Genomic DNA, 55,735 nt, shown 5'->3' with positions numbered 1-55,735 from the left:
GGGCCTGACGCTGGTGTTCGGGATCATGGATCTCGTCAACCTCGCGCACGGCTCGCTCTATATGATGGGCGCCTATTTCGCCGCCACCTTCGCGGCCTGGACCGGCAGCTTCCTGCTCGGCGCGCTGATGGCGTTGGGCGCGACGCTCGTGCTCGGCATCGTGCTGGAGGTGAGCGCGCTGCGGCATCTCTATGGCCGCGACCATCTCGACCACGTGCTCGCGACCTTCGGCCTGATCCTGTTCTTCAACGAAGCCGTGCGGCTGATCTGGGGCCCGGCGGGCCTGGCGTTGCCGCTGCCGGCCTGGCTCACCGTGCCGGTGCCGATCCTGCCCGGCATTCACTATCCCGCCTATCGCCTCGCCATCATTGGGGTAGCGCTGCTGGTCGCGCTGCTGCTCTATCTCGGCGTGATGCGCACCCGCATCGGCATGCTGATCCGGGCCGGCGCATCCAACCGCGAGATGATCGGCGCGCTCGGCATCAACATCAAGCTGCTCTACACGCTGGTGTTCGGCCTGGGCGCCGCACTCGCGGGCCTTGCCGGGCTGATGCAGGCGCCGATCCTGACCGTGCAGATCGGCATGGGCGAGAACATCCTGATCCTCGCTTTCGTCATCATCGTGATCGGCGGCATCGGTTCGATCCGCGGCGCTTTCCTCGCCGCGATCTTCGTCGGCATGATCGACACGCTCGGCCGCGCCTTCCTTCCGAACCTGCTCCGCCAGGTGCTGAGCGGCGCCGCCGCATCCACCGCCGCGCCCGCGCTGTCCTCCATGCTGATCTATCTGCTGATGGCGATCGTGCTGGTGGTGCGGCCGGAGGGGCTGTTTCCGGCCAATCGTCGATGAAGGGTTTGAGCGTGAGCAAGGCCGTCACGGCCCTGATGCTGGCGGGCCTCGTGCTGCTGCCGCTCTATTCGCAGCTGACCGGCAACGTCTTCATCCTGACGCTGTTCACCCGCATCATCATCCTGGCGCTGGCGGCTGCGAGCCTCAACCTCATCATGGGATTTGCGGGCCTGATGAGCTTTGGCCATGCCGCGTATCTCGGCATCGGCGGCTATGCCGTCGGCATGCTCGCGCAGGAAGGCGTTGGGTCCGGCTTCATCCAGTTTCCCGTCGCGATTGCGGCGTCGGCGATCTATGCGCTGGTGATCGGCGCGCTGTCGCTGCGCACCCGTGGCGTCTACTTCATCATGATCACGCTGGCCTTCGCTCAGATGGCCTACTATGTCGCCTCGGGCCTGGCTCGTTACGGCGGCGACGACGGCCTGACCATCTACACGCGCAGCGACTTCTCGGGCCTGATCGATCTCGGCAACCGCACGCAGTTCTATTATCTCTGCCTCGCCTGCCTTTTCGGCGTCATGCTCCTGATATGGCGCATCGTCAACTCGCGCTTCGGTCTTGTCGTGCAGGGCCTGCGTTCCAACGAGCAGCGCATGCAGGCCATCGGCTTCCCGGCCAAGCGTTACCAACTGGTCTGCTTCGTCATATCAGGCACGATGTGCGGCCTTGCCGGCGCGCTGCTCGCCAACAACACCGATTTCGTAAGCCCGGCCGTGATGTACTGGACCCGTTCCGGCGACCTCATGGTGATGGTGATCCTGGGCGGCATGGGCACGCTGTTCGGCCCGGTCATGGGTGCGGTGGTGTTCCTGCTGCTGGAAGAACTGCTGTCGCAGATCACCGAATATTGGGCGCTGATCCTGGGCCCGCTGCTGCTGCTCATCGTCCTGTTCGGCCGCGGCGGCATCATGGGCGCACTCGGGAGGGCTGGCCGTGGCTGAACCCTTGCTCCGCGTCGAAAAGCTGGTGCGCCGCTTCGGCGGAATCATCGCGACCGACAACGTCTCGCTCGACGTCGCATCCGGCGAGCTGCACGCCATCATCGGCCCGAACGGCGCCGGCAAGACCACGCTGATTAGCCAGCTCACCGGGCATCTCGAACCGCATTCCGGCAGCGTCTCGCTGGCGGGGCGCGACATCACCTATCTGCCGGCCTATCGCCGCTGCGCGTTGGGCCTGGCGCGTTCGTTCCAGATCACCTCGCTGCTGCTCGACTTCACCGCCGCGGACAATGTCGCGCTGGCGGCGCAGGCGCATGCCGGCACCTCGTTCCGATTCTTCGCCAATGCGCGGAAAGAGAAGGGTCTGCGCGATGCCGCCCAGGCGGCGCTCGATCGCGTCGGCCTCGGCCATCGCGCCGATATCGTGGTCTCCAGGCTCAGCCACGGCGAACGCCGCGAGCTGGAGCTCGCAGTCGCGCTCGCAAGTAAGCCGAAGCTGTTGCTACTCGACGAGCCGATGGCCGGCCTCGGCGTGACCGAATCCCAGCGCATGGTGAAGCTGCTCCAGGAGCTGCGGAAAGAGGTCTCGATCGTGCTGGTCGAGCACGACATGCCGGCGGTGTTCGCGCTGGCCGACCGCATCACGGTGCTGGTCTATGGCCGCGTCATCGCCTCCGGCGACCCGGCCGCGATCCGGGCCAATGAGGACGTCAAGCGCGCCTATCTCGGCGATCAGCATGTGGTGACGCATCATGGCTGACACGCTGCTCGAGGTCGACGGCATCGAGACCTGCTACGGCCTGTCCCAGGTGCTGTTCGGCCTGTCGCTGTCGATCAAGCCGGGCGAGATGGTCTCGCTGATGGGCCGCAACGGCATGGGCAAGACCACCACCATCCGCTCCATCATGGGCCTGACGCCGGCGCGCGCGGGCACCATTCGCTTCGCGGGCGCGGAGGTGCGGCAGCTTCCGTCCTACCGGATTGCGAAACTCGGTGTTGGTCTCGTGCCCGAGGGCCGGCAGATCTTTCCGAACCTCACCGTGCGCGAAAACCTGGTCGCGGCCGCGGCGGATCGCTTCAACAGCGATAATCCCTGGACGCTCGCCGCGATCTACGTGATGTTTCCGCGCCTCGCCGAACGCGCGTCCAACATGGGCAACCAGCTTTCCGGTGGCGAGCAGCAGATGCTCGCGATCGGCCGCGCGCTGATGACGAATCCGAAGCTCCTGATCCTGGACGAGGCGACCGAAGGCCTCGCGCCGCTGATCCGGCAGGAGATCTGGAATTGCCTGTCGCTACTCAAGAGCCGCGGACAGTCGATCCTGGTCGTCGACAAGAACGTCGACCATCTCGCCCGCATCTGCGATCGCCACTACATCATCGAGCGCGGCAAGACGGTGTGGAGCGGCACCTCCGACGAGCTGATGGCCGCGCCGGACCTGCAGCACAAATATCTGGGAATTTAAACGCGTTCGTCCCCTTCGTCGCGGCAATGCGAGCTACTCTTCGAGCAAATCCAAATTCGAAATCCTCCAAACAGCGCGCTGAGCTCTTGAGCGTGCCGCCGTCAGCCGTCAAAGAAGACGCGGCGTTGTGGATTCGATGCGGGACTTTTACGAGCAAATTGTCGGGTTGCCTGAGGACGACGTCGGTTCCGCACAGCGAGGAGCAGCCCAATGGCTGGATTATCCGGGCTGCGTGGTCGTCCAAGGTGAGTTCCGAGCCGACGCCGAGGGGCCTGCAATCGCAGCGCCGGGCTTGTTCATCTCGGTGGCGTTCGATGAAGCCGGTGCTGGCCCCGGCACTCTGACGCGCTCGATCGGCGAGAGGCGGATGGGGGTGATCGCGGTGCGCGAGTCCCTCGCCGTGAAGCGCTCAATGCGGTGCGCCATCGGCCTTGCGTTGCCCGGAGCATCCATCGATCAGCTCGGACTTGGCGCCGCGTTTCGGGCGCTGTTCAAGGACGAAGGATCTGGCGCCGTCGTCCTCTCGCTGGCCGCATCAGCGCGCGTGCGGGCCGTCGCGGCGGAAATGTTCTCGCCGCCGGTCGCCGGAAACGCGGCGCGATTGCTGATGTCGGCGCATGCCGCCGAGATCGTCGTCCATGCCTTGTTCGGCGAGTGCAGCCGGATCGCGGTCGATCCGGCAACAGACCTCCAGCGCATGCGCCTGCAATCGGTCAAGGAGCGGATGGATGCCGACCTCGGCTATCCCTGGAGCATCGACGAGCTGGCGCGGAACGCAGGCCTGAGCCGGCGATCTTTCAATCAGAAATTCCAGATCGCCTATGGCGAGAGCGCCATCGACTATCTGAGGGCGCGCCGGCTCGATACTGCACGAGCCCTTCTGATTCACCAGCGCCTGTCGGTCACCGAGGCGGCCTATCGGGTCGGCTATACTCATCCGGCGAACTTCGCGACGGCCTTTCGCAGGCGCTTCGGTCATTCGCCCAGTCGCTGCGAGTAACGGCAGCAGGCGATGCGCCGCCTCACGCCTCAGTCTTGAAAGCCTCCACGTGGACTCAAAGGCGATTTGCGCAGTCGCAAAGGCGTCGTGCGTCTCGATCTGATTACTCCCGGGTGGTCCAAAGACGGAGCTTGGGGAAGACAATGAGGCGTGGCGACGGACAGACGTTCGGTTGGGAACGGTTGATGAAGGCTGGTCTGGGGGCGGCCGGTCTGGGCGTGGTTTTGCAGGTGACACCGACCCTTGCACAGGTCTCCGGGACCAATTCGGGATCGACGGCCGCGTCATTGCCGCCCGTCACCGTGGAGGCGCCGAATCAGGTGCGCCCGCGCGCCGTGTCTGCCCAGCGCAATTCACCGTCGCAACGCCGGCCGTGTCGCGGCGCAACGCAATGCCGCCTCCAGGCAAGCCGCAAGCCAGGATGCGCGCGAGGCAGGTGGCGGTCGCGCCACGATATCGAGCGAGAACAGCTACGTTGCCAGCAGCAGCTCCGCCGGCACCAAGACGAACACGCCCCTGCTGGAGACGCCGCAGTCGATCTCGGTCGTGACGCGCAAGGAGCTCAACGACCGCGCCGTGCAGACGCTGACGCAGGCAGTCGGCTATGAGCCGGGCGTGCGCATCGATGCCTCGGGCTACGATCCGCGCTTCGACGCCATCTCGATCCGCGGCTTCGACATCACCTATAACGGCATCTATCTCGACGGCCTGCGTCTCGTCGGCGCTGGCCTTGGCGTGTTCAAGACGGAGCCCTATGGGGTCGACAGCATCACCGTGGTCCGCGGCCCGAGCTCGGCGCTCTACGGCCTCGGCTCGCCAGGCGGACTGATCGATCTGCAAAGCAAGCTGCCGACCAGCCAGCCTTTCCACGAGGTGCAGACGCTGTTCGGCGATCGCGAACGCGTTCAGGGCAATTTCGATTTTTCGGGGCCGATCGATCCCAACGGCCAATTCTCCTATCGGCTGACCGGCATGGTGCGAGACGCCGACGTGTTCGTACCGGGCGGCAAGGACAACCGCACCTATGTCGCTCCCGCCGTCACCTGGAGACCCGACCAATCGACAACCCTCACGCTTCTCGGCGCCTATCAGAAATCGAAGACGCCGGGCTCGATGTTCACCTATTCTTCGGGCATCGGGACGACGACGGACATCTTCACGGGCAGCCCGTCCTACAATTCGCTCGACCAGGAGCAGGGGCGCATCGGCTATCTGTTCGAGCACGCGTTCGACAACGCCGTGACCGTCCGCCAGAAATTCCGCTACGTCGATCTCGACGCCGTCACGCGCTATGTCGGCTTTCTCGGTGCTCCCGTCGGCAACGTCGTGTCGCGTTATACCGGCTACGTCCACGACACGCTGCAATCGGCCATCATGGACAACCAGGTCGAGGCGAAGCTCTCCACCGGCCCGGTGCAGCACACGCTTCTGGTCGGCACCGACTACACATCGTCGAAGTTCACCGACAAGCAGGGGTTCGGCTTCGGCGTGTCCGATCTCAATCTGGCTGCGCCGGTCTATGCGCCGGAATCCATTCCGGATCCCGCGATCTCCTCGTCCACGGCGCAGCGGCAAACCCAGTCCGGCGTCTACATTCAGGACCAGACCAAACTCGACCACTGGATCCTGACGCTGAGCGGCCGCAGCGACTGGGTCCGCACCACCGGCGAGGACCGGTTCGCGCTGACAAGACAGACGCAATCTGATCAGGCCTATAGTGGGCGGGCAGGCCTGACCTATGTGTTCGATTCCGGTGTGGCGCCCTACATCGCCTATTCGACGTCGTTTTTTCCCAATCTCGGCGTCGATCCCTCAGGCGCCTTCTTCAAGCCGACCACCGGCAAGCAGACCGAGATCGGCGTGAAGTATCAGCCGCCGGGGACGCGAAGCCTCATTACCGCTGCCGTGTTCGACCTGACGCAGGATGGCGGCCTGGTGACGACGGGCACCGGCGTGACGGTCCAGCGCGGCGAAATTCAAAGCCGCGGCTTCGAATTGCAGGGGCTTGCAAGCCTCGGCAATGGTTTCGACATCACCTCGTCCTACACCTATCTCGACATGGTCACCAAGCAGGCCGGCGACAGCGCGCTGGTCGGCAAGTTTCCGTCGGGCAATCCTCCGCACACCGTGACGCTGTGGGGCAATTACGCCCTGCCGCTGGCTGGTCCCTTCGCGGGCCTGAGCGTCGGTGCCGGCGCGCGCCACATGTCTTGGAGCTATGGCGACGACGCGAACACGTTCAAGAACAGCTCGGTGACCCTGGTCGATGCCGCGCTGAAATACGATTTCAGCCAGGCCGCAAAGGAGCTGAACGGCCTCACGTTCCAGGTCAACGCCAAGAACCTGTTCAATGTGCACTACACGACGTGTCAGGTCGGTTACTGCTACCGGGGCGCGCCGCTGACCGTCATCGCCACGCTCGGCTATCGCTGGTGAGCGGAGCTGCCGGGCGGACGTCGCCGGACAATTACCAATAGATCCCGTGGCGGTGCAGTTCGCGGATCACGCGGGCTTCGACAGATGGCTGCCGGCGTTTCGGCTTTGGCGCTTCGGTCGTCTTTGCCGGCGTCGTGCTTGATTGCACCGGAGCTGCGGCGGTCGGTGCCGTTGCGGCGGGTGCGGTCGGCGTCTGGACGTTTGCCGGTGACGCTTGCGTCGCCTGCGGCGGCACGGCGGCCGGCGCGGCCGGCTGCTCGGTGGCCGGTTGCTTCGAATCGGCCGCCGCCAGGCTGAGGCTCCGCGAGCCTCCGGCATGGGCCTGGCTTGCGAGCAGCGATATCGCGGCGATCAGGATCAGCTTGCGCATGGCAATCCCCGTCATCTGGTCAATCGATCTTACCCAATTCCCTTGGGCTTCATGGACCTAACGCGCGAGGCGGTGCGTGCCGATCTCGATCAGGGTGGTCCGGCAGGACAGGCGATAGATCAGGCTGAAAAGTTGACCCCACATGACCGAACTCCGTTGTTGATCAATGCAGAGAATCTAGACCGCCTGCCTTTCCGGCGTTTTTCGCCGGGTGAGGAAAATGGCTTCGTCCGGGGGCGGCGCGATGTCGTCGCAACAGTCCGGAAGAAGTCGCCTCACGCGGGCGTGAAGCAGCGCGCCGAGCGGGGCCGATCGGATTCCGATCAAGGCCGGTAGTTCTCCCGGGATGAAGCGCCCGCAGCGCGGCAGTAACGTGCGGGCGCCTCAGCCCCGGTTATTGTATGAGTTCCGATCGCCAAGACGATCCGCCGATCCTCATCTGCTCAAAATGCAGGCGGCCAATGAAGTTCCTGGCGACACTACCTGGAATAGTCACGCTGCCTGCGGAGCACGTTTATCATTGCGTCCAGTGCCGTCGCGTCGACACGATTCGGCTGAAGTGACGCTCTGGTGGCCGGGGCGGGCCGCTTACAGCAGTTGTAGCTGCTCCCGCCGCCGCGAAACCGGTGCTATAATATCGTGAACAGACGAGAACAGGGAGGACACCATGAACCACACCATGGTTCCCAGTGATCGCGTGGAGCACGTCGCCGTCTACGGACGCGACGGCACGAAGCTCGGCACGATCGAGCGGTTGATGCTCGACAAGATGAGCGGAACGGTTGCCTATGCCGTGATCAAGACCGGCGGGCTGCTCGGTACGCGTCACCATTATCCGCTGCAGTGGAGCGCGCTGAAATACGATCCAGCACGGCAGGCGTTCCAGACCGAGCAGACGCTGGACGAACTCAGCAGCGGCCCGTGCGAGTTCGATGGCGACGCGTTCGACTGGGGCGACCGCTCGCGGCCCTACCCGCATCCGCATTACTGGTCGGTCTAGCGAGCAAGACGGTTCGGCCGCGGAGCAGTATTTGACGCGAGCGCCCGCTATCCCGCGAGCGGCTGCTCGCCGACCTTGGGCCAATAGGTGCCGAAGCTCCAGAGCCCGCCCTCCGGATCGCGTGCGGCGAAATCGCGGCTGCCATAATCGGTCGTGTAGGGCTCCATCTCGATCTGCGCCCCGGCGGCTTTCACCTTTTGAAAGAGCGCGTCGGGATCCTCCACGGCCAGATAGACGGCATCCGTCCGCCGGCCGCCGATGTCGCCAACCAATTTGCCGTAGGCGTCGTCGCGATGCGCGCCCAGCATGAGGATCGACGATCCGAACGCCAGCTCGGCGTGAACGACCGTGCCCTCCTTGCGGTACACCACCCGTTCGGTGAAGCCGAGAACGTTCTTCAGCCAGGCGATCATCGCCTCGGCATCCCTACAGCGCATGGTGTGGTAGAGGCGCGGCGCTTCGTAGCCGTTCGGCTGGTTCATGACACTCTCCAGGTTCGGTGCAAGCTTGTTGCGAAGCCGACCCTAGTTCGGATCATGGCGGCCGGCTTGAACAAATGGGACCTGACCGTGCCTCGCGCCGTCTTGCCGCTGTTTTGGCGCTAGCCCCCGCCGTCCCGCATCAGGCGTGAATCGACGACATCGAGCCGCGCGGCCCATCCGGTCGGCGTCTCTCCGCTGAACATCCGGAAATCGCGAGCAAGATGTGCCTGGTCGGCATAGCCGGCGTCCGCGGCAATGGCCGCCCAGCCGCCTGCGCCATCCGTCCGGGCCAGGACGCAAGCGCGATGAAAGCGCAGCATCTGGGCCAGCGTCTTTGGCGGAGCGCCGATCTCGCGGTGGAAGCGGCGTGTGAGATGCTTGCGGCTCCAGCCGATGTCGGAGGCAATGTCGGCGATCCTGACCGCGCCCCCGCCTCGCCACAGCGTCTCCAGCGCGAAGGCGACCTCAGGCGAGGGCTCGTGTACGGCGCGGCGAAGCACGAAGTCTTCGACGATCTCGAATCGTCGCTGCCAGCCGGCCGCCTCGGCCACCCTGGCGCGGAGCTCCCTGCCGTGCCGTCCCAGAATGTCGTCGAGCCCGACGATCCGCGCGGTCAGATCGGGCACGGCGCCTCCGAAGAAGCGATACGCCCCGAGCGGCGTGAAATCGACCTGAACGCATTCGGCGCGCCCGTCGGATTCGATCACGACCGGCCCAGGAAACAGACCCGCTGCGAAACTCGGCCGCGCATCGGCGGTGTCCGGTCGGTGTCCGAGCGCAATGCGGAAGGGCGTTCCCAAATTCACCAGCAGAGGCAGTGCAAGCGGCGCGGCGTGGCGGAAGGCGGCCAAGCCGATCCCGCGCTCGCGGTAGAAGGAAATGCTGGAGATCAGCCGCGCAAGACGCGGCGAGGGCGGTCGACGGATGACATCGGGAGGTGCGTCCATCACGCGCTAACGCTCCGTCACTTCGCGCTCCATGCGTATGGTGTCGCAGAGCATGTCGGTCATGCCTGGAGCTTAGCAGGCGATCGCAGCGGAACTCAAATGACCCGGTGCGAGGCCGTCGAATTGCGCCGAAGCGCTGCCGCCCCGTCACGGCCGGTTGCGCATCCAGTCGGCCAGGCCCGCTATCGCCTTGTCGAGATCCTGGCGCGCGGCGGCGTCGGTGATCGTCTCCTCCAGCGCGCCGCGCATGCAGAGCATCCAGGCGTCGCGCTCGGCGTCCCCAATGGCGAAGCCGAAATGGCGCTGGCGCAGCCGCGGATGACCTTTCTCGGGTGTATAGAGCCGCGGGCCACCGGTCCATTCGGTGAGATAGCGCTTCAGCACGTCCCTGATCAGGCCAAGGTCGTCCGCATGCATGGCGCGGATGATCTTCGCCTCCGGCAGCGTGTCCATGCGGTCGTAGAAGCGGTCGACGAGGGCGTTGATCGTGGCGCTGCCGCCGATCCGCTCGAACATGGAGGTGGCGACGTCGGTGGACGTCATCGCTACAGCGCCACGCTGCGCAGGCCGAAGCTGCGGGCTTCGTTCTGCAGCACCGGCCGCACCGCATCGATCAGGCGTGCGGCGGCGGCATCGACGGAGAGGCCGGCGGTATCCACCACCGCGGTCGCGCGCGAATACAACGGCTCGCGGCTGAGCAGGATGTTGCGCAGCTCCGTCATCGCCGAGCGATCATCAGCCATCGGGCGTAGATCGCCCTGGCGACGCACGCGCGCCATGTGCTCCTCGGGCTCGGCCTTCAGCCAGATCGTGTAGAACGAGGAGAGGACCTGATCGAAGGTCAGGGGCTCGGAGACGATGCCGCCGCCGGTTGCCAGCACCATCAGCTCGTTGCGCGCGAGCAGCTGTTGCAGTGCCGCCTGCTCCATGCGGCGAAAGCCTTCCTGGCCGTACAGCGCGATGATCTCGGCGACCGAGAGCCCGTTCTGCTGCTCGACCTCCTTGTTGAGCTCGACGAAACTCCAGCCGATCCTCTTCGCCAGCATCCGCCCAAGTGTGGACTTGCCGGCGCCGCGCAGGCCGATCAGCGCGATCCCGCAGAACGGCGCGCGCCGGGGCGCGGTTGCGCTGCCGCCGGCGAGCAGATCCTTGGCCTGAGCAATCTGCGCGGGCGTCGCCTTGCGCAGGAGGTCGCGAAACACCTGCCAGTCCGGGGTCGGATCGGCGCTGGGCAGCAAATCTTCGAGATGGGCGCCCATCGCGTCGGAGACGCGGCGCAGCAGCACGATCGAGACATTGCCCTTGCCGCTCTCGAGCTGCGCGATGTAGCGCTCCGAAATTCCCGACACCTTGGCGAGTACTTTGCGCGACATGCCGCGCAGCGCGCGCATGGTGCGCACACGCTGGCCGAGTTGTTCGAGGAAGCGGGATTCGGCGTCGGGACTTTCGGTCATGAGTCTTCTTTACAGGGGTCCTGCGGCGCGTTTTAATGAAACATAGTGCCTGCTGGCATTGACAGCAAGCCGCCGTGGTGTCTTTCTATGAATTATAATTCTAAATTCTGGGGAGATGTCCGTGAGCGAGGGATCCTATAACGCGGTGACCTGGCTGCTCGACCGTAACGTCAGGGAGGGCAGGGGCAGTAAGCTCGCCTTCGACGACACCGTCTCGCGACACACCTATGGCGAGCTCCAGCAACAGACCCGGCGCGCCGCCAACATGCTGCGCCGGCTCGGCGTCCGCCGCGAGGAGCGCGTGGCGATGATCATGCTGGATACAATCGATTTCCCGATCGTGTTCCTGGGCGCGATCCGCGCCGGCATCGTGCCGGTGCCGCTCAACACGCTGCTGACCGCGGACCAATACGCCTACATCCTCGCCGACTGCCGCGCGCGCGTGCTGTTCGTGTCCGAAGCGCTCTATCCCGTCATCAAGGACGTTGTCGGCCGCATGCCGGATCTCGAGCATGTCGTGGTCTCCGGCGCCAAGCAGAACGGCCACAAGCAGCTTGCCGAAGAGCTCGCTGGCGAGAGCGACCAGTTCACCACCGCCGCGACGCATCCGGACGAGCCGGCGTTCTGGCTCTATTCGTCGGGGTCGACGGGTATGCCGAAGGGCGTGCGCCATTTGCATTCGAATCTGCAGGCGACCGCCGACACCTATGCCAAGCAGGTGCTCTGCATTCGCGAAAGCGATGTGTGTCTCTCCGCGGCGAAATTGTTTTTCGCCTATGGCCTCGGCAATGCGCTGACCTTCCCGATGTCGGTCGGCGCCAGCGTGATCCTCAACAGCGAGCGGCCGACGCCGGCGCGCATGTTCGACCTGATGAATCGCTACAATCCCTCGATCTTCTATGGCGTGCCGACCTTGTTCGCCGCGATGCTCAACGACGAGACCATGAAGAGCGAGCGCGGCGGCAAGGCTTTGCGCATCTGCACCTCCGCCGGCGAGGCGCTGCCGGAATCCGTCGGCCACAGCTGGAAGGCACGGTTCGGTGTCGACATTCTCGACGGCGTCGGCTCGACCGAGCTGTTGCACATTTTTCTGTCGAACGCGCCCGGCGACATCAAATACGGCTCGTCCGGCAAGCCGGTGCCCGGCTATGCGGTGCGGCTCGTCAACGAGGCCGGGCAGGACGTCGCCGACGGCGAGGTCGGCGAGCTGCTGGTCGATGCGCCCTCGGCCGGCGAGGGCTACTGGAACCAGCGCCACAAGAGCCGCCGCACCTTCGAGGGGCCGTGGACCCGCACCGGCGACAAATACATTCGTGACGCCGATGGCCGCTACACCTTCTGCGGCCGCGCCGACGACATGTTCAAGGTCTCCGGCATCTGGGTCTCGCCGTTCGAAGTGGAGAGCGCGCTGATCACGCATCCGGCCGTGCTGGAAGCTGCCGTCGTGCCCGAGGCCGATCCGGAAGGCCTCCTGAAGCCGAAAGCCTTCGTCGTGTTGCGCCCAGGCGCAAAGACGACGGACTTGCAGGAGATGCTCAAGGAGCACGTCAAGCAGAAGATCGGCCCCTGGAAATATCCGCGCTGGATCGATGTGGTGGACTCGCTGCCGAAGACCGCGACCGGAAAGATCCAAAGGTTCAAGCTGCGGGAAGGCGCGCGTTAATTGGCCACCTGCAACAGGCCGTGATGGCCGGGCTTGACCTGGCCATCCACGCGCCGCCACGCGTGAGAAAAGACGTGGATGCCCGGGTCAAGCCCGGGCATGACGATCGAGAGAGAAGAGCGCAGAAATGACCAATCTCACCCCCACCGGCTTCCTCGACATCGATGGCGCCAGCCTCGAATACAGGTGGCTCGCGCCGCTAGTCCCCGACGCGCCCACCATCGTGATGCTGCATGAGGGCCTCGGCTGCGTCGGCCTCTGGGGTGATTTCCCCGAGAAGCTGCAGCAGGCCACGGGCGCGGGCATCTTCGCCTATTCGCGCGCAGGCTACGGCCAGTCCAGCCCGGTCGCGCTGCCGCGGGCGCTCGACTACATGCATCGTGAGGCGCTGGACGTGTTGCCGAAGCTGCTCGACATGATCGGGTTCAAGCGCGGCCTTCTGCTCGGCCATTCCGATGGTGCCTCGATCGCGACCATCTATGCCGGGGCGCATCAGGATCATCGCCTCAATGGGCTCGTGCTGATCGCGCCGCATTTCGTCGTCGAGGACATCTCGATCAAATCCATCGCCGCGATCAAGACGACGTTCGAGACCACGGACCTCAAGACAAAGCTCGCGCGCTGGCACAAGGACGTCGACAACGCCTTCTACGGCTGGAACGACGCCTGGCTCGATCCGGATTTCCGCGATTGGGATATCTCCGAATACCTCGCCTACATCCGCGTGCCCGTGATGATCGTGCAGGGCGCAGACGACCAATATGGGACCCTGCGCCAGGCGGAGATCGCGCAGGAAGAATGTTACTGCCCGGTTGATCTGAAAATCATTGCCGGCGCGGCGCATTCCCCGCATCGCGAGGCCGCGGGGCCGACGCTCGATGCCATCATGCAGTTTGCAAAGGCCGCCTTGCGGGACGATCCGGGGCTTCAGGCTGCATGAAACCCATGCGCGCCTAGATGAAGCAAAGTGCATATGAGGTCGCGATTCGGGCTAGACTAACCTAACTAGATGCACTATTGTGCATCTAACGCTCCAAATGCATAACCAAGCTTAAGGGTGGCTCATGGCCGGGGAAGATCGGCGCCTCGCAGGCGGCGCGACATTCATCGATTTCCAGACCGAACCGTCCCGCTACAAGCATTGGAAGCTCGCGGTCGAGGGCGACGTCGCGACCTTGACCATGGACGTCGACGAGAATGGCGGCCTGTTCGAGGGCTACCAGCTCAAGCTCAATTCCTACGATCTCGGCGTCGACATTGAGCTCGCCGACGCGATCCAGCGCCTGCGCTTCGAGCATCCGCAAGTGAAGGTCGTGGTGCTGCGCTCGGCCAAGAACCGCGTGTTCTGCGCCGGCGCCAACATCCGCATGCTCGCGGGCTCGACCCATGCCCACAAGGTGAACTTCTGCAAGTTCACCAACGAGACCCGTAACGGCATGGAAGACTCCTCGGAGAATTCCGGCCAGCGCTTCATCACCGTGGTGAACGGCTCCGCCGCCGGCGGTGGCTACGAACTCGCGCTTGCGACCGATCACATCATCCTCGCCGACGACGGCTCGTCAGCCGTGGCGCTGCCTGAAGTGCCGCTGCTCGCGGTGCTGCCGGGGACCGGCGGTCTCACGCGGGTGGTCGACAAGCGCAAGGTGCGGCGCGATCACGCCGATGTCTTCTGCACCATCGAGGAAGGCGTGAAGGGCAAGCGCGCCGTGCAATGGCGCCTCGTCGACGAGATCGCACCGAACTCCAAGCTCGAGGCCAAGATCGCCGAGCGCGCCAAGGAGTTTGCGGCGGCCTCGACGCGCAAGGGCAGCGGCAAGGGCATCGCGCTGACGCCGCTCAGGCGCCTGATCGACGAAAACAGCATCCGCTACGGCTTCGTCACCGTCGACATCGATCGCACCGCGCGCATTGCCACCATCTCGATCAAGGCGCCGGAGACCGCGCCGCCCGCCGACATCGACGGCATGATGGCGCAAGGCGCCTCGTTCTGGCCGCTGCAAGTGGCGCGCGAGCTCGACGACGCCATCCTGCACTTACGCATCAACGAGCTCGAGATCGCGATGCTGGTGTTCAAGAGCCACGGCGACCGCGCCCATGTGCTCGCCAGCGATACGTTCCTCGAAGCGAACAAGGCGCACTGGCTGGTCAACGAGATCAGGCATTACTGGAAGCGCGTGCTCAAGCGCGTCGACGTCACCTCGCGCACGCTGGTGACGCTGGTCGAGCCCGGCTCCTGCTTTGCCGGCACGCTCGCCGAGCTCGTCTTTGCCGCCGACCGCTCCTACATGCTGATCGGCACCCGCCAGGGTGACAATCGTCCGCCGCCGTCGATCGAGCTGTCCGCCATGAATTTCGGCCCGTACCCGATGAGCCACGGCCTGACACGGCTGGAGTCGCGCTTCCAAGCCGACCCGTCCGATCTGGAGCGCGTGGAAGCAACGCTCGGCACCAGCCTCGACGCCGAGCAGGCCGAAGAGCTCGGCCTCGTCACCTTCGCGCTCGACGACATCGACTGGGACGATGAGGTCCGCGTGTTCCTCGAGGAGCGCGCCAGCTTCTCGCCCGACAGCCTCACCGGCATGGAAGCCAGCCTGCGCTTCGTTGGCCCGGAAACGATGGAATCGAAGATCTTCGCGCGCCTCACCGCCTGGCAGAACTGGATCTTCCAGCGCCCGAACGCCGTCGGCGAGGAAGGCGCGCTGCGCCGCTACGGCAGCGGCCAGAAACCGAAATTCGATATGACGCGAGTCTAGCGAGTAGGGAGTGGCGAATGGCGAATAGGGAATGCCCATTCGCTACTCGCCATTCGCCATTCGCCCCTTCAAACGAGCTAGTCCCACACGGGAGGTCCCCATGAACATGAACATCATGAACGTCGACTACTCGACCAAGATTCCGAACAACGTCAACCTCGCCGAAGACCGCCAGGTGCTCAAAGCGCTGGAGGGCTGGCATCCCGGTTACATGGACTGGTGGAGCGACATGGGGCCGGAAGGCTTCCAGGAATCGCTTGTCTATCTGCGCACCGCTTACTCGGTCGATCCGCGCGGCTGGGCCAAGTTCGACTATGTCCGCATGCCCGAATATCGCTGGGGCATTCTGCTTGCGCCGCAGGAAGAGAACCGCGTCGTGCCGTTCGGCGAGCATTATGGCGAGCCGGCCTGGCAGGAAGTGCCGGGCGAGCACCGCGCCATGCTGCGCCGCCTGATCGTGATCCAGGGCGACACCGAGCCGGCCTCGGTCGAGCAGCAGCGCCATCTCGGCAAGACCGCGCCCTCGCTCTACGACATGCGCAATCTGTTCCAGGTCAATGTCGAGGAAGGCCGTCACCTCTGGGCGATGGTCTATCTGCTCCAGAAATATTTCGGCCGCGACGGACGTGAAGAAGCCGATGATTTGCTGCGCCGCCGCTCCGGCGATGCCGACGCGCCGCGCATGCTGGGCGCCTTCAACGAGGCGACGCCGGACTGGCTGTCCTTCTTCATGTTCACCTACTTCACCGACCGCGACGGCAAGATGCAGCTGCATTCGCTGGCGCAGTCGGGCTTCGATCCCTTGTCACGCACCTGCCGCTTCATGCTGACGGAGGAAGCGCACCACATGTTCGTCGGCGAGACCGGCATCACCCGCGTCGTGCAGCGCACCTGCGATGCGATGCGCGCGGCCGGCATCACCGACCCCACCGACATCGCGAAAGTCCGCGCGCTCGGCGTCATCGATCTTCCGACCATCCAGAAGAAGCTGAACCTGCACTACACGCTGTCGCTCGACCTGTTCGGCTCGGAGGTCTCGACCAACGCGGCCAACGCGTTCAACGCCGGCATCAAGGGCCGCTACCACGAGACGCAGATCGAGGACGATCACCAGCTCAAGAATTCGACCTATCCGGTGCTCAAGCTGATCAACGGCGAAGTCAAGCTGGTCGACGAGCCGGCGCTGACCGCGCTCAACATGCGCCTGCGCGACGATTACAGCCAGGATTGCGTCAAGGGCATGCTGCGCTGGAACAAGGTAATCTCGACCGCCGGCTACGACTTCAAGCTGACGCTGCCCAACGTCGCCTTCCACCGCCACATCGGCGAGTTCAAGGACGTGCACGCGACGCCCGACGGCATCCTGATCGACGATGCGACCTGGGCCAAGCGCAAGGACGAATGGCTGCCGTCGGCCAGCGACGGCGACTTCATCACCTCCCTGATGCAGCCCGTCACCGAGACCGGCAAGTTCGCCTCCTGGATCTCTCCGCCCAAGGTCGGCATCGACAACAAGCCGGGCGATTTCGAGTACGTGAAGATCGAGTCGTAGGGCGCTTGCGACGCACCACGACCGTTCCACACCCACAGCGTCATCGCCCGGCTTGACCGGGCGATCCAGTATTCCAGAGGCGGTGTGATAGACGCGAGGCGCCGCGGCGTACTCACACGCCAGCCTGCCCACCGCCTGCTTGCCCCAAGAACAAAGCTATTCGGGTAGTCCCGCCTTGATCATCGCTTCCAAGAGTTCCGCTCTAAGCTTGGGCGAATAGTGCGGGGCAGCCACAGTTGATCGTCGAGAGCCAGAAGATCGGCGGAGAATTTCTGCCATCAGCTTTTGAGCGTCGTCCAATCGTCCAGCGCCCACGTAGCAGAGGATGGCCTGAGCCATTCCTACATTGAACGCCGGGGGGAAGGCTCGAACGGCTTTGTCAGCCCACTCACCCGCTTCGGCATGTCTGCCGGCGTTGTGATGCGCTAGAGCAAGTCCCAGCATTGCGTTGTAGTTGAAAGGATCGCGCGGACTTAGGTGCAGAGCCAGCTCAAGGTCCGCAACGGCGGCATCGGATTCGCCTTGCCAACCTCGAATGAGGCCCCGCGCGTGAAGTGCGGGTCCATAGGTTGGATTGAAGTGGATGGCGCGCTCAACCAATTCAACCCCGCCATTGAGGTCCAGCGCGAACCAGAACAGGAGAAAGCCCACAACGGTTAAGGCCATTGCGTCGTCTGCCCCAAGCTCCTTTAAACGTTCGGCAATCTGCAAGACCTGAGCGTTGTCTTCGACAAAGTCTCCAGGCCAATTGTTGGCCCTTCGCCACGCTATGCAAGTTGCAACACCGCCATACGCAGGCGCAAAGCTGCGATCAAGAGCAATCGCTTGCTCGAAATGCCTCGAAGCAGCTTCATTATTCTGTGGAGTGGTTGGGAAACGAATATGAGGCAAACCGCGATAATACGCTGTCACCGCATCGATGTTACCGGTCCTTCTTCGACTGGCTCTGTCGATCTCGGCACGATCGACTTCTGGCGCGATGGCCCCGACCACGTGTAGCGCGACCTTGTCCTGTAAATCGAAAACGTTTCCCAAAGCGCCTTCAAACCGATCGGCCCAAAGGTGCGCGCCAGTTGCAACATCGATCAATTGTGCATTGATTCTTAGCTGCGACCCTTCCATGCGCACACTGCCTTCGAGCACGTATCGCACGCCAAGCTCCTGGCCGACGCGCTTGATGTCGACAGCCTTACCTTTGTAGGTGAACGAGGAGTTGCGAGCGATGACAGAGAGCGTCCTGAAGCGCGAGAGAGCAGTAATGATATCGTCAACCAACCCATCGGCGAAGTATTCTTGTTCTGGACGGGCCGGCATGGATTGGAACGGCAACACGGCAATCGCGGGTTTGTCGGACGGCGCGGGAGCTGGTGTCGAGGGTTGAAGTGCGTCATTTGGGACCGCAGCGTCATCCTGTCCGCCGATTTCCTGCACGCTGCCAATGAAGCGAAAACCCTTCCTCTGTAGCGTCTTAATGAGGCGCTGCTGATCGCCGGCATCATGGATTGCGGCGCGCGCTGCATTGAGGCGGGTCGCAAGCGCGGCATCCGAGATGGCGCGGCCGCCCCAAATGGCGGAAATCAGATCGTCCTTGCTAACCACACGCTGGCGGTTGCGGATCAAGTAGAGAAGCACGTCGAAGGCCTGCGGCGTCACCGAAACCGCATCGATCCCCCTGCGCAGCTCCCGCTTGTCGGCGTCGAGCGCAAAGTCTTCAAACAGATAGCGCATCAGCTCGTCCGTTCCTCCAGCAGCGCGAGCGTAGCACAGCCCAGCAAGCGGGGGAGCGCGCGAAATCAGCCGTCGGTAATGAAAATGTAAGCGGTCTGTAAAGTGTTGCCGTCGCGCTTCGCGCATTCTTGCCAGGCGAAACCCTCAAGACCGGAGTGATGGCGATGAACGCAGCCTCAACAATGCTGCAGGATAGGCACGGCCACATCGACTATGGCGAGGAGGGCACGGGACCCACCATCGTGTTCGTGCCGGGATCGTGGGCGACCGCGTCAAGCTGGCGGGGCGTGATCGAGGCGCTCGGCGGTCGTTTCCGGACGGTGACGACGAGCCTTCCGGGTTATGGCGGCACGAGGGACCGACGGACGGCTGCCGATACATCGATCGATCGGCAGGCGGAGATCGTCGAAGCCGTGATCCGCCGCGCCGGCGGTCCCGTACATCTCGTCGGACATTCCCTCGGCGCGCTCGCGTGTCTGGACGTCGCGCTGTGCGGGATGCGGCCGCTCATGAGCCTGACCCTGATAGAGCCGGTGGCTTTCGGCCTGCTGCGCCGGGAGAGCCAGCTTGCGCTGTATGAGCAGTTCACGGCGATGCGCGATGCATACTTCCAGGCGTTCGAAAACGGCGAGAGGGAAGCCGCGCTCCGGGTGATCGATTATCTCGGCGGTGAGGGCAGCTTCGATGCCCTGCCGTCCCGGATGCGGCAATACATCGTCAGGACGACCGCGACCCAGGTTCTGGACATGCGTTCGGCATTCGATCCACCATTATCGGCTTTTGCCAACATCCTGCTCCCAACCCGCCTCATCTGCGGTGAGCGTAGCCCGCAAGCGTTGCAGCGAAGCGCGGAAATCCTGACCCGTGCGTTGGCGAACGCGTCGCTATGCACGATAGCGGGCGCAACCCACTTTATGCCGGGCACGCACGCTGCGGAAGTAGCCCAGCGCATTGGTGACCATGTGTCTACGACCGAAGCGCTTGCTTGGGACGGCCTGTCCATCGCCTCTCCGTTCAATTCACGATCGCTCGGCCATGCGGTCTAGATCACCAACTGCTTCCGCAGCGCCCTCGCCGGCTGCCTCGGTCATCGCAGGCGCGGAGCCAGCGCCCCGCGGCGCAATCTCGCGGGCGAACTGGTTGAGTGAAAGCAAGGTGGAACGCGCATGAGAGACTTGATTGGACAGACCGCATTCGTGACTGGCGCTGCCTCGGGCATCGGACTGGGGATCGCGACCGTGCTGTCGCGGGCGGGCGTGAGGGTCATGCTCTGCGATATCGAGGAAGAGGCGCTGAAAAAAGTGGTCGCGGACCTGAAGACACGAACCAAAGCCGATGTCGATGGCGTGAAAGCGGACGTTTCGCTCAAGGGCGAACTTCAGGCGGCAGCGGACGCGACCGTCGCGCGGTACGGCAGAATCCACATATTGGTCAACAATGCGGGCGTGGGTGGCGGCGGCACCTTTGGTGAGTGGACTGATTCAGGCTGGAACTGGGTCCTCGGCGTCAACCTGATGTCGGTGATCTGGGGCTTTGAGATATTCGGTCCGCTGATCGAAGCGCACGGCGAAGGAGGGCAGGTTGTTTCCACGGCGTCCGTCTCCGGACTGATTACGGGACCAAGTCCGGCATACGATGTAAGCAAATATGGAGTGGTCGCGCTCTCCGAGGGGATGCGTAACGTGCTCGCGCCGAGGAAGATTGGGGTCTCCGTTCTGTGTCCGGGCTTTATCCGCACGCAGATCATGAACTCTCGGCGCAACGTGCCGCACCGATTTGCCGGGGCTGTCGGCAACCCTCCGCCGACAGAAGGACCACGCGCGGAGATCATCAAGGCATTGCATGAGCGGATCAACAACGGCGTTGATCCGCTCTACGTAGGCGAGCTGGTTCGCGAGGCCATCGAAAACGACTGGCCCTACATTTTCACCGATACTGAGCACGAACCATTCATCGAGCAGCGCTTCGCAGCGATCAAGCAAGGATTCGACCGGATACGCGGACGAACGCCGCGACGCTAGCTCTCGCATCCATAGATTTTGAGTACACGCGCCAGCTCGACGCGTGTTTTGCCCGACGTGTCAACTGCATGGCGGCTGCAAATGTTGTCTCCAGGCCGCTCGAAAGATCCCTTATCGATGAAGGGGCCCGCTACTGTGCATGGGGTTGTTTTCGACGTTTTGGTTTTAAGTCCCGATGCACGTGACGGGAGATCGCCGCATCAATCGCTGTCCCACCCGCTGCCCTTGATCCCCGGGTTCGCATAGACGATGCCGCCATCCACCGCGATGGTCGCTCCCACCACGTAATCGCCGGCGCGGGAGGCGAGGTAGATCGCAGCGCCCGCCATGTCCTCGTCGGTGCCGATGCGGCCCACGGGGACGCGCGTTGCGACCTCGTCGGCGTGGTCGCGCGCGGCGCGGTTCATGTCTGACTTGAACGGGCCCGGCGCGATTGCGGTGACCACAATGTGGTCCGGGATGAGCTTCACCGCCATGCGCCGCGTCAGATGAATCAGCCCGGCCTTGCTCGCGGCATAGGAATAGGTCTCGCCGGGATTGACGAAGATGCCGTCGATCGAGGCGATGTTGATCACCTTCGCCGGCCGTTCCGCGCTTGCCGAGGCGCGCAACGTCGGCGCCAGTGCCTTGGTCAGGAAGAACGGCGCCTTGACGTTGAGGTTCATCACCTTGTCCCAGCCGCTCTCCGGGAATTCGTCGAACTCCGCGCCCCAGGCCGCGCCCGCATTGTTGACGAGGATGTCGAGCCTGGATTCGCGCTTCTTGAATTCGCTCGCGAGCAGCTCGCAGCCGGCGACCGTGGACATGTCGATCGGCAGCGCAATGCATTCGCCTTCATACTGTGCGCTGAGCTCCTTGGCGGTGGCCTCGCACGGTCCGGCCTTGCGCGCGGTGATGTAGACCTTTGCCGCGCCGGCGCTGAGAAATCCCGCCGCGATCATCTTGCCGATGCCGCGCGAGCCGCCGGTTACCAGCGCGATGCGGCCTTTGAGCGAGAACAGATCGTTGAACATGCGTTCCTCCCTTGGTTGCCGCCGGTTGTGGGCGGAGCAGGGAGGGGAGTCAAGAAAGGCGCGCTTGTCCTCGACCAGTGCAGATTGAGGCCTACGCCGCCGCGATGCGGCGGAAGCCATTCCACATCGCGGTCGCGGCACCCGAGGTCAGCACCGGCAGGATCCGCGCGTCCTGATAATTGCCGTTGAGCGAGACGCGGGGCAGCGCGGTCATGTGGCCGGCGTTCTCCGCGAACAGCATGCCGGGCCGCGTCGTCACCGCGGTCTTGAAACCGGCGGATGCGGCAAGGGCGAATTCGCGCGCGCCCGCGGCGTCGCGGTCGCCATAGGGATAGGCGAGGTGCAGCACGGGGCGCTCCAGCACCTGCTCGATCCGCGCGCGGCTCGCGGCCATCTCCTGGGCGGCGATGCCTTCCGTCTGCTTGGCGAGGTTGCAATGGCTGACGCTGTGCGCGCCGATCGTGACCAGCGGATCGGCGGCAAAGGACTTGAGCTCGGCCCAGGACAGGCAGAGGCCGCGGCACAGCGCTTCCATGTCGACGCCGTAAGTCCTGCACAGCGCCCCGATCTCGCGCGCAAGATCCTGCTCGCCCGGCAGCGCGCGCAGCCAGTCGTGCAGGCGGTCGAATGCCGCTTGCTTCGCCGCGACACTGTTCGCATCGAGCCGCAGGGCGGAATTGCCGATCTGAATGTCGATCTGATCGGCCTTGGCGATCACGGCCTCCAGCGCCGTCCACCACAATCGCCCGGTGCCGTCGGCAAAATCGCTCGTGACATAGACTGCCAGCGGCGCGTCAAATTCGCGCAGCACCGGCAGCGCGTAATCCAGATTGTCGCGGTAACCGTCGTCGAGGGTGAAGGCGGCGAAGCGACGGTCGAACCGGCCCTGCACCAGCCGCTCATGCAGCTCGTCCATGCTGACGATGTCGATGTCGCGCGAGCGCAAATGGCACAGCGTGGCGCGCAGGAAATCGGGGGTGACCTCGAGATGCCGGTTCGGCTGGAACGCGGCCTCGCGCGCCGGCCGCACATGGTGCAGCATGAAAATGGCGCCGACGCCCGACAAGAGCGGGCGCAACAGGTGGTGCGCCCCGCTGAGATAGAGTGCTCCCAGCCCGGCGCGGATGACGTTGTTACGCAGTTGTTTCATGACCGGGTGGGGGACTTTGGCATTCCGGCCTCAACTTACGGAAGAACCCTTGAAGAAAAAGTTATTCCGATTGTCCCGCCCGGGCCTTGGGACCAGGGCCATTTCCGGTTTGACAGCCTGCCAAGGGTTTGTTTTGTCTCCGTTTCCAGAGGTCGGGTCGTCGAATGCAGAAGCTTTTCTCGTGGGCCAGCAAATGGTGGCCGGGGTTGATCCCCCTTGCCGTCATGTGGGGATTTGCGGCCTGGAATAATACCTTACCGGTCGAGGCTGATCTGTCGGCCCGCAGCTCGGCTGCGCTCAAGGACACCGTTCTGGACAAGACCCGGATCGCGGTCGACGGCCGCGACGTCAGCCTGGCCGCGGACGCCTTCTCCGAGGAGGGGCGCCGCGACGCAGTGATGGCGGTCGAAACCGTGCCCGGCGTGCGGCTGGTCGACGACCGGACCCGCCTCGTTCCCGAGGCCAAGCCCTTCGTGTGGAATGCCGAGCGCGACGTGGTGCGGGTGACGCTGTCGGGCTCCGCGCCGCTGCCATCGATGAGGGCCCGGCTGACCGAGGCGGCCCGCAAGGAAGTCGGCGGCGTCGAGGTCGCCGACCAGATGGGGCTGGCGCGCGGGGCGCCGCCCCGGTTCGAAGCCGCCGCGATGCTGCTGCTGGATCAGATCGGCAAGCTGAAGGACGGCAAGATCACGATCACGGACACCAAGGTCAATCTGTCGGGCATGGCGCGTGAGCTCGGCGGCCGTGAGGCGATCGCGGCTGCGCTGAAGAACCTGCCCGAGGGTTTTTCGATTGCGGCCAACGAGATCAAGGCGCCGCCCTACATCTTCCAGGCCTACAAGGATCCGGTGGCTGCGACGGTGACGCTGACCGGCTATGTTCCGGACAACAACGTCCACGCCGCGATCGGCACCAGCGCCTCGCGAAAGTTCTTCACCGAAAAGGTCGTCGACAATCTCAAGGCCAGCATCGGCGCCCCCGGCTCCTTCAGCACGGCTGTTATCGCCGCGCTCGGCGCGCTGTCGCGGCTGTCGACCGGCACGCTGGTCGTCTCCGACCGCGAGGTGAAGCTCTCGGGCGATGCGCTCTACGAGGGCGCCGCCAACGAGATCCGCGCAGGCCTCGGCAAGGACTTCCCGAAGAACTGGCAGTACAAGCCGGAGATCACGGTGAAGCCCGCCGCAGGCCCGGTCGACGGCACCGTGTGCCAGCAATTGTTCTCGGAGCTTCTGACCAAGGGCAAGATCCGCTTCGCGAACAGGCGCGCGGACATCGATCCTGACTCGGCCGGCATTCTCGATCGCCTCATCGAGACTGCGCTGCGCTGCCCCACCACCAATATCGAGGTCGTCGGACATACCGACGCCGATGGCGAGGATGCCTTCAACCAGGCCCTTTCGGAAAAGCGCGCGCAGGCGGTGATCGACTATCTGGTCAAGGCGGGCCTTCCTGCCAGCCGCTTCACCGCGGTCGGCCATGGCAGCACGCAGCCCGTCGCCGGCAACGACACCGATGAAGGCAAGGCGCAGAACCGCCGCATCGAATTTCTGGTGAGGTGACGATGCCTTATCTCGTCTCGTTCCATCTGGGCTGGCTGATCGGCTCGCTGCTGCTGGGCTTCTGCATGGGCTGGATCTCGGTGGTCCAGCGCGGCAACGGCACCTCGAAGGTGATTGCGCGGTGGCTCGCAGTGCTTGCCGCCGCCCTGGTCGCGGCCTCTCTCACCCATGTGGTCCCCGGTCGCTTCGGCTACTGGCTCGACCTCGGCCTGATCATGTTCGCCTGCTATCTCGTCGGCGGCACGATCGGAGCGTGGCTGCGCGATCGGGTGGTCTCGCGTACCGCGCCGCCAGCCGCTGTGTGATGTTGCTATGCACCCTCACGCGCGGGGCGGGGTGTGCTCCGCCGCGGCCTTTCGGCGCATTGGAAAACCGGGACCTGGCCGCTCCAGTCACCCCTCTTTCAACAGGCAGGCCGGCTCCATAGATTGACGTTGGCTTAAGGCGTGACGGAACATTGTGCGGCCGAAATCATCAAAACTTCATGGCCCCTGCGCAGGATCGCCTGGAGATTCGCGCCAAGCCTTGCCGACGAAAGCGCCAAATTCTGCACTGGGAGCTGCGACCCTGCCTAAAATATTGAAGGCACGTGTTTTTGTTCGAATTGGCGAATTCCACTTCGGCCGAAAACGCGCTAGTGGAGGGGCAGGGGGCATGCGCGATTCCGGCGCCGGCGGCGAGGGTTCGTTGAATGCCTGCGCGTCCGCCTGTCCGCCGGCCACCCTGGCCGCTGAAGCGTTGTTCGAGGTCTAGATGCTGGAAGCCATACGCAGGGCGACGACGTTTCTGCGCCAGAAGCAAGTCCTGCATAAGCTTGGAGTCGTGATCAGCATCGCGGTCATCGGCATCGCTTGCTACGTGCTCTACCACATGCTGCGCGGCATCGATTTCAACGAGGTCCTCGAAGCGATCAAGAGCACCGAGCCGAGCCAGATTGCGATGGCGGCGCTATTCGTCACTGCGGGCTATTTCACGCTGACCTTCTACGACCTCTTCGCCACGCGCGCGATCGGCCATGCCCACGTGCCCTATCGCATCAACGCGCTCGCGGCCTTCACCAGTTATTCGATCGGCCACAATGTCGGCGCCTCCGTCTTTACCGGCGGGGCGGTGCGCTACCGCATCTATTCGGCCTATGGGCTCAACGCGATCGACGTCGCAAAAATCTGCTTTCTCGCCGGCCTGACCTTCTGGCTGGGCAATGCCGCGGTGCTCGGCCTCGGCATCGCCTACCATCCGGAGGCGGCAGCCTCGATCGACCAGCTGCCGGTCTGGCTGAACCGGACACTGGCGCTGATGATCATCGTGGCGCTGATCGGTTACGTGATCTGGGTCTGGAGCCAGCCGCGGGTGGTCGGCCGCGGCCCTTGGACGGTGGTGCTGCCGGGCGGCCCGCTGACGCTGCTCCAGATCGCGATCGGCATCGTCGATCTCGGTTTCTGCGCGCTGGCGATGTATGTGCTGGTCCCCGACGAGCCCAATCTCGGCTTCGTGATGGTCGCGGTGATCTTCGTCTCGGCGACCCTGCTCGGCTTCGCCAGCCATTCACCCGGAGGCTTGGGGGTGTTCGATGCCGCCATGCTGGTCGGGCTCTGGCAGATGGACCGCGAGGAGCTGCTGGGCGGCATGCTCCTGTTCCGCGTCCTCTATTATCTGTCTCCGTTCATCTTATCTGTAATCTTGCTGACGTTTCGAGAGGTTATAATCGGCGCCCGATCGAAGCGCTTGCAACAGGCGGCGCTCAAGCTGGACCCCGGCCCGGCGCCTGAAGCCGCCTATGTGAGAGAGCGCAGCGACAGCGGCGCCTGACCGGTGTCAGGTCCTTAAAGGACAGTCCCCAGGAGAAGTCCGCCCCGATGGCGATCGACGCCCCCTCTTCTCCCTCCGCCCAGCCCTGGTCCGATCGGCTGCGGCACTCGACCATCATCCTGATCGCCGCGGCGCTGGCGCTGTCCGTCGTGGTCTCGCTCGGCGAATTGTCGGCGCTGCACGCTGCAATCGTGTTCCTCTGCATCGCGGCGGCTGCCTTGATCCCGTGGCGGCTGCACGATCCCGCCACCTCCCGCGACGACGTCAGACGCATCAACCCGGTCGAGAGCGCGGCGGTGGCCGCGGTGGTCGCCGGCATGCCGGATCCGGCGGTGCTGCTCGACCGGGCCGGCCGCGTCATCCACCTCAACGCCGCCGCCGCCCAGCTCGCGCCGGCGCTGCGCAAGAACGAGCTCGCCCAGTTCGCGCTGCGCTCGCCGGAGATCATCACCGCGCTGCGCGAGGCCATCGCGACCACCGAGCCGCGGCGCGCGACCTATCTCGATCATGTTCCGGTTGATCGCTGGATGGAGCTGATCATCACGCCGGTACCGGTGCCGACCAGCTTCGGCGGCGCCGACAAATGCATGCTGATGACCTTCCACGACCAGACGCCGCTGCGCCGGGTCGAGGAGATGCGCGCCGACTTCGTCGCCAATGCCAGCCACGAGCTGCGCACGCCGCTGGCGGCGCTGTCGGGCTTCATCGATACGCTCCAGGGCCAGGCCAAGGACGATCCCAAGGCGCGCGAGCGCTTTCTCGGCATCATGCACAACCAGGCCACGCGCATGGCGCGCCTGATCGACGATCTCTTGTCGCTGTCGCGGGTCGAGCTGTCGGCCCATGTCCGGCCCGACACCCTGGTCGATCTCGTCCCGATCATCCGTCAGGTCGCCGACGGGCTCGAGCCGCTGGCGCGCGAGCGTCAGGTCGAGGTGGACATCCACCTGCCGGAGCCGCCGGTGATGATCGCGGGGGACCGCGAGGAACTGCTCCGCCTGTTCGAGAACCTGATCGAGAACGCGCTCAAATACGGCGCCTCCGGCGGGCGCGTCATCGTGTCGCTGACCTCGAGCGCCGCCGCTGACGGAACTCAGGAAATGCGGGTCATGGTCCGCGATTTCGGCCCGGGCATCGCGCCGGAGCACCTGCCGCGGCTGACCGAGCGCTTCTATCGGGTCGACGTCGGCGACAGCCGCTCGCAAGGCGGCACCGGGCTCGGGTTATCGCTGGTGAAACATATCCTTAACCGTCATCGCGGCCGCCTTTTGATCGAAAGCGTGCCCAGGCAGGGCGCCACCTTCACCGCCTGTTTTCCCCAGATCAAGACTCCGGCTTGATCGGAAACGCAAGCAATTTCAATTGCTTGGTGTCGTCATCCAACTGTCACGAAACCTTCGTAAAAGCACAGCCGACCGCCCCTAAAGCGGCGGCGCGGGGAGCGCGATCGGGCGCGGATGGCGCTTCGCTCCCCTGTATGGAGACCAGCATGAATTTCCTCAAAACCATGGTCGCTGCCGGCTTGGTCGCCGCATCGACGACGGTAGCCTTTGCGGCCGACATCACCGGTGCCGGCGCGACGTTCCCGTTCCCGATCTATTCGAAGTGGGCTGACGCCTACAAAAAGGAGACCGGCAACGGTCTGAACTACCAGTCGATCGGCTCGGGTGGTGGCATCAAGCAGATCCAGGCCAAGACCGTGACCTTCGGCGCCACCGACGCGCCGCTCAAGGCCGAGCAGCTCGAGAAGGACGGCCTCGTCCAGTGGCCGATGGTGATGGGTGCCATCGTCCCCGTCGTCAATATCGAGGGCGTGAAGCCAGGCGAGCTGGTTTTCGACGGCGAGACCCTGGCCAACATCTATCTCGGCAAGATCACCAAGTGGGACGATGCCGCGATCAAGAAGCTCAATCCCAACGCGAAGCTGCCGTCAGAGGCCATCACCGTGGTCCGTCGTTCGGACGGCTCGGGCACCACCTTCAACTTCACCAACTATCTCTCCAAGGCCAGCGCGGACTGGAAGAGCAAGGTCGGCGAGGGCACCGCGGTCGAGTGGCCGGTCGGCGTCGGCGCCAAGGGCAACGAGGGTGTGTCGGGCAACATCAGCCAGACCAAGAACTCGATCGGCTATGTCGAATACGCCTATGCCAAGCAGAACAAGCTCACCCACACCGGTCTCGTCAACAAGGCCGGCAAGCCGGTGCAGCCGACCGTCGAGGCCTTCCAGGCGGCCGCCTCCAACGCCGATTGGTCCAAGGCTCCCGGCTATTACGTCATCCTGACCGAGCAGCCCGGCGAGAAGTCCTGGCCGATCACGGCGGCGACCTTCATCCTGATGCACAAGTCCGCCACCGACAAGGCGGCCGCGCAGGAAGCGATCAAGTTCTTCCGCTGGGCCTTCAAGAACGGCGGCAAGATGGCCGAGGAGCTCGACTACATTCCGATGCCGGACAGCGTCGTCCAGCAGATCGAGAAGACCTGGGCTGCCGAGATCAAGAGCTAAGGCGCTATATGTGTCCCGGACACGGTTCCGGGACGCTGCAAGATCTCCGCTCCGGATCGGCCTCCTGCAGCATCCGGAGCGCGCCACCAACAACAAGCGTACATAAAACGGGTATAGGGGATCGGCGTGGCTGAGATGGCTGTTGAGAGCAATGTGATTGATGCTGCCGGTCCATATGATCGCGCCAAGGCCTTGAGCGCGTTCAAGCTCGGCGACGTCACCTTCTACTGGATCACGCGGTTGTCCGCGATCTCGGTGCTGCTGATCCTCGGCGGCATCATCATCTCGCTGATCGTCGGCGCCTTCCCGGCGATCCAGGAGTTCGGCATCTCCTTCCTGTGGACGCAGCGCTGGGCGCCCTCGGCCGATCCGCCGGTGCTCGGCGCGCTCGGGCCGATCTACGGCACGCTCGTCACCTCCTTCATCGCGATGCTGATCGCCATTCCCGTCGGTCTCGGCATTGCGATCTTCCTCACCGAGCTCTGCCCGCAATGGCTGCGGCGCCCGATCGGCATGGCGGTTGAGCTGCTCGCCGGCATCCCCTCGATCATCTACGGCATGTGGGGCTTCTTCGTGCTCGGCCCGTTCCTGGCCAACACCTTCCAGCCTTTCATGATCAGGGTGTTCGACGGCGTCCCCGTGCTGGGCGCGATCTTCGCAGGGCCCCCGTCCTATCTCAGCCTGTTCAACGCCGCGCTGATCCTCGCCATCATGGTGCTGCCCTTCATCACCTCGATTTCGGTCGACGTGTTCAAGACGGTGCCGCCGGTGCTGAAGGAAGCCGCCTACGGCGTCGGCTGCACCACCTGGGAGGTCGTCCGCAGCGTGGTGATCCCCTACACCCGCGTCGGCATCATCGGCGGCGTCATGCTGGCGCTGGGCCGGGCGCTCGGCGAGACCATGGCGGTGACCTTCATCATCGGCAACTCGTTCCGGATCTCCTCGTCGATCTTCGCGCCGGGCACGACGATTTCGGCGGCGATCGCCTCCGAATTTGCCGAGAGCGACGGCCTGCACCAGTCCGGCCTGATCCTGCTCGGCCTCCTGCTGTTCGTGCTGACGTTCTTCGTGCTCGCTGCCGCCCGTTTGATGCTGCTGCGCCTCGAAACCAAGGCCGGGAAGTGAAGCCATGAACCCGATCTATTCGCGCCGCCGCCGCTGGGACATCATCATTCGCGGCCTCTGCATCGCAGCCGCCGCCTTCGGCGTCACCTGGCTCGCGCTGATCCTGGTCACGCTGCTCTACAACGGCCTGGCCGGGCTCAACCTCCAGGTCTTCACAGCTGACACGCCGCCGCCCGGATCGACCGAGGGCGGCCTGCGCAACGCCATCGTCGGCTCGTTGATCATGACCGTGATCGGCGTCGGCATCGGCGCGCCGCTCGGCCTGTTCGCCGGCACCTATCTCGCCGAGTACGGCCGCAACGACAAGCTGACCTCGGTGATCCGCTTCATCAACGACATTCTCCTGTCGGCACCCTCGATCATCATCGGCCTCTTCATCTATGGCGCGGTGGTGGTGCCGATGCGCGGCTTCTCGGCGATTGCGGGCGCGCTGGCGCTTGCCGTCATCGTGATCCCGGTCGTCGTGCGCACCACCGAAGACATGCTACTGCTGGTGCCGAATCCGTTGCGCGAAGCTGCCAGCGCGCTCGGCCTGCCGCGCTCGCTGGTGATCAAGCGTATCGCCTATCGTGCCGCGCGCTCCGGCCTCATCACCGGCGTGCTGCTGGCGACCGCCCGAGTCGCCGGCGAGACCGCGCCGCTGTTGTTCACGGCACTATCGAACCAGTTCTTCAGCCTCGGCCTGAACAAGACGATGGCGAACCTGCCTGTCACCATCAACAACTTCGTGCAGAGCCCCTACGAGTATTGGAAGCAACTCGCCTGGAGCGGCGCGCTGTTGATCACCCTGACCGTGCTTGCCCTTAACATTGGCGCGCGCATCCTTGGCGCCGAGAGGACTGCAAAATGAGTGAAATGTCTGTTTCCGTCAGCGCACCGACCGTTCATCCCGGCTCGCAGCCCCTGCCCGAGGCGCCCGCCAAGGTCACGGCGCGCAACCTCAACTTCTACTACGGCGACCACCACGCGTTGAAGAACATCAACCTGGCGCTCGGCACCAACCGCGTCACGGCGTTCATCGGCCCGTCCGGCTGCGGCAAGTCCACCCTGCTGCGCATCTTCAACCGGATGTACGACCTCTATCCGGGCCAGCGCGCCGACGGTCAGCTGTTGCTCGACCATACCAACATCCTCGACCCCAAGCTCGACCTCAACCTGCTCCGCGCCCGGGTCGGCATGGTGTTCCAGAAGCCGACGCCGTTCCCGATGACGATCTACGAGAACATCGCCTTCGGCATTCGTCTCTATGAGAAGATCTCCAAGTCCGAGATGGACGACCGCGTCGAGAAGGCGCTGCGCGGTGGCGCGCTGTGGAACGAGGTCAAGGACAAGCTCAATGCCTCCGGCCTGTCGCTCTCCGGCGGCCAGCAGCAGCGCCTCTGCATCGCCCGCACCGTCGCGGTGCGGCCCGAGGTGATCCTGTTTGACGAGCCCTGCTCGGCGCTCGACCCGATCTCGACCGCCAAGGTCGAGGAGCTGATCCAGGAATTGTCCGAGAACTACACGATCGCGATCGTCACCCACAACATGCAGCAGGCGGCGCGCGTTTCCGACAAGACCGCCTTCATGTATCTCGGCGAGTTGATCGAGTTCGACGACACCAGCAAGATCTTCACGTCGCCGAGCGATCGGCGCACGCAGGATTACATCACCGGCCGGTTCGGCTGAGGAGACGGAACATGGGTTCTGAACATACCGTAAAGGCTTTCGACAGCGACCTTCAGGAGCTCACCCGCCTGGTCGCCGAGATGGGCGGCATCGCCGAGCGCATGATCGTCGATTCCGTCGACGCGCTCATCCGCCGCGACGTCGCGCTCGGCCAGCGCGTCGTCGCCACCGACGTCGAGCTCGACGCGCTGCAGAAGCGCATCGAGGAGCGCGCCGTGCTCACCATCGCCCGCCGCCAGCCGATGGCCGTCGACCTGCGCGAGATCGTCGGCGCGATGCGCGTTGCGACAGATCTCGAGCGCATCGGTGATCTCGCCAAGAACATGGGCAAGCGCGTCGCGGCGCTGGAGACGGATTTCCATCCGCTCAAGCTGTTCCGCGGCCTGGAGCACATGACCGACCTCGTGCAGCAGCAGGTCAAGTCGGTACTGGACGCCTATGCCGCGCACGACCTGCCGGCGGCGATGGCGGTGTGGAAGGGCGACGAAGAAGTCGACGCCATCTGCACCTCGCTGTTCCGCGAGCTCCTCACCTACATGATGGAGGATCCGCGCAACATCTCGTTCTGCATCCACCTGATGTTCTGTGCCAAGAACATCGAGCGGATCGGCGACCACGCCACCAACATCGCCGAGACCGTGTTCTACATGATCGAGGGCCAGGCGATCACCGACAAGCGGCCCAAGGGCGACATGACGACCTTCGCCACGACGGTGCCGAACACCTGACGACTTAAGGAGCTACGACCACATGGGCGCACGCATTATGGTGGTTGAGGACGAGGAAGCTCTCACCGAGCTTCTTCGCTACAACCTCGAAGGCGACGGCTATGACGTCGAGACGGTGATGCGCGGCGATGACGCCGACACCCGCCTCAAGGAGCACATTCCCGATCTGATCGTGCTCGACTGGATGCTGCCGGGCCTGTCAGGCATCGAGCTGTGCCGGCGGCTTCGGACCCGCCCCGAGACCAAGCAGCTGCCGATCATCATGCTCACCGCGCGCGGCGAGGAGAGCGAACGGGTGCGCGGGCTCGCGACCGGCGCGGATGATTATATCGTCAAGCCGTTCTCGGTGCCGGAGCTGCTTGCGCGCGTGAAGGGCCTGCTCAGGCGTGCGAGTCCCGAGCGCCTCGCCACCGTGCTCGCCTATGGCGATATCGAGCTCGACCGCGACAAGCGCCGCGTGGCGCGCTCGGGCCGGCCGATCGATCTCGGTCCGACCGAATATCGCCTGCTGGAGTTCTTCCTGGAGCATCCCGGCCGCGTGTTCTCGCGCGAGCAGCTGCTCGACAGCGTCTGGGGCCGCGACATCTACATCGACGAGCGCACCGTCGACGTCCATATCGGCCGCCTGCGCAAGCTGCTCAACCTTGGCCGCGAGCAGGACCCGATCCGCACCGTCCGCGGCGCCGGCTACGCGCTGGACGATCGCTTCGCGAAGGCTGAGCAGACGTAAGATCGGGCGAGTTGTTGGTTCTCGGCCGCGGCAACAATCTCGGTCGTCATCCCGGGGCGCGCGCAGCGCGAGCCCGGGATCTCAGCGCGAGCGCGCGCGCTCGTCGCGATCAGCCACAGGACGTGGTTTGGCGAAGACTCGGAGTGACCATCTCGCGCAACGATTGCGCCCCGCGGTTACGGATCCCCGCCTTCGCGGGGATGACACCGAGCGATTGGGAGCCGTCATCGTGTGACGGCTGCAGTCTTGGCGATCAAGCTTGGCGATCAAAGCTTGGCGATCAGGGAATTCCGCAAGCTCACCGCGTGCCCGGTTTCGGTGCTGCGCGACGGCGATCCGCTGCGGGCTGATAGGCCACGCGCGAATGCTGGGCACAATAGGGCAGGCCGGAGAGCGCCTTGCCGCCGCAGAAGAAGAAATCCGGGCTCGAGGGATCGCCGACCGGCCAGTGGCAGGTCGCCTCGTTCAATTCCAGCAGCGACAGCCGCTGGCTCATCGGCACCACGTTGTCGTAGGTAACCGGCTCGGCTTCCAACTCGACCTCGAAGGCCTGCGCCAACGCGGTGTTGCCGCGCGCGACGGGGCGGGTCACCCGCATCATATGCTGCGCGGGCCGTGCCTTGCGCGGCCGCGGCGCTGCCGATGAAGGGCTCTTGGCGCGGCCGGACAGGCCGAGCCGGTGCACCTTGCCGATCACGGCATTGCGGGTCACATTGCCGAGCTCCGCCGCGATCTGGCTGGCCGAAAGTCCGGCCTCCCAGAGCTTCTTCAGCTGCTCGACGCGATCATCGGACCAGGTCAAAACCGTCATTGCACCCTTTCCCTCGCTGCGCGCCTGCCATCCTGGGGCCTTCGCAGCGAATGCTTTAGCCTTGAAAAACCCGTGCCGTCAGAATCCCTTAAGGCTCGCCGGGCGCGCTCAAGACGCCCGAACGTTTACGCCGGTACATGAGGACTTCTGGGATCAGAACTGCTGCACGAGATGTCGTATCTGACAGTCCAAACGCTACAATATGGCGTGACTCCCGCGCAAGAGTCCGCCGACTCGCTTCCACATGTTCCGTGGTGAAAAACCCGCAAAATCGGCACCGCAAGACTACGGAATCAGCGTTTCGCGAGGCTTTCCGGGCGGCATTGACACCCGTCTTGCCAGGCATAAGATAGTGCCACGTGCCGCCCTTAAAAGGCGGCACGTTTCGTTTTCCGGGGCCGGTCGATGGTGCGTCGCGCAATGCATGCCTCACACCGTCCGCAACATTCAAGTGACGTCATGACTAACAGCGCAGCGCCGCATTTGCTCCCCGTTTTCGCCAGGGCCGACCTCGGTTTCGAGCGCGGCGAAGGCTGCTGGCTGATCGCGACCAACGGCGATCGCTATCTCGATTTCACCTCGGGTGTCGCGGTGAATGCGCTCGGCCATGTCCATCCCGCGCTGGTCAAGGCGTTGCAGGAGCAGGCGACCAAGCTCTGGCACATGTCGAACCTGTTCCAGAGCCCTGACGGCGAGAAGCTCGCAAGCCGCCTCTGCAATGAGAGCTTTGCGGACTTCGTGTTCTTCTGCAATTCCGGCGCCGAGGCGCTGGAAGGCGTGATCAAGCTGGTGCGCCACCATCACTTCTCCAAGGGGCATCCGGAACGTTACCGCATGATCACCTTCGAGGGTGCCTTCCATGGCCGCACGCTGGCGACGCTCGCCGCCACCGGCTCTGCGAAATATCTCAAGGGCTTCGGTCCGCCGATGGACGGCTTCGATCAGGTGCCGCACGGCGACCTCGACGCCGTGAAGAAGGCGATTGGTCCGCACACCGCCGGCATTCTCATCGAGCCGATCCAGGGCGAGGGTGGCGTTCGTTCTGCACCTCACGCCTTCCTGAGGGCGCTGCGCGAACTCTGTAACGAGCGCGGCCTGTTGCTCGCCTTCGACGAGGTGCAGACCGGCATGGGCCGCACCGGCGAGCTCTTTGCCTACAAGCGCACCGGCGTCACACCGGATGTGATGTCGCTCGCCAAGGCGCTCGGCGGCGGCTTTCCGATCGGCGCGGTGCTGGCGACCGCGGACGCGGCGGCCGGCATGGGGCCCGGCTCGCACGGCTCCACCTTCGGCGGCAATCCGCTCGCGATCTCGGCTGCCAACGCCGTGCTCGATGTCATGCTCAAGCCCGGCTTCTTCGACCACGTCCAGAAGATGTCGCTGCTGCTCAAGCAGAAGCTCGCCTCCGTGATCGATCGTCATCCTGATGTCGTCAGCGAGGTGCGCGGCGAGGGCCTGCTGATCGGCATCAAGGCGGTGGTGCCCTCGGGCGATCTCGTCGCGGCGCTGCGCGCCGAAAAGCTGCTCACCGTCGGGGCCGGCGACAATGTCGTGCGCTTCCTGCCGCCCCTGATCGTCACGGAAGCGGAGATCGAGGACAGCGTCGGCCGGTTAGAGCGCGCCTGCGCTGCGATCTCCTCCAGCCAGACCAAGCGGGCGGCAAGCTGATGAGCACGACGCCCAACAAAGCTCCCAAGCACTTCCTGGACATCAACGAGCTGCCGCTCTCGGAGCTCAAGAGCATGCTCGCTGCCTCTTCGGCGATGAAGGCGAAGCAGAAGGCGCAGCAGCCGGTCAGGCCGCTCGAGGGCAAGACGCTGGCGATGATCTTCGAACGTCCCTCGACCCGCACCCGCGTCTCGTTCGACGTCGGCATGCGCCAGCTCGGCGGCGAGGCGATCATGCTCACCGGCGCCGAGATGCAGCTCGGCCGCGGCGAGACCATCGCCGACACCGCGCGGGTTCTGTCGCGCTATGTCAACGCCATCATGATCCGCATCCTCAACCATGATGCGCTGCTGGAGCTTGCGGCCAACGCCACCGTGCCCGTCATCAACGGCCTGACGCGGCGTTCGCATCCCTGCCAGGTGATGGCCGACCTCATGACCTATGAGGAACATCGCGGCCCGATCGAGGGCAAGACGGTGGCCTGGACCGGCGACGACAACAACGTGCTGGCGTCCTGGGCCCATGCCGCCGAGCGCTTCAAATTCCAGCTCAATGTCGCAACGCCGCCGGAGCTCGCACCGAAAAAGGCCATGCGCGACTGGATCAAGGCGACGGGCGCGCCGATCGTGCTCGGCACCGATCCGGAAGCCGCCGTGCGCGGCGCCGATTGCGTCGTCACCGACACCTGGGTGTCGATGGGCGACAAGGAGGGCGAGCACCGCCACAACGTGCTCAAGCCCTACCAGGTCAATGCCAAGCTGATGTCGCTGGCCAAGGCGGACGCATTGTTCATGCATTGCCTGCCGGCCCATCGCGGCGAGGAGGTCACCGACGAGGTGATCGACGGGCCGCAATCGGTCGTGTTCGATGAGGCCGAAAACCGCCTGCACGCGCAGAAGGGCATCTTGGCCTGGTGCTTCGACGCGGTGAAGTAGCCTTCTTGTAGCCCGGATGAAGCGCAGCGAAATCCGGGGTTCTCAACGCGTGGAAAGACCCCCCGGATTGCGCTGCGCTCCATCCGGGCTACGCACTCGTCGTTCCGCGGACGACGGAATGCGGGCTTGCCTCTTTCAATTTGCATCGAACGACCCCAGATAAAGCGCCATGGTTTCCCAGTCTCCTGACATGAACACCGGGCCTGAAGGCCCGGTTCGCGCGCCATCATCGGTTCCGATCGATGACGCCGTGCTGCCTTACGAGGTCGACGCGCTTGACGTGCGCGGGCGCCTGGTGCGGCTTGGCCCCGCGCTCGACGACATCCTCACCAAGCACGATTATCCCGCAGCCGTGGGCAAGCTGCTCGGCGAGGCCATCGTGCTGACGACGCTGCTCGGATCGGCGCTGAAATTCGAGGGCCGCTTCATTCTTCAGGCCCAGACCGACGGTCCGGTGTCGTTTCTGGTGGTCGACTACAAGGCCCCGGACCGCCTGCGCGCCTATGCGCGCTTCGATGCCTCGCGCCTGGGCACGGCCAAGGATTCCGGCACGCTGCTCGGTCGCGGCCATCTCGCCATGACCATCGACCAGGGCCACGACATGAGCCGTTACCAGGGTCTGGTTGCGCTCGACGGCGGCAGCCTGGAAGACGCCGCCCACGAATATTTCCTGCGCTCCGAGCAGATCCCGACGCGCGTGCGCCTCGCGGTCGGCGAGGAGTGGCGCTCGAGCGACGGCGGCAAGCATCGCTGGCGCGCCGGCGGCATGCTGATGCAATTTCTGCCGAAGGCGCCGGAGCGCGCGCGGCAGGCGGACTTGCATCCCGGCGATGCGCCCGACGGCACCGAGGTGCACAGCGTCGCGGAAGACGATGCCTGGGTCGAGGCACGCTCGCTGATCGAGACGGTCGAAGACGTCGAGCTGATCGATCCCGAGCTCTCCGGCGAGCGGCTGCTCTACCGCCTCTTCCACGAGCGCGGCGTGCGCGTGTTCAATCCGCAGGTGCTCGAGGCGCGGTGCTCCTGCTCGCGCGATGCGGTCGCCGCGATGCTCAAGAGCTTCTCGCACGACGACCGCGCCGCCATGGTCAAGGACGACAAGGTCGTCGTCACCTGCGAATTCTGTTCGTCGGTGTACCAGTTCACGCCGCACGAGGCGGGCGTCGAGGACGCCTGAGCCTACCCGCGTCGCTGCACTCGCAATGTCGAGTGGAGCAGTGCCACACGCGCGGTGTCATCGCCCGACTTGATCGGGCGATCCAGTACTCCGAGACGATGCTGATCGAACGAGAGGCCGCGGCGTACTGGATGCCCCGGTCAAGCCGGGGCATGACAGTTGTGAGTGTTACGGCGAACTCGCCTCTCTAATTCAACACCCGCTTGTTGTCGGGGCTGTCCAGCGAAAACGTCGGCACGTCGATCTCGAAACGCTCGCCGGTTTCGCTGACCATCTGGTAGCGGCCGGTCATGAAGCCCGAGGCGGTCGAGAGCGGCACGCCGGAGGTGTATTCGAAGCGTTCGCCGGGGGCGAGGATCGGCTGCTCGCCGACCACGCCTTCGCCCTTCACCTCCTGCTGGCGGCCGGAGGCATCGGTGATGATCCAGTGCCGTGTCTTGAGCTGCACGGTCTCCTCGCCCGAATTGGTGATGACGATGGTGTAGGACCAGAAGTAGCGCGAGCGGTCGGCCGACGATTGCTCCGGAACAAAGTTCGGCTCGACGGTCACTTCGATCTGGCGGGTCACGGCGCGGTACATGGCTGTCATCATACCGAAATCCGCCCCGGGAACCAAACCCCCGCGGGCGCCTTGGCGACATCGTCCCGCCAGAATTGGCGGGAAAGCACACCATCGAGGGAGACACCCTGATGTGATCCGGACGCTTTGCGAGACGACAGCCGGACCATTACACTGCTTCAACGTCGCGATTTGCGGAAGGGTTTCCAGGCCCCGATGACCATTGCCGACCAAGTGACGGGATCGACCATCGCAGGAACCGCGGGCGCCAAGCCCGCAGGGACCAAGGCGCGCGCCGCAGCGCCGGCCATCACGCTGCCCGCCATCGGCGAGCGCGAGCTCCGGCTCGATCTGTTCCGCGGCCTCGCGCTGTGGCTGATCTTCATCGACCATCTGCCGCCCAGTCTGCTGACCTGGTTCACGATCCGCAATTACGGCCTCAGCGACGCCACCGAGATCTTCATCTTCATCTCCGGCTACACCGCGGCCTTCGTCTATGGCCGGGCCATGCTGGAGAGCGGCGTTCTCATCGCCACCGCGCGCATCCTGCGCCGGGTCTGGCAGATCTACGTCGCCCACGTCTTCCTGTTCACGATCTTCCTCGCCGAGATCTCCTATGTCGCGACCAGGTTCGAGAACCCGCTCTACACCGAAGAGATGGGCATCATGGACTTCCTCAAGCAGCCCGACGTCGTCATCGTGCAGGCGCTGCTGCTGCGCTTCCGTCCCGTCAACATGGACGTGCTGCCGCTCTACATCGTGCTGATGCTGGCGCTGCCGCTGATCCTGTGGTCGATGAAATGGCGGCCGGACGTCACGCTCGGGCTGTCGGTCCTGCTCTACGCGGTGACCTGGGAGTACGACCTTTACCTGTCGGCCTATCCGAACGGCTTCTGGGCCTTCAATCCGTTCGCCTGGCAATTGCTGTTCGTGTTTGGTGCCTGGTGCGCGCTCGGAGGTGCGCGTCGCATGTCGGGCATCCTGGCCTCGCCCGTGACGATGTGGATCTCGATCGCCTATCTCATCGCGGCGTTCTACGTGACCTTGACCTGGTACGTGCCCCAGCTCTCCCAGTTCATGCCGAAGCAGATCGAACAATGGATGTATCCGATCGACAAGACCGACCTCGACGTGCTGCGCTTCGCGCACTTCCTGGCGCTGGCGGCGCTGACCGTACGCTTCCTGCCCCGCGATTGGCCGGGCTTGAAATCGCGCTGGCTACGACCATTGATTCTATGTGGTCAGCATTCGCTCGAGATCTTCTGCCTCGGCGTCTTCCTGGCCTTTGCCGGCCATTTCGTCCTCGCCGAAATCTCCGGCGGGCCGGTCATGCATGCGTTGATTAGCCTCTCCGGAATCCTGATCATGTGGGGGGTGGCCTGGGTCATTTCGTGGTACAAGCGTGTGGCTGACAAGAGCGGTGCGAAAACCAAAAACGCCGTCGGCAACGCCGATCTGGCGGGAGGGGGCTGATGAAGGCGAAGGTTCTCCTGAGCCTGGTCCTGCTATGCGGTAACCTCGCCGCGCCCACGGCGCGCGCGGGCGATGCCGCGTCTGCCGCATCCCCTATGCCTGCGGCCTGCGAACTGCCGTCCTATCTGCTGACCAGCGAAAGCCAGCTGCCCAAGGTCGCCGAGGCGATCAAGGCCAGCAAACCGCTCGACATCCTGGTGATCGGCAGCCGCTCGACCACGATTCCGTCGTCGGAGAGCAGCTCCTATCCGGCGCGCATGGAGGCGATCCTCAAGGAGAAACTGCCGCCCTCCGAGCCGGTGCACGTCTCCGTAGAAATACAGAGCAAGAAAACGGCAGAGGAGACCGCGTCCACCTTCGTTAAGCTGATGGAAGCAAAAACGCCTACTTTGGTCATCTGGCAGACCGGGACCGTGGATGCTATCCGATCCATCGATCCCGACGAATTTCGTAGCGCGGTGACCGACGGGGTTGTTGCGCTGCAAAAGGCAGGGGCGGACGTCGTCTTGATGAATTTGCAATATAGCCCGCGCACCGAGACCATGATCTCGGCGCAGCCTTTTCTCGATAATATGCGCGTCGTGGCACAGGAGCACGACATCCCGCTGTTCGATCGTTTCGCGATCATGCGGCAGTGGAATGAACAGGGCCAGTTCGACCTGTTCAACCCGTCCCGCGGGCCTGAGCTGGCGAAGCAGGTCCATGATTGCCTTGGCCGGGCGTTGGCACAGTTCGTGATTGACGCTGCTCATCTGGAGCCGGCCCAGCAGCAAAATTGAGGTCTAGCGTTAATGAGTTCTCTCCGCCCTTTTTGCCTGACGTCATGGCTGGCCGTGCCTGCAACAGCAGTGCTGTTGTTGCTGACGCCCGCCTCGCATGCGCAGACGCCGGCTGCACAGCCGGCGACCCCCGCACCCGCCCAGTCGCCTGATCCCGCGCCCGCTACGCCGTCCCAGACCACCGTCGCCGCGAGGTCGCCCGAGCAGCGCGGCGTCACCTCGCGCGCCATCGACAAGGTGAAGGAGGTCGCAAAGTCCGCCGCCGACATCTTCAGCCGCGTGCCCTGCCTGCCGCCGAAGGGCGGCTCCAAGGCGATGGGCTCGCTGCCGCATGTTGCGAGCAAGCTGGTCGCCGGCCAGCCCGTCGTCATCGTCGCTTTCGGCTCCTCGTCGACTCAAGGGTTCGGCGCGAGCTCGCCGGAGTTCAATTACCCCAATCGTCTCGCCGCGCAGCTGCGCCGGCACTATCCGACCGCCGACATCAGCGTCATCAATGCCGGCGTCGGCGGCGAGGACGCCCCCGAGATGATGAAGCGTCTGCAGACGCAGGTGATCGACAGGCATCCGGATCTCGTGATCTGGCAGGTCGGCACCAACGCCGTGCTGCGCAATCTCGATCCTGCCGATACGGCCAAGCTGGTCGAGGACGGCATCAGCCGCATTCAGGCCGCCGGCGGCACCGACATCGTGCTGGTCGATCCGCAATATTCGCCGGCCGTCAACCAGCGCAAGGAGAGCGCCGGCAAGATGATCAAGCTGCTCGGCAACGTCGCCGAGCTCCGCAAGGTCGGCATTTTCCCGCGCTTCGAGGTGATGCGCGACTGGCACGAGAACCAGTCGATCCCGGTAGAGGGCTTCGTCATCGCCGACGGCCTGCACATGAACGATTGGGGCTATGCCTGCTTCGCCCAGCTGCTCGGCGACGACATCATCCGCTCCGTCGGCCAGATCAAGCTCGGTGTGAGCGTGCCCGCCGATGTGAGAACGTACCGGCCGATGTGAGAGGGCGCGTAGGGTGGGTTAGGCGAAGCCGTAACCCACCACACTGTCTATCTCCGCGGATGCAGCAGAGGTGGATTACGCCTTCGGCTAATCCACCCTACGAGACCTCGCTTCCCTCACGCCTTCTCCAGCGCCGCGGTGAGATCCTCGATCAGGTCATCCGCGTGCTCCAGCCCCGCCGAGAAGCGGATGAAGCCCTCGCTGATGCCGAGCGCGGCGCGGTCTTCCGGCTTGAGGCGCTGATGCGTCGTGGTCGCCGGATGCGTGACGAGGCTCTTGGCGTCGCCGAGATTGTTGGAGATCTTGGCAAGCTTCAATTCGTTGAGCACACGGAACGCCGCCGCCTTGCCGCCCTTCACCTCGAAGCCGACCAGCGTCGAGCCGCCGCGCATCTGCTTCTTCACCAGCGCCGCCTGCGGATGATCGGCGCGGCCGGGATAGACCAGTCGCGAGATCTTGGGATGGCTCGCCAGCACCTCGGCGACGCGCGCGGCATTGTCGGTCTGCGCGCGCACGCGCACGCCAAGCGTCTCCAGGCCCTTGAGCAGGACCCAGGCATTGAACGGCGAGATCGACGGGCCGGTCTGGCGCATGAAATTGTGGATATGCTCGGCGATGAAGGCTTCGGAGGACAGGATGATGCCGCCGAGACAGCGGCCCTGGCCGTCGATGTGCTTGGTCGCAGAGTAGACGACGACGTCGGCGCCGAGCGCGAGCGGGCTCTGCCAGATCGGGGTTGCAAACACGTTGTCGACGACGAGCCGCGCGCCGCCCTTGTGCGCGATCTCGGCGATCGAGGGGATGTCGAGCACGTCCAGCGTCGGGTTGGTCGGGCTCTCCAGGAAGAACGTCTTGGTGTTGGGCCTCAGCGCCCGCTGCCACTGGTCGAGATCGAGCCCATCGACCAGCGTGGCCTCGATGCCGTAGCGCGGCAACAGGTCCTGGATGACGTAGAGGCAGGAGCCGAACAGCGCACGGGAGGCGACCACGTGATCGCCGGCCTTGAGCGGCGCCAGGATCGCGGTCGTCACCGCCGCCATGCCGGTTGCCGCCGAGCGCGCGGCCTCGGCGCCCTCGAGCTCGATCATGCGGCGCTCGAACATTGCAATCGTCGGGTTGGAATAGCGCGAATAGATGAAGCCGGGATCCTCGCCCTTGAAGCGCGCCTCGCACTCCTCCGCGCTGGCGTAGACATAGCCTTGCGTCAGGAACAGCGCCTCCGAGGTCTCGCCATATTGCGAGCGCAGGGTGCCGGAATGGACCAGGCGGGTTTCGGGGCGATAAGTGGCAGACGACTTCGACATAGGACCCTCTCCGACATGACCGTCGAGGCGAAAACGGTCACAAAAAAACCGGCCTGGATATCTCCACGGGCCGGGATCACAGAGGTCCCCGGCCTGTTTAGCGACTTATTTAACGTGGCTGCAAGCCGGCCGGCTCAAATCACCACGGGATAAGTGATGCTCATATTCCGCAATGCTCTTTCCGTCAAGGCGTCCATCGGATAGCCGTAAAAGACTTGTATTTCCGGCATGGTCCGGATGCATTCGGCCCCTGATGAGGACCCCCCGGTTGACGTTCACGGTCGCCGCCGACGCCAATGGTATCCTGCCCGACCGCATGATCGCGGCGATGGCGGAAGAAGGTCTCATCCTGCCCACCTACGACTTCGTCGAGAGCCAGATCCAGCCGGCGAGCCTCGATCTGCGCCTCGGCGACATCGCCTATCGGGTCCGCGCCAGCTTCCTCCCCGGGCCCGGTGCCACCGTGGCAGAGCGCATCGACGAGCTGAAGCTGCACGAGTTCAGCCTCGCCGACGGCGCGGTGCTCGAGACCAACTGCGTCTACATCGTGCCGCTGCTCGAGAGCCTCGCGCTGCCGCCGGAGATCGTCGCTGCCGCCAATCCGAAGAGCTCGACCGGCCGGCTCGACGTCTTCACCCGCGTCATCGCCGACGGCACCCGCCGCTTCGACATGATCGGCGCCGGCTATCACGGCCCGCTCTACGCCGAGATCAGCCCGAAGACGTTTCCTGTGCTGGTGCGCGAGGGCTCGCGTCTCAGCCAGGTGCGCTTCCGCACCGGCGATGCCATCCTCAATGCCGACGAGCTCGATGCGCTGCACGCCAGCGAGCGTCTCGTCGACATCGACGATGCCGATCTCTCGGGCGGCGTTGCCGTCTCGGTCGATCTCTCCGGCGAGAAGGCGAGCGGCTTCGTCGGCTACCGCGCCAAGCGCCACACCGGCGTCGTCGATGTCGACCGCCGCGCGGGCTACGCGGTGGAGGATTTCTGGGAGCCGATTTCGGCGCGCCCCGACGGCAGCCTGATCCTCGACCCCGGCGAGTTCTATATCCTCGCCTCCAAGGAAGCGGTGCAGGTGCCGCCCGATTACGCCGCTGAGATGGTGCCGTTCGATCCCCTGGTCGGCGAATTCCGCGTGCACTATGCCGGCTTTTTCGATCCCGGCTTCGGCTATGCCGGCGCTGGCGGGCTGGGATCGCGCGCCGTGCTGGAAGTGCGCTCGCGCGAGGTGCCGTTCATCCTCGAGCACGGCCAGATCGTCGGCCGCCTCGTCTACGAGAAGATGCTGGCCCGCCCCGACGCGATGTACGGCCAGCGCATCGGTTCCAACTACCAGGCGCAAGGCCTCAAGCTCTCGAAGCATTTTCGGGTGTAGCCCGATCCTGTAGCCCGGATGGAGCGCAAGCGTAATCCGGGAAGGTCTCACTTGTGGCGCGATCCCGGATTACGCTTTGCTCCATCCGGGCTACAAGGTGGTGACATGATTGAGCCATCCCAACTCGACGCACAGATCATCAACGACGTCGCGGACGCGCTGATCTATTCCGATCGCTCCGGCACGATCACACGCTGGAATCGCGCATCGACCGCGCTGTTCGGCTTCACGGCCGACGAAGCGCTCGGCCAGAACCTCGATCTGATCATTCCCGAACATCTTCGCGCCGCGCACTGGAAAGGCTTCGACGCCGCGCTCGCGAGCGGCACCATGAAGCTTGCGGGCAAGCCGACGCTGACCCGCGCGCTGCACAAGAGCGGGCGCAAGCTCTACATCGAGATGACCTTCGCATTGGTGCGAGACAACGATGGCGCGGTGCAGGGATCGGTGGCGATGGCTCGCGACGTCACGGAGCGCGTTGAGCGCGAACGGGCGGCCAAGGCGGCGCAAAATTCGTGATGCGGAATTGACGGAAAGCCGCGCAGGGAGGCCTGCACGCGCGTCATGTTGCCTGTCACCGGCGGCGGTGACACACTCGATCAAAACCATGATCAGGGAGCGAACATGACCACCGCACCAGACCTCGCGCGGGAAGCGCAATGGAAGCGCTGGCGTGCGATCGCCGATCTCTATCACGCCTGTTTCACCGGGCTGATCCTCACCGTCGTCACGCGCCGCGGCACGGCGGATGCCGCAGAATTCGTCTTCCGCGTGTTTCGTCGCCAGCAGCAGGAGCGTTTCCTGCCGGGGCTCAGCAAGCTCGGGATCGACCATCTGCCGCCGGCGGTCGCGGCTGCGCAATACCACTATCTCTCCAACTGGATCGGCGGCGTGCATGTCGAATACATGTACGAGAGCGACACCAAGGCTTGGATCCGCTATCCGCCGCCGCGCTGGATCTGGAAGGGCACCGCGATCTGTGGTGTGCCGGGCGAAGTCTCCCGCGCCATGCTGCGCGGCTGGCACGCCAACAACGGAGTTGCGCTCGGCGATCTCAGGCTCGGCTTCGTCTGCACCAAGCAGAGCGTCGACGGCCAGGACGGGCTCGAAGGCTATTACCATCTTTACGACCATCCGCTCGAGCTCGACGAGCGCCTGGTGTTCGCGCGGCACCTGGAGGCGCCTTTGTTCGATGCGACGACGGCGCCCGCATTGCCGGTCGCGAGCTGGCCAAGACCGCGGCTGGAAAAGGCCTATCGCAATTACGCGATGGAATATGTCCGCACTGCCGCGCCCGTGATGGTGCAGCTGTTCGGTCCGGAGGATGCCGGCTATCTGCTGCACCTCACCGGCAAGCTGATCGGCATGCAATATTTCGACGAGGTCGCCGCGGCGCTGGCGACGACCCGCGGCGGCGCGCGAGAATTCGCATCGTTCCTGAACGCGCTGCTCGCCGCGCAGGATGATGCGGCCGAGATTACGGAATCGGAAGGCACGTTCGAGATCCGGCAGCAGAGCTGGAAGCTGATGGACGACATCGCCGATTATCATCGCGCCTGCGCGAAGGTGCTGGAGGGATTGTTTGAGGGTCTCGCCGCAGGCTGCGGACGGCATATCGGCGTGCAAGTGCGCACCGCGGTAGGCGGGCGCCCGCCGCTGGTGTGGACCATCGGTTAGGCGACGGCCGCAACGGACTTCACCTCGCCCCGCTTGCAGGGAGAGGTCGGATTGCATCGAAGATGCAATCCGGGGTGAGGGGGAGTCTCCGCGAGTCCAGCTCTCGCCGTCTTCGCGGATAGAGCCCCTCACCCCGACGCTCTCAGCGCGAGCAAAGCTCGTCGCGGCCCCGTAAGAACGGAGAGAGGGAGAAGAACGAATTCCACCGCTTGAAATGCGCTGCCGCAGGGCACGCCTGCATCGGGCGCAGGCAGAATCGGAGCACGCCGTGCTAACACGCCTCAGCCGCGCCATTCGCGCGAACGACGCCATTGGCACACCACGCGATTGCTGCGCCGCAAACGACGCCTGCGCCCGGGAGAGGACATGTCCGACATCGCCGAAATCCCGGTCGATGAGCAAGAGCGCCCGCTGCCGCCGCCTCCGGCGCCGATCAGAAGCGCTCTGACGGATGGGCCGATCCTGCGGACGCTGCTCTCGCTCGCTTGGCCGAACGCGATCGGTCTGTCGGCCGGCATTTGCGTGGTGATCGCCGAGACCTCCTATGTCGGCCGGCTCGGCGTCGAGGCGCTGGCGGCGATGGCGCTGGTGTTTCCGACGATCATTCTGACCATGACGATGTCCGGCGGCGCCATGGGCGGCGCGGTGGCCTCGGCCATCGCGCGTGCGCTCGGCGCCGGCAATCGCGAGCGCGCCGGCACATTGGCCGTGCACGCGATGCTCATCGGCATCAGCTTCGGATTCGTCTTCATGCTGGGCATGTTGATCTTCGGGCCGAGGCTGCTCGAGATGCTCGGCGGCCGCGGCGATGTGTTGACGCATGCGATCGCCTACACGCAGGTGTTCTTCGGCGGCGCCGTGCTGCCCTGGCTGCTCAACACCATGGCGGGCATCTTGCGCGGTACCGGCAACATGAAGCTGCCGTCGTTCCTGATCCTCAACTCCGCGGCCTGGCAGATCGTGCTCGGCGGCACGCTCGGTCTCGGGCTCGGGCCAGTGCCGCAGTTCGGCATGCGCGGCGTCGCCGCCGGCGCGCTGATCGCCTACACCATGAACATCGGCATCATGACCTGGTACCTGTTCTCCGGCCGCGCGCGGATCACGCTGAAGCTGCGCGGCCTGCGCATCCAATGGGCGATGTTCTTCGACATCCTCAAGGTCGGCGCCATCGCCTGCTTCTCGCCGCTGCAATCGGTGCTGACGATCTCGATCTTCACGCACATGCTGGCGCAGTTCGGCACTGCGATCCTCGCCGGCTACGGCGTCGGCGCGCGGCTCGAATTCCTGCTGACCTCGATCGCATTCTCGTTCGGCATCGCCTGCGTGCCGATGGTCGGGATGGCGATCGGCGCCGGCCGCATCGCGCGGGCCCGGCGCATCGCCTGGACCGCCAGCGTTGCTGCTTTCGTGGCGGTCGGCGTGCCGGCGTGCCTCGTTGCGATCTTCCCCGATCTCTGGGTCAACATGTTCACCGACAGTGTGGCGGTGCGCGCGGCGAGCCATCAATATCTTTCGACGGTCGGGCCGTTCTACGCCTTCTTCGGCCTGGCGACGACGATGTATTTCTCCTCGCAAGGCGCGGCCAAGGTGATCGGGCCCGTGCTGGCGCAGACCGCGCGGCTGATCTACATCGCCGGAACCGGCTGGTGGCTGTCGAGGCACGGCGCCAGCGCGCAGAGCTTCTTCTGGCTCGCCGCGAGCTCGATGGTCGTGCTCGGCCTCTTGTCGTGCTCCAGCGTCGTGCTGACACGCTGGGGACCGCGCGAGACGCCTGCGATGAAGCCGGCGCTTTCGGCTGCCGATTAACGGTGCTTGCGGCGATGGCCGCCGCCGCCGGTATTGGCGAGCCGCATCAATTGGGGGATCATCGCCATCATGTCGCTGCCGCCGCTGCCGCCGAGCATGCCCATGATGTCGCCGCCGCCCATGCTGCCGATCCCGACCGGCATGGTGCCGCCGCCCATCGGCGTGTAGCCGCCGTAGCTCGGTGCACCGAATCCGCCGCCGAAATTGCCGCCGCCCATCATGCCGCCGAGCCCGCCGCCGCCGTTCTCCATCATGCGGCTCATCATCGGACCCATGGTCTGCATCAGCATGGCGAAGCGGCGCTTGCCCATCTTCGCCTTCATCATCTCCAGCATCGGCGCCATCTGGGTCATCATGTCCTCGCCGCCGGCACCGCCGCCGCCGAGGAATTGCGCCTTTGCCGGCACGCTCGAGATCGAAAACAGCAGCAGCACCGCGGCCGCCTGGCAGATCACCTTGTCCGCACCTCTCATGGCATGCTCCTCGCGTGCGTGGCGCCGCCGGGAGAGCAGAGCCAACCGGACGCACGCGGGCATGGTTACGGCCGGCGAGGACGGGCTTCTGTGAGAAAACTCACAGTGAATGATCAGGCTGCCGCGGGCGGAAACGCCTTGTGCATGGCGGCCACCGCCTCCTTGGTTTGCCCCTGAACGTAAGGCGCGAGCTCGTTCGGCAGCATGTCGATGATCCAGACGAGGCGGCAGCTCGCCTCGCCCTCGGCAATGACCTGCACCGAGGCGCTGTAATGCCTCAGCCGCTCGTTGCTGATGGCATAGACGAGGCGCCGCCGCGCATCATCGCAATCGACCAGCACTTCGCGCGCGACCGAGCCGTTGGCGAAGGTGACGATGCGCGCATCGCCATCGAGCGTGCACGCGGTGACGAAGCCCGGCACCAGCCGCCGATGCAGCGCGCCGAAATCGCGCACCGCGTCCCAGACGTCGCGCGCGGAGGCGGGGAGGGAGATGTCGTTGTGGATGGAGGCCATGATCTCTCCTGGAATGCGTAGGGTGGGCAAAGGCGCGCTCTTCGCGCGCCGTGCCCACCATTCATCGGGCGTTGTCGCGAGCAATTGGTGGGCACGCTACGCTTTGCCCACCCTACGCGATCTCGCAATGACGGAGCGAGTGGCTAGCGCTCACACACAAACCGCCTCGACATTGTTACCATCGGGATCGATCAGGAACGCGGCGTAATAGGTCGGGCTGTAATCCCTGCGCGGGCCGGCGCCGCCATTGTCGCGGCCGCCGCTCCTGAGGCCTTCGCTATGAAATGCCTTGACCGCATCATGATCCCCGGCGCGGAAGGCGATGTGGACGCCGTCGGCCTTGCGGCCCTTGTTCAGGTGCAGCCACAGCGCCGGCTCGCCCTTCGGCCCGAAGCCGGCATAACCGTCGCCGCTCGAGCACAGGACAAAGCCGAGTGGCGCCAGCACTGCGCTGTAGAAGCGCGTGGCGGCGTCGAGGTCGGCAACGCGCAATCCGATGTGGTCGTACATGTTCGTCTCCATTGCGACGGAGCGTGCCGCGAAGGGCACGCGCCGGAGACGACCCTAGTCAGTTGAGGGCAAGCTGCTCTTGGAGAATCTTGCGCTCCCCCTTCGACGCCTGCCGGAACTTGGTCGGCGACACGCCGGCGGCGCGATGGAAGGTGCGGACGAAATTGGAGAGATCGCCGAAGCCGACGTCATAGGCGATGTCGGTGGCGGCGATGTCGTCGTCAGCGAGCAGCCGTGCCGCGTGGCGCAGCCGCGAGCGCACGAGATATTGATGCGGGGTGACGCCGAGCACGGCCGAGAACAGCCGCAGGAAATGAAACGGGCTCAATCCCGCCTGCTTGGCTGCTTGCTCGAGGTCGAGCTCGGCATGCGAGTTGTCGTCGATCCACAGCGCCGCCTCCACCGCGCGGCGGCGGTCACGTGCGGTGGGGGTGGCCGGCTTGCGCGCTTTGCCCGAGACAGCGTCGACAAAACGGCCGGCCAGGATCTGGCCGATCTCGTCGAGGCCGAGATCGCTGTTGCCATCTGCTGCCGCCTGGGCCAGCTCGCCCAGCACCATCAGCTCGGGCAGCGGCGGCGTCGCGCCGATCTCCCAGACCTCGCGCGGCCCGCCGAGGGCGTCGACCAGATCCTCGCTGAAGAAGAAGCCGAGGCAGACGTCGCCGGACACGTGCTCATGCGTGCAGGTGTATTCCTCGCCGGGGGCGCCGATCAGCATCGAGCCCGCCACCAGCTCGAAGAAGCCGGCGCGGCAATGGCAGCCGAAGCTGCCGGAGCGCACATAGGCGATGGAATGGCCGGTGCGGCATTCCGCAAACGGCCTGTCGTCCGGTCCCGCATCGCAGCGAAACTCGGAAGCCGTGATCGAGGGCGTCGTCAGCAACGTGGTGGCGTGCATCCCGCGTATTTAGGTAGGCGGGCGGGGCGGAGCAACCGGCAGCAGCACCTCGAACAGCGTCTTGCTGGCGATGGGATGGGCCCCTTCCAGCGCCAGCAGCCGCCGCTTGGAGATCACGCCGCCATAGGGCGAGAGCCGGTCGGTGTAATTGCCAGCCTCCAGCACCCGGTGGCAGGGCACGATCAGCATGAAGGGATTTTTCGCAATCGCCTGCGCCACGGAATAGGACGCGCCGGAGGCGCCCAGCGCCCGGGCGACCTCGTGATAGGTGCGCGTCTCCCCGCGCGGAATGCTGCAGGTGTACTCGTAGACGCGCCGGTCGAAGCCGGGCACCCCGCCGGCGTCCAGGCTGACCTCGGAAAAATCGGGATCGTGACCCTGCAGCAGGCCCGTGATGCCCTCGACCGCAAGCTCGGCGTTCTCGGACGGGCGCTGCTCCCGCGCCTCGGGATGAACCTGGAAGATCCGGCGGCGGGTGTCGATCTCCCGCGCCTCCGGCAATTGCACGGCGACCACGCCGGTGCCGCTCCAGATGATGCCGCAACGGCCGATGGCCGTGTCGAATATCGCGTAAGCCCGCCCCACCATGCACACGCCCCACTCAGTGCACGTTTCTCCCCGGAGAAGCGATCATAACACCGCCACAATCCGGCGCACCTGGAATCTTATCAGGACGTTAACAACCGCCCCGCTGGTCGCGCCAAACCGCTTGGCGGCAGGCGCCGTCTCGGCTAATCAAGAGGGGCGCAAAGCGCACATCGCGGGCGTAGTTCAATGGTAGAACGGCAGCTTCCCAAGCTGCATACGAGGGTTCGATTCCCTTCGCCCGCTCCAAGCTCCTGAAAAGATAGCATCGGCCGTATCCTATCCAGCAGTCGGAGCTAGGCGAACTGCAACTGGCCTCAAGGTGTTGGTCCATGTGGGCATCCGTCAAAAAGATTCTGGCGAAATCCAATCTCCTGAATCAGGCCCTGGGCGACGTCGTGTTTGAAACGCCTGAAATCAAAGGCGGATATCCACGCTCTTTCCTTCAATGGCGAGTCAAGAAGAGCGTTGAGGGTGACCAATATTTCGTCGCTCTCAGAATGCGCCCCGACGCCTATGCAGGCCCGGAAGGGGAGCCGGTCAACTATATGAACTTCGACATCGAAGCCGCGCAGCGCCTACGGTCCGATCTCGACCTTTGTATTCGCGAGTATCACCGGCTGGTGGGCGATGCCTCCGCGCAGGGGCGAGCAAGGGGCGAATGACGCCGCGCTCGCGAACAGGATCAAGATTCTAATATATTGGTCTTGGAGACCCCGCATTGGCCACTCGTTGGCTTAAACTCCCTCATGCTTTGGCGGGGTGCGGTCCTCCTGTCGGGCCATATTCGGATGAAACCCATGGACCAGCAGAAACTCGATCGCGCCATCGGTCGGCGGCTGAAGACGCTGCGGACGCAGGCGGGCATGACGTTGAACGAGCTTGCAGGGCGCTCCGGCGTCAGCCGGGCCATGATCGGGCGGGTGGAGCGGGCGCAGAGCAGTGCGACGGCGGCGCTGCTGAACAAGCTCTGCGCGGCGCTCGACGTCACGCTCAGCGATGTCGTCGCGCTCACCGAGAAGCCGCCGGAGCGCCTGGTGCGGCTGGCGGACCAGCCGCTCTGGCGCGACCCCGACAGCGGCTATCGCCGGCGGCACGCCTCGCCGCCGGATGCGGCCAGCGGCATCGAGATCATCGTGGTCGACCTTCCCGCCGGCGCGCGCGTCTCCTACAGCCCCTGGGGCCGCAACGCCTTCACCCAGCAGCTCCTGATGCTGGAGGGCGCCATCGCCGTGCATATCGACGCCAAGGCGGTGCGGCTGCGCGAGGGCGATTGTCTGGATTTCGACGTGATGCGCGCGGTGATCTTCGAGAACGAAACCAAGCAGGACGCGCGCTACGTCATCATCGTCAGGCGCGGCGCGTCCTACGGCAAGATGTGAGGGCAAAGCGTGGAGACGAGCACGATGCAGATCCGGACCGGCGACACCTATGATCCGCGCGTCGTCGCGCTGCTCGATCACCACGTTGCTGCTGCGCGGGCGCAGACGGCGCCGGGCAGCGACCATGCGCTCGATCTCGCGGGCCTGCGGGCGCCCGACGTCGCATTCTGGACCGGCTGGGACGGCGAGACGCTGGTCGCCACCGGCGCGTTGAAGACGCTTTCGGCTGAACACGGCGAGGTCAAGTCGATGCACACGCTGCAGACCGCGCGCCGGCGCGGCTATGGCGGCCAGATGCTGCGCCACATCATCATGGAGGCACGCGCGCGCGGCCTGACGCGGCTCAGCCTCGAGACCGGCTCGTGGGACTATTTCAAGCCGGCGCACGCACTCTATCTGGCGCACGGTTTCGTCGCCTGCGGCCCGTTCGAGGATTATGTCGAGGATCCCAACAGCCTGTACCTGACGCTCGATCTCTCGGCGCCAGACTAGGAGCGCGTCTCCTCGATCTTGTCGAGCACGCGCTCGGGGGCGATGTCCCGCTCCGCTTCCTGCAGGTCGCGCTCCGCGTCCGGCTTGACGTCGAGCCGCTCGGCGATCTGGGTGAGCAGGTGGGCAAGCTTGGTCAGCTCGTGCTCGGCGAGCAGGCTGATCTGGAGATCGAGATCGGCGCGCTTGTCGGCCGCCGCGGTCATGCGGTTCTGCGAGATCAGCACGAACGTGGAGAGGAAGATCGCTTCCACCGAGGCGATCATCGCCAGCACGACGAAGCTCTCGTCCCAAGCCGGAATTCCCGGGATCCAATGCAGGTTGGCGATGATCCAGAACCCGAACAAGGCGAGGTGCAGGTAGACGAAGATCATGCTGCCGGTGAAGGCCGTGATCGCGTCCGCGACCTTGTCCTGGCCGCTTGCCGCCTGCTGCTCCCGGCGCCGCCGCGCCACCAGCGCCTGGATGTTGCGCTCGAGCGTCGGGCTCAGCCCCTCGCCGGAATCATGGGTGATGTCGTTACGCACGCCCCGGCAACGGCCCGCCGGGGAAGCCGTTCCTGGAAGGGGAAGCAAAAAGACCGATCCCCTCATCAAATGAGTTGCGTACCTCAAAACACCTCTGCTAGCCTTCAGCCATGGCCGAGACCCTGAGCCCGACTGTGCTGACGCTGAAGGACATCGCCCGCGAGGCCGGTGTCAGCCTCGCCACGGTCGATCGCGTGCTGCACAACCGGCCGGGGGTCCGCCCGGATACGGTCCGGCGCGTCAAGGATGCCATCGCGCGCAATTCGTTCCAGCCGCATGTGGCGGCCGCCGAGCTCGCGCGCGGCCGCGCCCGCCGCTTCGCCTTCGTGATGCCGTCGGGCCCGAACCCGTTCATGCAGCAGATCGAGGCCTATCTCGGCGAGATGGCGGGCTGGCTGTCGGCCCGCCGCCTCAATGTCGAGATGATCGCAACCGACGTGTTCGAGCCCGCCGCGCTCGCGGCCTCGCTCGAGGCGCTGTCCGGCGACTATGACGGCGTCGCCGTGGTGGCGCTGGACCATCCGAGCGTCCGCGCCGCCATCAATGACCTCGTCGATGCCGGCGCCAAGGTCGTGACGCTGGTCTCGGATGTGCCGTCCTCGCGCCGCCACCATTATGTCGGCATCGACAACATCGCCGCGGGCCGCACCGCCGGCGCGCTGGTCGGGCGCCTGGTCGGCCAGAGGTCCGGCAAGGTCGCGATCATCGCGGGCTCGCAGGGCCTGCGCGATCATGCCGAGCGCATCTTCGGCTTCAACCAGGTGATGGCGTCGGAATTCCCCGATCTCAGCGTGCTGCCGGTGCTGGAAGGGCGCGACGAGGACGATCGTTCGGAGCAGCTGCTGGCGCGGCTGCTTGGCAAGCATGGCGACATCGTCGGCCTCTACAACGTTGGCGCCGGCACGCAGGGCGTCGCCAAAGCGCTGAACGACAAGGCCCAGAACGCGAAGGCATCCGGCGCGGCCGGGCGCGACAAGCAGGTGGTGTTCGTCGGGCACGACGTCACCGCGCTGACCCGCCGCTTGCTGCTGCAGGGCGTGATGGATGCCGCGATCTCGCAGAACCCCGGACATGAAGCGCGCGCGGCCGTCCGCGTGCTGCTCGCGCTCGCCCGCGGCGAGCCGATCTTGAGTGAACAGGAGAAGATCCGGATCGACATTGTGATGCGGGACAATCTGCCCTAGCGGCAGGTGAACTTGGAAACGGGACCGCCAGCGGGGAAAAGCGACGCAAGATCGCTCTCCCGCGGCAGGCGAAAGGGAGGACGATTTGTATCTCGGGATCGACATCGGCACGTCCGGTGTGAAAGCGGTGCTCGTGAGCGAAGCCGGCGCGGTGACCGCGACGGCGGCGCGCGAGCTTGCGCTGTCGCACCCGGCGCCGCTGTGGTCCGAGCAGGATCCCGACGCCTGGGTCGATGCGGCCGTCGGCGCCGTCGACGATCTCGCCGCGCGCCATCCGCGCGAGGTTGCGCAGGTGCGCGGCATCGGGCTGTCGGGTCAGATGCACGGTGCGACGCTGCTTGGCGAGGACGGCCGGCCGCTGCGTCCGGCCATCCTCTGGAACGACGGCCGCTCGCAGGCCGAATGCGCCGCGCTGGAGCGGCGCTGTCCCTCGCTGCACGCGATTGCCGGCAATCTCGCGATGCCGGGCTTCACCGCGCCGAAGCTACTCTGGGTGGCACGGCACGAGCCGAAGATCTTCGACCGCGTGGCAAAGGTGCTGCTGCCGAAAGCCTATGTCCGCTATCGCCTCACCGGCGAGATGGTCGAGGACATGTCGGACGCGTCAGGCACGCTGTGGCTCGACGTCGGCCTGCGGCGCTGGTCCGCGCTGCTGCTGCATGCCACCGGGCTCGATCTGCACCACATGCCGCGCCTCGTCGAGGGCAGTGCGGTGAGCGCGGTGCTCGCGCCTGAATACGCGCAGCGCTGGGGCATGGCGAAAAATGTCGTGGTCGCGGGCGGCGCCGGCGACAATGCGGCCAGCGCGATCGGGCTCGGCGCCATCGCGCCGGGCGATGCCTTCCTGTCGCTGGGAACGTCGGGTGTCCTGTTCCGCGTCACCGATCGCTTCGCCCCCGCGCCGGCTTCGGCGGTGCATGCCTTCTGCCACGCGCTGCCCGGCCTCTGGCACCAGATGGGCGTGATGCTGTCGGCCGCAGCTTCGCTCGCCTGGCTGGCCGGCGTGATGGAGACGCCGGCCGCAGCGCTCCTGGCGCCGCTCGGCGAGCGCGTCGATGCACCTGGCACGGTCCAGTTCCTGCCTTATCTCGACGGCGAGCGCACGCCGCACAACGATGCCGCCGCCAGCGGTGCCTTCGTCGGCCTGCGCGGCGCGATCGGACGTTCCCAGATCGTGCAGGCCGTGCTCGAAGGCGTCGCCTTTGCCGCGCGCGACAATCTGGCGGCGCTGAGCACAGCCAGCGGGCCGATCGCCGAGGTCGATCTCGTCGGCGGCGGCTCGCGCTCGCCGCTATGGGCGCAGATCTGCGCCGACGTGCTCGGCATGCCCGTCCACCGCGTCGAGGAAGGCGAGGTCGGCGCCGCGCTCGGCGCCGCGCGGCTCGGCCGGCTCGCTGCGACCGGCGAGAACCCCGCGGACGTCTGCACGCGCCCGCGCAGGCTCGCAAGCTTCACACCCCGCCCGTCCGTCGCTGCGGCCTATGACGAGGCCTATCGGCGATGGCGCGCGCTTTATCCCGCATTGAAGGAGCCTTAAGTGAACGCGCCAGCCAAATTCTTCGATGCAAGTGCACCCGTCGCCTTCGGCGGCAAGGAGGCCGAAGGTGCGCCCGCCTTCCGCTGGTACGACAAGGACCGCCTGGTGCATGGCCGCCGGC

At 65.1% G+C, this 55,735-nt stretch carries 56 protein-coding genes, 1 tRNA gene and 1 riboswitch (2 of these 58 only partly in view); of the genes, 40 read left to right on the top strand and 17 right to left on the bottom strand.

The window, feature by feature from the left end; translation table 11 throughout:
* The 6 genes from I6F09_RS16920 to I6F09_RS16895 form a co-directional block, all read left to right on the top strand.
* On the top strand, positions 1-850 hold the 3' portion of the coding sequence (locus I6F09_RS16920; RefSeq protein ID WP_036001780.1) for a branched-chain amino acid ABC transporter permease. It extends 68 nt beyond the left edge of the window; the window shows 850 of its 918 coding nt (coding positions 69-918); the start codon falls outside the window, past its left edge; its stop codon occupies positions 848-850.
* Positions 847-1,791, top strand: a complete 945-nt coding sequence (locus tag I6F09_RS16915) for a branched-chain amino acid ABC transporter permease (protein WP_036001776.1) — start codon at positions 847-849, stop codon at positions 1,789-1,791. The genes I6F09_RS16920 and I6F09_RS16915 overlap by 4 nt, the downstream gene beginning before the upstream one ends.
* On the top strand, positions 1,784-2,551 hold the full coding sequence (locus I6F09_RS16910) for an ABC transporter ATP-binding protein (protein ID WP_036001772.1): 768 nt from the start codon (positions 1,784-1,786) through the stop codon (positions 2,549-2,551). The genes I6F09_RS16915 and I6F09_RS16910 overlap by 8 nt, the downstream gene beginning before the upstream one ends.
* Positions 2,544-3,257, top strand: a complete 714-nt coding sequence (locus tag I6F09_RS16905; RefSeq protein ID WP_036001768.1) for an ABC transporter ATP-binding protein — start codon at positions 2,544-2,546, stop codon at positions 3,255-3,257. Before I6F09_RS16910 ends, I6F09_RS16905 begins: the two co-directional genes overlap by 8 nt.
* A gap of 232 nt (positions 3,258-3,489) precedes the next feature.
* On the top strand, positions 3,490-4,257 hold the full coding sequence (locus I6F09_RS16900) for a helix-turn-helix transcriptional regulator (protein ID WP_225128460.1): 768 nt from the start codon (positions 3,490-3,492) through the stop codon (positions 4,255-4,257).
* A 546-nt stretch (positions 4,258-4,803) separates the two neighbouring features.
* Entirely contained in the window at positions 4,804-6,693 is a 1,890-nt protein-coding gene (locus I6F09_RS16895) for a TonB-dependent siderophore receptor (RefSeq protein ID WP_346730117.1), read from the top strand.
* 31 nt (positions 6,694-6,724) lie between these two features.
* On the opposite strand, the gene I6F09_RS16890 is transcribed toward I6F09_RS16895, so the two are convergent.
* Positions 6,725-7,063, bottom strand: coding sequence for a hypothetical protein (locus I6F09_RS16890; protein WP_225188601.1), 339 nt, complete (start codon positions 7,061-7,063; stop codon positions 6,725-6,727).
* A gap of 667 nt (positions 7,064-7,730) precedes the next feature.
* On the opposite strand from I6F09_RS16890, the gene I6F09_RS16885 reads away from it, so the two are divergent.
* A complete protein-coding gene (locus I6F09_RS16885; protein WP_036001758.1) occupies positions 7,731-8,063 on the top strand; it encodes a PRC-barrel domain-containing protein in 333 nt (110 codons plus the stop codon).
* Between the two features lie 47 nt (positions 8,064-8,110).
* Here the strand turns inward: I6F09_RS16885 and I6F09_RS16880 are convergent, their stop codons facing one another.
* From I6F09_RS16880 to I6F09_RS16865, 4 genes are all read right to left on the bottom strand, one after another.
* Entirely contained in the window at positions 8,111-8,545 is a 435-nt protein-coding gene (locus tag I6F09_RS16880; RefSeq protein ID WP_225113436.1) for a VOC family protein, read from the bottom strand.
* Between the two features lie 119 nt (positions 8,546-8,664).
* On the bottom strand, positions 8,665-9,396 hold the full coding sequence (locus tag I6F09_RS16875) for a helix-turn-helix domain-containing protein (protein WP_225188559.1): 732 nt from the start codon (positions 9,394-9,396) through the stop codon (positions 8,665-8,667).
* Between the two features lie 243 nt (positions 9,397-9,639).
* A complete protein-coding gene (locus tag I6F09_RS16870) occupies positions 9,640-10,035 on the bottom strand; it encodes a group II truncated hemoglobin (protein WP_225128468.1) in 396 nt (131 codons plus the stop codon).
* 2 nt (positions 10,036-10,037) lie between these two features.
* A complete protein-coding gene (locus I6F09_RS16865; RefSeq protein ID WP_036001723.1) occupies positions 10,038-10,946 on the bottom strand; it encodes a helix-turn-helix transcriptional regulator in 909 nt (302 codons plus the stop codon).
* Between the two features lie 121 nt (positions 10,947-11,067).
* Here I6F09_RS16865 and I6F09_RS16860 point away from each other — a divergent pair, with 121 nt between their 5' ends.
* The 4 genes from I6F09_RS16860 to boxB all read left to right on the top strand — a co-directional run bounded on the left by I6F09_RS16860 (position 11,068) and on the right by boxB (position 16,914).
* Positions 11,068-12,609, top strand: coding sequence for a benzoate-CoA ligase family protein (locus I6F09_RS16860; RefSeq protein ID WP_225188558.1), 1,542 nt, complete (start codon positions 11,068-11,070; stop codon positions 12,607-12,609).
* A 127-nt stretch (positions 12,610-12,736) separates the two neighbouring features.
* Positions 12,737-13,549: an alpha/beta hydrolase gene (locus tag I6F09_RS16855; protein WP_225188557.1), complete on the top strand. Its 813-nt coding sequence runs from the start codon at positions 12,737-12,739 to the stop codon at positions 13,547-13,549.
* Positions 13,550-13,673: 124 nt separating this feature from the next.
* Complete coding sequence (gene boxC / locus I6F09_RS16850; RefSeq protein WP_225188556.1) at positions 13,674-15,362, top strand: 2,3-epoxybenzoyl-CoA dihydrolase; 1,689 nt, start codon at positions 13,674-13,676, stop codon at positions 15,360-15,362.
* Between the two features lie 100 nt (positions 15,363-15,462).
* Complete coding sequence (gene boxB, locus I6F09_RS16845; RefSeq protein ID WP_225188555.1) at positions 15,463-16,914, top strand: benzoyl-CoA 2,3-epoxidase subunit BoxB; 1,452 nt, start codon at positions 15,463-15,465, stop codon at positions 16,912-16,914.
* Positions 16,915-17,070: 156 nt separating this feature from the next.
* On the opposite strand, the gene I6F09_RS16840 is transcribed toward boxB, so the two are convergent.
* Positions 17,071-18,642 carry a winged helix-turn-helix domain-containing protein gene (locus I6F09_RS16840; RefSeq protein ID WP_225188554.1) on the bottom strand — a complete coding sequence of 524 codons (1,572 nt, stop codon included), beginning with the start codon at positions 18,640-18,642 and terminating at the stop codon, positions 17,071-17,073.
* A gap of 164 nt (positions 18,643-18,806) precedes the next feature.
* Between I6F09_RS16840 and I6F09_RS16835 the strand changes: the two genes are divergently transcribed.
* Together I6F09_RS16835 and I6F09_RS16830 are read left to right on the top strand one after the other, a co-directional pair.
* Positions 18,807-19,688: an alpha/beta hydrolase gene (locus tag I6F09_RS16835; RefSeq protein ID WP_225188553.1), complete on the top strand. Its 882-nt coding sequence runs from the start codon at positions 18,807-18,809 to the stop codon at positions 19,686-19,688.
* 120 nt (positions 19,689-19,808) lie between these two features.
* On the top strand, positions 19,809-20,663 hold the full coding sequence (locus tag I6F09_RS16830; RefSeq protein ID WP_036042753.1) for an SDR family NAD(P)-dependent oxidoreductase: 855 nt from the start codon (positions 19,809-19,811) through the stop codon (positions 20,661-20,663).
* Between the two features lie 200 nt (positions 20,664-20,863).
* On the opposite strand, the gene I6F09_RS16825 is transcribed toward I6F09_RS16830, so the two are convergent.
* On the bottom strand, positions 20,864-21,676 hold the full coding sequence (locus tag I6F09_RS16825) for an SDR family oxidoreductase (protein WP_225188552.1): 813 nt from the start codon (positions 21,674-21,676) through the stop codon (positions 20,864-20,866).
* 91 nt (positions 21,677-21,767) lie between these two features.
* Entirely contained in the window at positions 21,768-22,826 is a 1,059-nt protein-coding gene (locus tag I6F09_RS16820; RefSeq protein WP_225188551.1) for a polysaccharide deacetylase family protein, read from the bottom strand.
* Between the two features lie 164 nt (positions 22,827-22,990).
* Here I6F09_RS16820 and I6F09_RS16815 point away from each other — a divergent pair, with 164 nt between their 5' ends.
* The 10 genes from I6F09_RS16815 to phoB all read left to right on the top strand — a co-directional run bounded on the left by I6F09_RS16815 (position 22,991) and on the right by phoB (position 32,948).
* Positions 22,991-24,385, top strand: coding sequence for an OmpA family protein (locus I6F09_RS16815; protein WP_036001690.1), 1,395 nt, complete (start codon positions 22,991-22,993; stop codon positions 24,383-24,385).
* A gap of 2 nt (positions 24,386-24,387) precedes the next feature.
* Positions 24,388-24,690: a hypothetical protein gene (locus tag I6F09_RS16810; RefSeq protein ID WP_036001688.1), complete on the top strand. Its 303-nt coding sequence runs from the start codon at positions 24,388-24,390 to the stop codon at positions 24,688-24,690.
* A 448-nt stretch (positions 24,691-25,138) separates the two neighbouring features.
* Entirely contained in the window at positions 25,139-26,194 is a 1,056-nt protein-coding gene (locus I6F09_RS16805; protein ID WP_225188550.1) for a lysylphosphatidylglycerol synthase domain-containing protein, read from the top strand.
* Positions 26,195-26,241: 47 nt separating this feature from the next.
* Complete coding sequence (locus I6F09_RS16800; RefSeq protein WP_057028454.1) at positions 26,242-27,534, top strand: ATP-binding protein; 1,293 nt, start codon at positions 26,242-26,244, stop codon at positions 27,532-27,534.
* A gap of 149 nt (positions 27,535-27,683) precedes the next feature.
* Positions 27,684-28,697 (top strand): phosphate ABC transporter substrate-binding protein PstS, encoded by a 1,014-nt coding sequence (gene pstS / locus I6F09_RS16795; RefSeq protein WP_036001732.1) that lies wholly within the window; start codon positions 27,684-27,686, stop codon positions 28,695-28,697.
* Positions 28,698-28,832: 135 nt separating this feature from the next.
* Entirely contained in the window at positions 28,833-29,822 is a 990-nt protein-coding gene (gene pstC / locus I6F09_RS16790; protein WP_036001678.1) for a phosphate ABC transporter permease subunit PstC, read from the top strand.
* 4 nt (positions 29,823-29,826) lie between these two features.
* Positions 29,827-30,672, top strand: a complete 846-nt coding sequence (gene pstA / locus I6F09_RS16785) for a phosphate ABC transporter permease PstA (protein WP_225140676.1) — start codon at positions 29,827-29,829, stop codon at positions 30,670-30,672.
* A complete protein-coding gene (gene pstB / locus I6F09_RS16780; RefSeq protein WP_036001673.1) occupies positions 30,669-31,490 on the top strand; it encodes a phosphate ABC transporter ATP-binding protein PstB in 822 nt (273 codons plus the stop codon). The genes pstA and pstB overlap by 4 nt, the downstream gene beginning before the upstream one ends.
* A gap of 11 nt (positions 31,491-31,501) precedes the next feature.
* The gene (gene phoU / locus I6F09_RS16775) at positions 31,502-32,218 is read left to right on the top strand and encodes a phosphate signaling complex protein PhoU (protein WP_036001670.1); all 717 of its coding nucleotides are present in this window, start codon (positions 31,502-31,504) and stop codon (positions 32,216-32,218) included.
* Positions 32,219-32,240: 22 nt separating this feature from the next.
* Positions 32,241-32,948: a phosphate regulon transcriptional regulator PhoB gene (phoB, locus tag I6F09_RS16770; RefSeq protein ID WP_008143479.1), complete on the top strand. Its 708-nt coding sequence runs from the start codon at positions 32,241-32,243 to the stop codon at positions 32,946-32,948.
* A gap of 298 nt (positions 32,949-33,246) precedes the next feature.
* Here the strand turns inward: phoB and I6F09_RS16765 are convergent, their stop codons facing one another.
* Complete coding sequence (locus tag I6F09_RS16765; protein ID WP_036001664.1) at positions 33,247-33,759, bottom strand: GcrA family cell cycle regulator; 513 nt, start codon at positions 33,757-33,759, stop codon at positions 33,247-33,249.
* Between the two features lie 459 nt (positions 33,760-34,218).
* Here I6F09_RS16765 and I6F09_RS16760 point away from each other — a divergent pair, with 459 nt between their 5' ends.
* From I6F09_RS16760 to I6F09_RS16750, 3 genes are all read left to right on the top strand, one after another.
* Positions 34,219-35,427 (top strand): aspartate aminotransferase family protein, encoded by a 1,209-nt coding sequence (locus I6F09_RS16760; RefSeq protein ID WP_225188549.1) that lies wholly within the window; start codon positions 34,219-34,221, stop codon positions 35,425-35,427.
* Positions 35,427-36,362, top strand: coding sequence for an ornithine carbamoyltransferase (gene argF, locus I6F09_RS16755; protein WP_225188548.1), 936 nt, complete (start codon positions 35,427-35,429; stop codon positions 36,360-36,362). The genes I6F09_RS16760 and argF overlap by 1 nt, the downstream gene beginning before the upstream one ends.
* 169 nt (positions 36,363-36,531) lie before the next feature.
* Entirely contained in the window at positions 36,532-37,539 is a 1,008-nt protein-coding gene (locus I6F09_RS16750; protein ID WP_225188547.1) for an Hsp33 family molecular chaperone, read from the top strand.
* A gap of 187 nt (positions 37,540-37,726) precedes the next feature.
* Here I6F09_RS16750 and apaG read toward each other — a convergent pair whose 3' ends face one another.
* Positions 37,727-38,119 (bottom strand): Co2+/Mg2+ efflux protein ApaG, encoded by a 393-nt coding sequence (gene apaG, locus I6F09_RS16745; RefSeq protein ID WP_024337101.1) that lies wholly within the window; start codon positions 38,117-38,119, stop codon positions 37,727-37,729.
* A 195-nt stretch (positions 38,120-38,314) separates the two neighbouring features.
* Here apaG and I6F09_RS16740 point away from each other — a divergent pair, with 195 nt between their 5' ends.
* From I6F09_RS16740 to I6F09_RS16730, 3 genes are read left to right on the top strand one after another with little or no spacing between them, the layout of a single operon-like run.
* A complete protein-coding gene (locus tag I6F09_RS16740) occupies positions 38,315-39,571 on the top strand; it encodes an OpgC domain-containing protein (RefSeq protein WP_057028451.1) in 1,257 nt (418 codons plus the stop codon).
* Positions 39,571-40,350 carry an SGNH/GDSL hydrolase family protein gene (locus I6F09_RS16735; RefSeq protein ID WP_225153252.1) on the top strand — a complete coding sequence of 260 codons (780 nt, stop codon included), beginning with the start codon at positions 39,571-39,573 and terminating at the stop codon, positions 40,348-40,350. The genes I6F09_RS16740 and I6F09_RS16735 overlap by 1 nt, the downstream gene beginning before the upstream one ends.
* Before the next feature lie 12 nt (positions 40,351-40,362).
* The gene (locus I6F09_RS16730; RefSeq protein WP_035996374.1) at positions 40,363-41,352 is read left to right on the top strand and encodes an SGNH/GDSL hydrolase family protein; all 990 of its coding nucleotides are present in this window, start codon (positions 40,363-40,365) and stop codon (positions 41,350-41,352) included.
* A 116-nt stretch (positions 41,353-41,468) separates the two neighbouring features.
* Here the strand turns inward: I6F09_RS16730 and I6F09_RS16725 are convergent, their stop codons facing one another.
* The gene (locus I6F09_RS16725) at positions 41,469-42,656 is read right to left on the bottom strand and encodes an O-succinylhomoserine sulfhydrylase (RefSeq protein WP_035996376.1); all 1,188 of its coding nucleotides are present in this window, start codon (positions 42,654-42,656) and stop codon (positions 41,469-41,471) included.
* A 76-nt stretch (positions 42,657-42,732) separates the two neighbouring features.
* A riboswitch (SAM riboswitch) is annotated at positions 42,733-42,812 on the bottom strand.
* Between the two features lie 112 nt (positions 42,813-42,924).
* Between I6F09_RS16725 and I6F09_RS16720 the strand changes: the two genes are divergently transcribed.
* From I6F09_RS16720 to I6F09_RS16705, 4 genes are all read left to right on the top strand, one after another.
* Positions 42,925-44,031: a 2'-deoxycytidine 5'-triphosphate deaminase gene (locus I6F09_RS16720; RefSeq protein ID WP_225128481.1), complete on the top strand. Its 1,107-nt coding sequence runs from the start codon at positions 42,925-42,927 to the stop codon at positions 44,029-44,031.
* A 105-nt stretch (positions 44,032-44,136) separates the two neighbouring features.
* On the top strand, positions 44,137-44,550 hold the full coding sequence (locus tag I6F09_RS16715; RefSeq protein WP_035996379.1) for a PAS domain S-box protein: 414 nt from the start codon (positions 44,137-44,139) through the stop codon (positions 44,548-44,550).
* Positions 44,551-44,655: 105 nt separating this feature from the next.
* Positions 44,656-45,708, top strand: coding sequence for a hypothetical protein (locus I6F09_RS16710; RefSeq protein WP_225188546.1), 1,053 nt, complete (start codon positions 44,656-44,658; stop codon positions 45,706-45,708).
* A 366-nt stretch (positions 45,709-46,074) separates the two neighbouring features.
* Positions 46,075-47,514: an MATE family efflux transporter gene (locus I6F09_RS16705; protein WP_225188545.1), complete on the top strand. Its 1,440-nt coding sequence runs from the start codon at positions 46,075-46,077 to the stop codon at positions 47,512-47,514.
* Here I6F09_RS16705 and I6F09_RS16700 read toward each other — a convergent pair.
* The 5 genes from I6F09_RS16700 to I6F09_RS16680 form a co-directional block, all read right to left on the bottom strand.
* Positions 47,511-47,987, bottom strand: a complete 477-nt coding sequence (locus tag I6F09_RS16700; RefSeq protein ID WP_225188544.1) for a hypothetical protein — start codon at positions 47,985-47,987, stop codon at positions 47,511-47,513. The two genes, I6F09_RS16705 and I6F09_RS16700, sit on opposite strands and share 4 nt — an antisense overlap.
* 113 nt (positions 47,988-48,100) lie before the next feature.
* The gene (locus I6F09_RS16695; protein ID WP_225188543.1) at positions 48,101-48,502 is read right to left on the bottom strand and encodes an SRPBCC family protein; all 402 of its coding nucleotides are present in this window, start codon (positions 48,500-48,502) and stop codon (positions 48,101-48,103) included.
* 150 nt (positions 48,503-48,652) lie between these two features.
* The gene (locus tag I6F09_RS16690) at positions 48,653-49,012 is read right to left on the bottom strand and encodes a VOC family protein (protein ID WP_036042755.1); all 360 of its coding nucleotides are present in this window, start codon (positions 49,010-49,012) and stop codon (positions 48,653-48,655) included.
* A 58-nt stretch (positions 49,013-49,070) separates the two neighbouring features.
* On the bottom strand, positions 49,071-49,910 hold the full coding sequence (locus tag I6F09_RS16685; RefSeq protein ID WP_225188542.1) for a helix-turn-helix domain-containing protein: 840 nt from the start codon (positions 49,908-49,910) through the stop codon (positions 49,071-49,073).
* A 9-nt stretch (positions 49,911-49,919) separates the two neighbouring features.
* Complete coding sequence (locus I6F09_RS16680) at positions 49,920-50,498, bottom strand: methylated-DNA--[protein]-cysteine S-methyltransferase (protein WP_225188541.1); 579 nt, start codon at positions 50,496-50,498, stop codon at positions 49,920-49,922.
* Between the two features lie 172 nt (positions 50,499-50,670).
* Between I6F09_RS16680 and I6F09_RS16675 the strand changes: the two genes are divergently transcribed.
* From I6F09_RS16675 to I6F09_RS16660, 4 genes are all read left to right on the top strand, one after another.
* A tRNA-Gly gene (locus I6F09_RS16675) sits at positions 50,671-50,744 on the top strand.
* An 83-nt stretch (positions 50,745-50,827) separates the two neighbouring features.
* Positions 50,828-51,160 (top strand): hypothetical protein, encoded by a 333-nt coding sequence (locus tag I6F09_RS16670; protein ID WP_035996388.1) that lies wholly within the window; start codon positions 50,828-50,830, stop codon positions 51,158-51,160.
* A 135-nt stretch (positions 51,161-51,295) separates the two neighbouring features.
* The gene (locus I6F09_RS16665; RefSeq protein WP_225153239.1) at positions 51,296-51,877 is read left to right on the top strand and encodes an XRE family transcriptional regulator; all 582 of its coding nucleotides are present in this window, start codon (positions 51,296-51,298) and stop codon (positions 51,875-51,877) included.
* A gap of 24 nt (positions 51,878-51,901) precedes the next feature.
* Entirely contained in the window at positions 51,902-52,369 is a 468-nt protein-coding gene (locus I6F09_RS16660) for a GNAT family N-acetyltransferase (RefSeq protein ID WP_225188540.1), read from the top strand.
* Here the strand turns inward: I6F09_RS16660 and I6F09_RS16655 are convergent.
* Entirely contained in the window at positions 52,366-52,893 is a 528-nt protein-coding gene (locus I6F09_RS16655; RefSeq protein ID WP_225188539.1) for a DUF1003 domain-containing protein, read from the bottom strand. The two genes, I6F09_RS16660 and I6F09_RS16655, sit on opposite strands and share 4 nt — an antisense overlap.
* Positions 52,894-53,003: 110 nt before the next feature.
* Here I6F09_RS16655 and I6F09_RS16650 point away from each other — a divergent pair, with 110 nt between their 5' ends.
* From I6F09_RS16650 to xylA, 3 genes are all read left to right on the top strand, one after another.
* Positions 53,004-54,077, top strand: coding sequence for a LacI family DNA-binding transcriptional regulator (locus I6F09_RS16650; RefSeq protein WP_225188538.1), 1,074 nt, complete (start codon positions 53,004-53,006; stop codon positions 54,075-54,077).
* An 85-nt stretch (positions 54,078-54,162) separates the two neighbouring features.
* A complete protein-coding gene (gene xylB, locus I6F09_RS16645) occupies positions 54,163-55,614 on the top strand; it encodes a xylulokinase (RefSeq protein ID WP_225188537.1) in 1,452 nt (483 codons plus the stop codon).
* Positions 55,615-55,735: the 5' portion of a xylose isomerase gene (gene xylA, locus I6F09_RS16640; protein ID WP_225128501.1), read on the top strand. The gene runs 1,202 nt beyond the window's last position; only the first 121 of its 1,323 coding nucleotides appear in the window; its start codon is at positions 55,615-55,617; the stop codon falls past the right edge of the window.

Origin of the sequence: Bradyrhizobium sp. IC3195 (assembly GCF_020193585.1) — a bacterium.
Classification (GTDB): domain Bacteria; phylum Pseudomonadota; class Alphaproteobacteria; order Rhizobiales; family Xanthobacteraceae; genus Bradyrhizobium; species Bradyrhizobium yuanmingense.
This window is presented reverse-complemented; position numbering and strand designations above follow the sequence as displayed.

Excerpts from the sequence above, each read along its gene's own strand:
- I6F09_RS16700 (WP_225188544.1), bottom strand. The coding sequence starts at position 47,987 with ATGAGAGGTGCGGACAAGGTGATCTGCCAGGCGGCCGCGGTGCTGCTG.
- I6F09_RS16805 (WP_225188550.1), top strand. The coding sequence starts at position 25,139 with ATGCTGGAAGCCATACGCAGGGCGACGACGTTTCTGCGCCAGAAGCAA.
- I6F09_RS16710 (WP_225188546.1), top strand. The coding sequence starts at position 44,656 with ATGACCACCGCACCAGACCTCGCGCGGGAAGCGCAATGGAAGCGCTGG.
- I6F09_RS16815 (WP_036001690.1), top strand. The coding sequence starts at position 22,991 with ATGCAGAAGCTTTTCTCGTGGGCCAGCAAATGGTGGCCGGGGTTGATC.
- I6F09_RS16855 (WP_225188557.1), top strand. The coding sequence starts at position 12,737 with ATGACCAATCTCACCCCCACCGGCTTCCTCGACATCGATGGCGCCAGC.
- I6F09_RS16820 (WP_225188551.1), bottom strand. The coding sequence starts at position 22,826 with ATGAAACAACTGCGTAACAACGTCATCCGCGCCGGGCTGGGAGCACTC.
- I6F09_RS16890 (WP_225188601.1), bottom strand. The coding sequence starts at position 7,063 with ATGCGCAAGCTGATCCTGATCGCCGCGATATCGCTGCTCGCAAGCCAG.
- pstS (WP_036001732.1), top strand. The coding sequence starts at position 27,684 with ATGAATTTCCTCAAAACCATGGTCGCTGCCGGCTTGGTCGCCGCATCG.
- I6F09_RS16765 (WP_036001664.1), bottom strand. The coding sequence starts at position 33,759 with ATGACGGTTTTGACCTGGTCCGATGATCGCGTCGAGCAGCTGAAGAAG.
- I6F09_RS16835 (WP_225188553.1), top strand. The coding sequence starts at position 18,807 with ATGAACGCAGCCTCAACAATGCTGCAGGATAGGCACGGCCACATCGAC.
- argF (WP_225188548.1), top strand. The coding sequence starts at position 35,427 with ATGAGCACGACGCCCAACAAAGCTCCCAAGCACTTCCTGGACATCAAC.
- I6F09_RS16730 (WP_035996374.1), top strand. The coding sequence starts at position 40,363 with ATGAGTTCTCTCCGCCCTTTTTGCCTGACGTCATGGCTGGCCGTGCCT.
- I6F09_RS16905 (WP_036001768.1), top strand. The coding sequence starts at position 2,544 with ATGGCTGACACGCTGCTCGAGGTCGACGGCATCGAGACCTGCTACGGC.
- I6F09_RS16740 (WP_057028451.1), top strand. The coding sequence starts at position 38,315 with ATGACCATTGCCGACCAAGTGACGGGATCGACCATCGCAGGAACCGCG.
- I6F09_RS16705 (WP_225188545.1), top strand. The coding sequence starts at position 46,075 with ATGTCCGACATCGCCGAAATCCCGGTCGATGAGCAAGAGCGCCCGCTG.
- I6F09_RS16670 (WP_035996388.1), top strand. The coding sequence starts at position 50,828 with ATGTGGGCATCCGTCAAAAAGATTCTGGCGAAATCCAATCTCCTGAAT.
- I6F09_RS16735 (WP_225153252.1), top strand. The coding sequence starts at position 39,571 with ATGAAGGCGAAGGTTCTCCTGAGCCTGGTCCTGCTATGCGGTAACCTC.
- I6F09_RS16685 (WP_225188542.1), bottom strand. The coding sequence starts at position 49,910 with ATGCACGCCACCACGTTGCTGACGACGCCCTCGATCACGGCTTCCGAG.
- pstB (WP_036001673.1), top strand. The coding sequence starts at position 30,669 with ATGAGTGAAATGTCTGTTTCCGTCAGCGCACCGACCGTTCATCCCGGC.
- pstA (WP_225140676.1), top strand. The coding sequence starts at position 29,827 with ATGAACCCGATCTATTCGCGCCGCCGCCGCTGGGACATCATCATTCGC.
- apaG (WP_024337101.1), bottom strand. The coding sequence starts at position 38,119 with ATGTACCGCGCCGTGACCCGCCAGATCGAAGTGACCGTCGAGCCGAAC.
- I6F09_RS16865 (WP_036001723.1), bottom strand. The coding sequence starts at position 10,946 with ATGACCGAAAGTCCCGACGCCGAATCCCGCTTCCTCGAACAACTCGGC.
- I6F09_RS16830 (WP_036042753.1), top strand. The coding sequence starts at position 19,809 with ATGAGAGACTTGATTGGACAGACCGCATTCGTGACTGGCGCTGCCTCG.
- boxC (WP_225188556.1), top strand. The coding sequence starts at position 13,674 with ATGGCCGGGGAAGATCGGCGCCTCGCAGGCGGCGCGACATTCATCGAT.
- phoU (WP_036001670.1), top strand. The coding sequence starts at position 31,502 with ATGGGTTCTGAACATACCGTAAAGGCTTTCGACAGCGACCTTCAGGAG.
- I6F09_RS16750 (WP_225188547.1), top strand. The coding sequence starts at position 36,532 with ATGGTTTCCCAGTCTCCTGACATGAACACCGGGCCTGAAGGCCCGGTT.
- I6F09_RS16880 (WP_225113436.1), bottom strand. The coding sequence starts at position 8,545 with ATGAACCAGCCGAACGGCTACGAAGCGCCGCGCCTCTACCACACCATG.
- I6F09_RS16715 (WP_035996379.1), top strand. The coding sequence starts at position 44,137 with ATGATTGAGCCATCCCAACTCGACGCACAGATCATCAACGACGTCGCG.
- I6F09_RS16725 (WP_035996376.1), bottom strand. The coding sequence starts at position 42,656 with ATGTCGAAGTCGTCTGCCACTTATCGCCCCGAAACCCGCCTGGTCCAT.
- I6F09_RS16840 (WP_225188554.1), bottom strand. The coding sequence starts at position 18,642 with ATGCGCTATCTGTTTGAAGACTTTGCGCTCGACGCCGACAAGCGGGAG.
- pstC (WP_036001678.1), top strand. The coding sequence starts at position 28,833 with ATGGCTGTTGAGAGCAATGTGATTGATGCTGCCGGTCCATATGATCGC.
- I6F09_RS16915 (WP_036001776.1), top strand. The coding sequence starts at position 847 with ATGAAGGGTTTGAGCGTGAGCAAGGCCGTCACGGCCCTGATGCTGGCG.
- I6F09_RS16650 (WP_225188538.1), top strand. The coding sequence starts at position 53,004 with ATGGCCGAGACCCTGAGCCCGACTGTGCTGACGCTGAAGGACATCGCC.
- boxB (WP_225188555.1), top strand. The coding sequence starts at position 15,463 with ATGAACATGAACATCATGAACGTCGACTACTCGACCAAGATTCCGAAC.
- I6F09_RS16680 (WP_225188541.1), bottom strand. The coding sequence starts at position 50,498 with ATGGTGGGGCGGGCTTACGCGATATTCGACACGGCCATCGGCCGTTGC.
- I6F09_RS16825 (WP_225188552.1), bottom strand. The coding sequence starts at position 21,676 with ATGTTCAACGATCTGTTCTCGCTCAAAGGCCGCATCGCGCTGGTAACC.
- I6F09_RS16660 (WP_225188540.1), top strand. The coding sequence starts at position 51,902 with ATGCAGATCCGGACCGGCGACACCTATGATCCGCGCGTCGTCGCGCTG.
- I6F09_RS16800 (WP_057028454.1), top strand. The coding sequence starts at position 26,242 with ATGGCGATCGACGCCCCCTCTTCTCCCTCCGCCCAGCCCTGGTCCGAT.
- I6F09_RS16810 (WP_036001688.1), top strand. The coding sequence starts at position 24,388 with ATGCCTTATCTCGTCTCGTTCCATCTGGGCTGGCTGATCGGCTCGCTG.
- I6F09_RS16870 (WP_225128468.1), bottom strand. The coding sequence starts at position 10,035 with ATGACGTCCACCGACGTCGCCACCTCCATGTTCGAGCGGATCGGCGGC.
- I6F09_RS16760 (WP_225188549.1), top strand. The coding sequence starts at position 34,219 with ATGACTAACAGCGCAGCGCCGCATTTGCTCCCCGTTTTCGCCAGGGCC.
- I6F09_RS16885 (WP_036001758.1), top strand. The coding sequence starts at position 7,731 with ATGAACCACACCATGGTTCCCAGTGATCGCGTGGAGCACGTCGCCGTC.
- I6F09_RS16665 (WP_225153239.1), top strand. The coding sequence starts at position 51,296 with ATGGACCAGCAGAAACTCGATCGCGCCATCGGTCGGCGGCTGAAGACG.
- I6F09_RS16695 (WP_225188543.1), bottom strand. The coding sequence starts at position 48,502 with ATGGCCTCCATCCACAACGACATCTCCCTCCCCGCCTCCGCGCGCGAC.
- I6F09_RS16690 (WP_036042755.1), bottom strand. The coding sequence starts at position 49,012 with ATGTACGACCACATCGGATTGCGCGTTGCCGACCTCGACGCCGCCACG.
- phoB (WP_008143479.1), top strand. The coding sequence starts at position 32,241 with ATGGGCGCACGCATTATGGTGGTTGAGGACGAGGAAGCTCTCACCGAG.